Below are 56,049 nucleotides of genomic sequence, written 5' to 3'. Positions count from 1 at the left end.
CTTAACAATATAAAAGCCATTGCCTTGCGGTTTAACGAATTCGCTGCGGTCGTTAATGAATAGATTCTGAAAGTGTGGCCGGAGAGTTACAACCGCGCGCGGATGGACTATCTTATCACTGGCGCCGACAGGTCGGGCCGCCTTCTCTTAGCCACCACAGGAGTCAGCGATGTCAGATATCACACCCTCCCGGCTGCGTTTTGCCATTAATCTGGGCAATGCGGTACTGGCCCATCCTGGCGAAAGGGGCGTGCCGACAGGCATTACCCCCGAGCTCAGCCATCGACTGGCGAAGCGCTGGGGCGTCGCCGCCGAGTTCGTCACCTATCCTGCCGCCGGTAAAGTGGTGGCCGACGCCGGCGGCGAACGCTGGGATATTGCCTTTCTGGCCATCGATCCGGCACGGGAGGCGACCCTGCGCTTTACCTCTCCCTATATCACCATCCAGGGAACCGCGCTGGTGAGAGCCGGTTCGCCCTGCCAGAGCGTGGCCGATATGGATCGCCCGGCAACCACGATTAACGTCGGGCAAAACGCCGCCTACGATCTGTGGCTAACCCGCCATCTGCAGCACGCCAGCCTGAATCGTCTCCCCTCCTCGCAGGAGGCCATCGACGCCTTCCTCGCCGGTGAAGGGGATATGGTCGCCGGCATCCGTCAGCCACTGGAGGCGACAGCGCGCCGCCATCCGGGGGTGCGGGTCCTGGCGGATAATTTTACCGAGATCCAGCAGGCCATCTGCGTCGCCCGGGAAGACGTGGCCCGCTTTAGCGCGGTGAACGACGCGTTGAACGAATGGCGAGCGGACGGTAGCCTGGAGGCGCTGATTGCCCGGCACCTGAGCGAGGCGGGCTGAATCACGCCTCTGCCATCCGGCGCATGGCGCAATGCCAGGCGCCGTTGCGTACCGAGGCGCGCAGCACGCGGGCGATAGCCTGCACCATCAGATGCGTCGTGCGCCGCTGCAGCGGCGTCAGCGACAGTCCCAGCATCTCCTGCGCCCATGGCGGCAGAAGATCGATCCCGGCCCGCATCATCACCTGGCCAACCGGCTGACTCAGGCGACCCGGCAGACGGGTGGTGAGCAGCACCTCGGCCACCTCCCGGGTACGTTCGTCACAGCGCAGCTGCGGGCGCATCGCCTCAAGATAGTCCGCGACCTCATTCGGCGTCCGGGGAATATCCTCGGCCCCCAGCCGGCGAGCGATCTCCGCCGACTCGCGAAAATAGTCCTCCTGGCGCTGGACGCTGACCACCGTGCGCTTATAGCGCAGGTGGGAGGCCATAAAGCGGCTGCACTCGGCGACATGCACCCAGGTCAACAGCGCCGGGTCGCTTGCCTGATACGGCGTGCCGTCCTTATCCACCCCGGCGATCCGCTGATGGATCCCCTGCACTTTGGCGATCAGCCGCTCCGCGTCAGGGGTGGCGGCAAAGGTGGTGGCGGAGATAAACTGACTGGTGCGGCGCAGGCGGCCAAAGATATCCTCGCGAAAACGGGAGTGGTCCCAGACGCCGGCCAGCGCCAGGGGATGCAGCATCTGCAGCAGCAGCGCGCTAATGCCGCCGCACAACATAGAGGTAAAATCGCCATGCACCTGCCAGATGGCTGATTGCGGACCAAACAGCCCCGGCTCCCCTTTGGGCTGTTCAAAATCAATCTCTTTTAGCGCCATGCCGGTCAGGCCGAGCACCTGCGCCTCGATCATCCCGCGAATGCCGATCATGATGGAGTCCTTTACGTTTGCGAAAGGACCAAAGATACCACTATTGCGCAGCGGAGGCAGTGGCGGGGAGAGAGATCGCGGGAACGGTGCCCGCAGAGTGCGGGCACGACAGCTTACGGATTCAGCTGGTAGTCGAGGGTGATATTGGCTTTCAGCACCTGCGATACCGGGCAGCCGGCCTTCGCTTTCTGGATGATCTCATCGAACGCCGCCGGCGCGACGCCCGGCAGGACAATCTGGCTTTGCAGCGCGATGTCGGTTATCGCAAACCCGCCGTCGGTTTTATTGAGGGTGACCACCGCGGTGGTGTCGATGGACGTCGCGGTATAGCCCTCTTCGCTGAGCATCAGCGACAGAGCCATCGAGAAGCAGGCGGCATGCGCGGCGCCGATCAGCTCCTCGGGGTTGGTGCCTTTCACCCCTTCAAAACGGGTGTTAAAGCCGTAGGGCTGCTGGCTCAGCGCCCCGCTCTCCGTCGACACGGTGCCTTTGCCATGCTTGAGATCGCCTTCCCAGTGCGCCAGCCCTTTCTTATGAATCGCCATATGACTCCTCCTGTGATGATGTCGAACAAAAAGTATAGTGCCTGATGCCGAACCTGCGTCTATTCTGCGGCCCGCCACCCCGGCGTTCCCGAAAAGTACCCGTTGCGGGTGACGCTAACGGCCATCGTGAGGATGATAAGGATCGGTTTTGTCATCCTCGCTGTCGTCCCGTTTACGCGGCACTTCGCCCTGTTCGCCCGGCGCCTCGCGCGCAGGATGCTTCCCGCGCTCCTCGCCGTGCGGGTGAGATGTTATGCTCATACCGGCAAGCTCCCCTTATTTAGGCGACTGTTTGAGCAGGCGATCGATACGCACTACCGGCGGCGTCATTTTGCGATCAAGGCTACCGTTAATACTGACCAGATCGTCAGGCTCTACATGCTGTTCATTAAACGCGGCAACCGGAATAATGGCGGTGATGGTGCCGCTTTTATCGCGAAACTGATAACGGTCATCTCCCTGCCGGGTCAGCAGATTGCCGCGCAGCGAAATCGTGGCGCCGTCGTGCATGGTTTTCGCCTGCTCAACGGTCATGATCCGCCCCTCCTCGACGCCGCGATAGCCGTCATCCAGTTTGTGCGGCGGCGGCGGCGCGACATCCTGGCTAAAACCGCCCTTATCGTCCGCTTGCGCGACAGCGGCGGCAAACAAACAGGCCATGGCCAAGGCTAATTTTTTCATCATGCCTCCTTGTTTTTGCTGATGAACAGAATAAAGCCTGGCTGAGGCTGGCCATTTTTACAAAGTCAATTGTTCTGATATCGTCTAATATAAGAATGTCCTTATCGTTGCGCTGATGCCGAAACGAAACGCGGGGAAAATAATAATGATTGAGAATCAACAGCCTTGTCCTATCGTCGACGAAAATGAACGAGCCCTCCGCTTTGAATATCGCTTCAGGCGCTATGGGATAATTGCACTCAGCCTCATTATCCTTACCGCGTTAAGCGGCCTGTGGTCCTCTGGTTATTTCAGTGAGGCGCACCGGGAAAGCGCCGGAGGTGAATTAATCGTCGATTACCAGCGTTATGCCAGACTGATGAGTGAAACCGAACTGAATATTCAGATCAAACCCACCCAGGAAAATGACACCACGATCAGCTTCGCCGCCACGTTATTAACTCGCTACCAGCTTGGCGATATCCGCCCGCAGCCGGATAAAATGTACAGTGCCGACGGGAAATTATATCTGGTGTATCAGCGGACGACCAGCCGCTCGCCGCTCTCGGTGTGGTTAGCGATTACCCCCAAAACCATAGGCACGCTCTCCCTGCAGGCGGCCGTCAACGATCGCCCTGCCGTCAGCTGGCAGCAGTTTGTCTATCCGTAGGAGTCGCGATGGAAATGGTCCTTAGAGCCGCAGAAATCTATCTGATATTGCTGATTATTTTCAAGATTGCCGGCAGACGAACCCTGATGCAGTTAACGAATTTTGACCTGATATTGCTGCTGATTATCAGCGAAGCTACCCAGCAGGCGATGCTCAGCACAGACTATTCCGTCACCGGTTCGATGCTGACTATCGTCACCCTGGTCAGTATTGATATTTTATTTGGTTATATTAAGAAAAAATTTGCCCAGGCGGAAAATTTCCTTGATGGCACGCCGGTTATCGTGGTGGAAAATGGTGCTGTCATCGATGAGAAAATCAAGCTCGTCAATATTTCTGTCGATGATATCCTGCTGGCGGCCAGGCAGCACCATGGGATTTATGAACTGAAAGCGATCAAATTCGCTATTCTCGAACGTAACGGCCAGATATCCATTATTCCGCAACAGGAATAACACCGGAATAGCTATTTATCGCGCTCCGGTTGTTTATCCCCCGATTCCGGGGCGCGGGTGGCGTCATCCTCTTCTTTTTCAACGCTACGCGTGTTTAATGTCAACATTTTTCCTCCTCGCGGGTTGTCAGGGACCTTACAGATTATAGAACCTCAACGCCTGCTTATGCAGAAACAGGCCAGAGTCATCAGGATATGTCGCCTGATTCACACTGCGCTTATTCCAGGATATTTCCCACCTCACCATTGTTATTGGTGCTTAATAATTATTCGATCCGTGCAGCTTAAATTTACGATAGCGAAAAAATGAATGAGGTCACTATGTCCGTGATGGTTATTACCGGCGGAACCGCCGGGGCAGGAAAAGCCACCGCGCTGCGTTTCGCCCGCGCAGGGTATCACGTGGCGCTGATCGCCCGCGATGAAACGGGTCTGCAGGAGACGCAGCAGGCCTGCGAACGGTTTGGCGTCAAAACGCTGGCGATTAGCGCCGATGTTGCCGATGCCGGGGCTGTGCAGCGCGCCGCCGCCGAGGTGGAAGCCACCCTCGGTGCCATAGACGTCTGGATCAACAACGCCATGACCACCGTGCTGGCGCCCTTTCGTCAGATGAGCGACGACGAATTTCGCCGGGTGACGGAGGTGACCTATCTCGGCTATGTCAACGGCACCCGCGCGGCGCTGGAGGTGATGACGCCCCGGGATCGGGGGGTGATTATTCAGGCTGGATCGGCGCTGGCCTGGCGCTCGATCCCCCTGCAGTCGGCCTATTGCGGAGCCAAAGCGGCCATTCGCGGCTTCACCGATGCCGTGCGCACCGAGCTGATGCATGAGAAAAGCCACATCCAGTTGACCATGGTCCAGCTGCCGGGGATGAACACCGCTCAGTTTGGCTGGGCGCGCAACAAAATGGATCAGGCCATGCAGCCGGTACCGCCGGTCTATCAGCCGGAGGTCGCCGCCGAGGCTATCTACAGCGTGATCCAGCGGCCGGTGAACGAGCTGTGGGTGGGGAAAAGCACCATCCAGTCGATCCTCGGCCAGGTCTTCTTCCCTCGTCTGCTCGATCGGCTGATGGTGAAGAAAGCGTGGGAGGGACAGTTTACCGGCCAGCCGAAGCCGGCAGAGCACCAGGACGACCTGTTCACGCCGGTGCGCGGCAATCATCCCGGACACGGCCCTTTTAACGAGGGCGCGCGGCGTAAAGCAGTGACCATCAGCGCCGATCTCCCGGGAAAAGTGGCTGCCGGCGTCGGCGTGGCGGTGGCGACGATGGCCCTGCGCGCGTTGTTCCGCCGACCGGGGAGACGGCGCTAAGGCAAACTGCGGCTGAACCAGCGGTAGCCATACCCTGAGAGCGCCAGCCGCGCCTCTTTCCCGCCGCGCAGCCCGTCCTGGTAGAACTTATCTTCCAGAATCGGGCTCCAGTAGCCCTCGGCCAGCGGCGGGAGCTGGACCTCTACCGCCTGCTGGCCGCAGTTCGCCAGCATCAGCACCTCCCGCGATTCGCTGCGATAGCACAAGGCCAGCACCGCGGCAGGCTTCACCGCAAGGAGGGTAAAAGGGATGGATCCCGGTTCAGTATATTCCGTGCGCGCCAGCACCATATTGCGCACCCGATGCAGTAGCGAGCGGGGGTGGCGCAGCGCCGCTTCGACATTGATCCGCTGGTAGCGAAACCGTCCGCTGGCCACCGGTTTTACCGGCAAATCCTCCCGCGCCGCCCGGGAGAAGCCGCCGTTGGGCGCCGCCGACCACTGCATCGGCGTTCGGACCGCGTAGCGCTCCGGTAAGCGCAGATCGTCGCCCATACCAATCTCGTCGCCATAGCGCATCACCGGCACGCCAGGCAGCGCCAGCAGGATAGCATGGGCCAGCGCGATGCGTCGGGTATCGCCACCCAGCATCGGCGCCAGCCGCCGGCGCACGCCGCGCTGGTAAACCGACATCGATTTATCCGGGGCAAAGGTACGGATAACCTGGCGCTTGTTGCGTTCGCCAATCCCCTCCAGGTCCAGTTCATCATGGTTACGCAGCCAGTTGACGAAGCAGCATCCGTCCGGCGGGGCCACCATCGCCTGCAGCGCCTTCACCACCGGGGTGGCGCGCTGCTGCGCCAGGCTGACATAGAGGTATTTATTAAGCCAGAAATTGAGCACCATCTGCAGCCGATCGCCGCGGCCGAAATAATGGCGATACGCTTCCACCTCCACGTCCACTTCACCCAGCAGTATCGCGTCGGGGTTGAGGCGCTGCACGACCTGGCGAAGATGCGTCAGCAGCGGGTAGCCCCGCGCCTCTTCGCCCTTCCCGGCCTGCTTCACCAGATGTGACGCCGCATCGAGGCGAAATCCTGACACCCCGGCCTGCAGCCAGAAGGTGATGATGTTTTCAATTTCGGCGATCACCGGCGGATGAGCGAGATTCAGGTCGGGCTCATGCCGATAAAACATGTGACGATAGTATTGTCCGGCCTGGTCGTCCCAGCTCCAGACGCTCTCCTCGACGCCGGGAAACATGGGCGGATCGTCGTTCTCCGGCGGCCGATCGGCCCAAAGATAGTATGGCCGCCACGGCGAGCGGGGATCGCGTCGCGCCGCCTGAAACCACGGGTGCCGGGCGGAGGTGTGCTGGATAACCAGCTCAACGATCACCCGCAGTCCCAGCTCCCGGGCGCGGGCAATCAGCTCAATCACGTCGGCGATGGTCCCGAAGCGGGGATCGGGCTGCAGATGGTCGCTGATATCATAGCCATCATCCTGCAATGGGGTGAGATAGAAAGGGGTCAGCCAGAGCACCGTCGCCCCCAGACTACGAATGTAGTGCAGCTTTTGGCGGATACCGGCAAGATCGCCAAACCCATCGCCGTTGGCATCGTAAAACAGAGAACTGTCCACCTGATAGATGACCGCTCTGTGAAACCACTCTTCCTGTTGCATTACTATCACCTTGCGTTCTGCCCGCCACTGTCAGCTTCCTCAGCGCGCCCTCCTGTTCCTGACGTCTGCTTTGCCGACAGGCGATACGGGATCGGGCTCTGCAGGAGGGGCCCTGTTCGCCACCGCGTCCACCAGCGCCTGCTGCCTGGCGGTTAATTTCAGCGGAACCGCTTTCTCAGTGGCGAGCAGCGCGATGGTGTGGCGCTTAACCATATTTGACTCCGGCGGCTTATTGTCCGGCCTCAACGCCGGGCAGATTGTTATGCATCAGATATTGCCCGGTCAGCGCCGGCAGATGATGCAGCAGCCAGTCAGCCATCCCTCTCTCTTCGGCAAGGATCCCTTCCAGAGTAGGCATCGCGCTATGGTCTCCCACTCGCTTCGCCGCCGTTAATAAAGCGGTATAGCAGGCGACCTCAAAATGGGCAAAAACGTAGGCGGTGATAATCAGTTTAATGAGCTCATCGCCGGGCAGCATGATGCCAATAGTCTGGCCCAGGGCTGCGACCCGGCTCATCGCATCCTTCAGCGCCGAGCGGGAAATGTGGTTGCGGGCGATAAGGTCCTGCAGGGCCGACAGTTGCCGACGGGTTTCATAGAGATGTTGTTCAAGGCGGGTCCGTAATTGCGGTTCATTATCGAGGCGTCTGACGGTGGCCATAAGCAGTGACTCGGCCTGTTTTTCCATGGCATGGGCATCGCGAAGCCAGTTATGGTAATTTTCACTATCCGTCATATACACCTCTGATCATTAATTTTTTATTTTGACGGGGAATCTTCATTCTCTTCCGCCGCCTGGTCAGCTCGCGCTGCGCTATATCCGGATAAATGCCCAACAATATTAGCGTAAATACTGATGAGAATGACCCACAGGACGCTGTCTTTCCACCAGATTAACGAGGGTATCGCCAGACCCACCCACATAACGGCGGCCACAAGATGACAACGCTTAATAAATACCGGCGTCAGTTTCATTTTATTACCTTAGATCTGAACAATATTTAGCAAGCGGATGTGTTGCTGCCCACCCCCTGGCATGCGGCGGTTAATACCCGGCTGCAATATCTTCCCTTTCCACAGCCATAAAAACAGTGCCGTCATTTACTCGCCCTTACCGCTTCGCCGGCACATTGCCGCTGCGGTAAACAGCGCTTAATAATTAAGGTTGCTATAATTTAATTATCCTGCTCCTTTTCTTCCGTCGCGGACAATAGACGATGGGTGAAGGAAAGCGTTCGCAAATAAACAGAAACCTGCGGACCGCCAGGCCCACAGGTTTCTGTCCTGACGCCGTCGAAACGGCGTCACGGGTCATCAGTCGCTAGCTGTCGCCGGCTTTACGGCCGCCGCCATGACTGTTCTTACCACCCTTTTTACCGGCTTCGGATGCACGCTCAGGATCATTTTTAAAGTTCCCGCCGCTGTGCTGTCCACCTTTACGCCCGGCTTCGGATGCTTTTTCACGATCTTCTGCAAAATTACCTGAACCGCCTCTATGCTCTGCCATAATGTTCACCTTTGGTTTGATCAATATCGGTTGGTAAATGGAAAATGACCCTGTTACAAATCATCGCCCTCGATATCTAACACTAGAGGAATACCCGCAGGAGTCAAATTAATTCCGGCCATTAATCAGCGTTACCAATAAATAAATTAACCACAGCGAAGCGGCACTAAAAATTATTCTTTCCGCAACCCCTTCTTCGCTTTGGATTATATGCCCATTATGGTCTGTTCTGCGGACAGCGATCCTCGTTTGTAAACAAATGAAAATAAAGTGATGAATAAATATTTCTTCCACTCCCGGACAGCCACCCTTACAAAAAATACCACCTAAGAGGCATGGCGTTATTAGCCATGCGTAGCGGGTTAACTTAATATTCCCTTTTTCACGACGCGTCTTCCTCTCCGTCTTTAAAAAATTTTTCCCGGGGAGAAAAATAGCCCAGCCACGTTAAATATTGATGGAATAATCCTAATTTCACCCCAGCGATATTAACGCAGCGCTATTCACTTAAATACGCCGGGGATCAGTCGGTTAAGGAATAACAGTACCTCTTTTCCCGGGCATTCACTGGCCCTGGGCGAGTCACCCGGGGTCTGGCGATGGGGGAACCTGACCTATCCTTACAGCTGGCCCGTTCTGTCTGAAGGAGATGACTATGCAAGATGAAAAACCGCCAATGAAGAAATTACCCACCTCCATGTTGCCAGAAGAGACGGCTCCACGTCCGGAGTTCCCGGAGCAAGAACAAAACCCGCCGGGTCTGGATGCGGAAATGGAGCCGTCACCGGACCATGGGGAAACCAGCTACACCGGCACCGGGCGGCTGGCCGGTAAGAAAGCGCTCATTACCGGCGGTGACTCCGGCATTGGCCGCGCGGTGGCGATCGCCTTTGCCCGCGAAGGGGCCGATGTCGCCATAAGCTATCTGCCGGAAGAGCAAGAGGATGCCGATGAAGTCATCGCCCTGATTAAAGCCGAAGGCCGCACCGCGGTGGCCCTGCCGGGGGATATTCGCTCCGAGTCCTTCTGTCAGTCGCTGGTGGCCGATGCGGTGGAACAGCTGGGTGGCCTGAGCATCCTGGTCAATAACGCCGGGCGTCAGCAATATTGTGAGACTCTCGAGGAGCTCACCACCGAAGACTTTGACGCCACCTTTAAAACCAATGTCTACGCGCCGTTCTGGATCACCCGCGCCGCGCTGCCCCATCTCCAGGCCGGGAGCGCGATCATCAACACCACCTCGGTGCAGGCCTATAAACCCAGTCCGATCCTGCTCGATTACGCCCAGACCAAAGCCTGCCTGGCGATCTTCACCAAATCGCTGGCCAAACAGGTGGCAAAACGTGGCATTCGCGTTAACGCCGTGGCGCCAGGCCCTTACTGGACGGTACTGCAGTCCAGCGGCGGTCAGCCGGACGAGAAAGTGAAACAGTTCGGGAAGGACACGCCGATGGGGCGTCCGGGACAGCCGGTCGAGATCGCCCCGCTGTACGTCACCCTGGCATCCGATGCCTGCTCTTATACCTCCGGCCAGGTTTGGTGCTCTGACGGTGGGGACGGGGTAGTCTAAGCCTCCCGGCAGACCGGCGTGCGACATCGCGCGCCGGTTTTACCTTCCGCTCCCCGGGGATCGGTATCTGCCCTCTCGCCTCGCCGGCGCGGCGATTTTTCCTCTCCTGCAGCCTACCGGCCGCATGCTATGATACTCGCCCGCCGCTGTGCGCTAACCCCGGCCCTGACGCCAATCCTGAGGACGACAGATGAGTAATGACATCCCCCTGAAATTTTATGACATCGTGGACGAATACGAGACCGAAGCGGCTGCCCCGGTTAAGGATGAGGAACGCGATGCGCTGGCGCGCTATTTTCAGCTGCTGATTGCGCGGTTAACCAATAACGAAGAGATCGACGAAGAAGCGCAGCAGGAGATGGCCCGCGAGGCGGCCATTGACGAGCGCCGTATTGACGATATCGCTAACTTCCTCAATCAGTGGGGCAACGAGTAAGTCTTATCGTCAGCTCACCGGCAGGGCCGCCGCCCGCCGGTATTGCCGCTGAAGGCGACGCCGCTGCTCAGGCATCGGCGAGCGTTTCCCCCAGACGTCGCTGCAGCGCATCCAGAAACAGCGGCAGCCCATCGGGCTGATAGTCGCGGGAAAGATAGATGCCGTAAACGCTCAGCGCCTTCGGCGTCCAGTCAGGCAGCACCACCTCCAGCGCGCCGCTGGCAATCGCGCCCCGCGCCTCCAGTTCGGGGAGCATCGCGATGCCGCACCCGGCGACCGCCGCCTCCAGCAGCAAGGAAGAGATCCCCGCGCTCAGATTACCGTTCACCGACACCGACGCCTCCTGCCCCTGCGCATCGCTGAACTGCCAGCGCTGGCCGGCAAAATGGCTGTATAACAGGCAGTTATGCTGTTGCAGATCGTCAAGCGTCGTCAGCGGACCATGCTGGCGGAGCCAGCGCGGCGCAGCGCAGAGTAGCGACCGGCACACGCCGAGACGGCGAGCGATAGCCCCGGCCTCCGGATTATCGGTAATGCGAATGGCCACGTCGATGCGCTCGCCGATCAGGCTGACCGGATGGTTATTGATATCCAGCTCCAGGCGCAACAGCGGATAGCGAGCGAGAAAGTCCGGCAGCAGCGGGGAGATCAGCTGCATCGCGGTAAAATGCGCGCACGCCACCCGCAGCGTGCCGCTGGGGTCGGCCCGCTGGCGCTCGCCGGCGATTTCATCGGCGATCCGCGTCAACCCGCGGGTCTTGAGCAACACCTTCTCCCCCGCCGGGGTCAGCGTCAGCCGCCGGGTTGAGCGATGGATCAGCCGGGCGCCGGCCCAGCTCTCCATCTGTTCCAGATAGCGGCTGACCATCGGGCGCGACATCCCCAGCGCGCGCGCCGCGGCGCTGAGGCTTCCCAGTTCGCAAATGCGCAGATATACCTGCGCCGCAATCACCCTGTCCATCACGCCCCCTTCATCTGCACGATTTATGAAACTCAGCATCTCTTATTTCAGGAATTCTATCAAATAGCGAAATCCGTACAATGCTACGCATTCCCCTGTGACTGAGAATAAATGATGAAATTATCTGCCCTTGCTATTGCCACCGCCCTGTTCAGCGGCGCGGTCTTCGCGGCGCCGCTGACGCTGCAGACTTACAACCCTCAGGAGAAAGGTATTTTTGCCGTCAACTCCACCCTCGTTTCCGGCCCGCATGAAGCGGTGCTGTTTGACGCCCAGTTCAGCGTCAAAGACGGCGAAAAGCTGGTGGACATGATCAAGAAAAACGGCAAACCGCTGTCGCGGATTGTGATCACCTCCGGCGATCCTGACTTCTACTTTGGCCTTGAGCCGCTGGTGAAAGCCTTCCCGCAGGCGGAAGTGGTCGCCACGCCGGAAGTGGTTAAACATATTGAAGCCACCAAAGCGGCAAAGCTGGCGTACTGGGGCCCGCAGATGAAAGACGGCGCGCCGACGCAGGTATACGTCCCGCAGGCGCTGAAAGCCAACAGCTTTACCATCGATGGCGAAACAGTGACGATTATGCAGCCGCATGACTACGCGGCGTTCGTTTGGATCCGGGCGAACAAAACGATCCTCGGCGGCACCGGCGTGGCGTGGGGCATGCATCTCTGGACCGCCGACACCCAGACGCCGGCCAGTCGCCAGCAGTGGCGCACTACGCTGGACCAGATGATTGCCCTGCACCCGCAGCAGGTGATCCCGGGGCATTACCTCGGCACGCCGCCGGAGGGTGACCGCGCGGTGCACTTTACAAAAACCTACCTCCAGCAGTTTGAGCAGGCGCTGAAGACACATAAGGATTCCGCCGGGGTGATCAAGGCCATGGAGACGCAGTGGCCGGGGCTGGCGGAAACCAGCTCGCTGGAGCTTAGCGCCAAAGTTAACACCGGCGAGATGAAGTGGTAATGCCGGCGCTGCGCGAGGGAGACTGTTCTTAATCTGGCGCGCTAAGGTTGCTATTGCCCTGAAAATGGACCACCCTACCTGAGGCCGCATAAAAAACGTGCGGCCAACTTTGGGTTACATTTCATCCGGTCATCACCGGGTTTGCCCTTGAAACCAGAACAGGATAAAGGAGTCAGAATGAAATCGAACCATCAGGCACGTCATCTTCTCGGTCTGAACTACAAGCTTTCCCAGCAGAAAAAAGTGGTGCTGGAAGGCGATGAAGAAACCACCCTCAACCATATCCATGCTACCGGCCGCAAACGCCGCGGTGGTTAATTTTCAGCCTGAGTGATGATAAACAACACCGTCCTGTTGCCAGGATGGTGTTTTTTTATGGCAATTGACGGCTTGTTTACCCGCTTGAAGACCTTCTGCTCTATACTCTGCCCGCTGCTTTTCCACCCGCCCTTCGCTTATCGCCGCGCCGGGACTGTGGACACGATCAAGGAGTTAGTGCGATGCAATTTACCCATAAGAAAAACCGTTCCCTGTACATCCCCTACGCGGGCCCCGTTCTGCTTGAATTCCCTCTGCTCAACAAGGGCAGCGCCTTCAGTATGGAAGAGCGCAGCAGTTTCAACCTGCTTGGCCTGCTGCCGGAAGTGGTTGAAACCATCGAAGAGCAAGCGGAACGCGCCTGGATCCAGTATCAGGGATTCAAAACAGAAATCGACAAACACATTTACCTGCGTAATATCCAGGACACCAACGAGACCCTTTTCTATCGCCTGATTGGCAACCATCTCGAAGAGATGATGCCGGTTATCTATACCCCGACGGTGGGCGCCGCCTGCGAACGTTTCTCCGAGATTTACCGTCGCGCCCGCGGCGTCTTTATCTCCTACCAGAATCGCCATAACCTTGACGACATTCTGCAAAACGTCCCGAACCATAATGTCAAAGTGATTGTGGTGACCGATGGCGAGCGTATCCTCGGCCTCGGCGACCAGGGGATCGGCGGGATGGGGATCCCAATCGGTAAACTGTCGCTGTACACCACCTGCGGCGGCATCAGCCCGGCTTACACCCTGCCCATCGTGCTGGACGTCGGGACAAACAACCAGCAGCTGCTGGACGATCCGCTGTATATGGGCTGGCGTCATCCGCGTATTACCGACGACGAGTACTATCAGTTCGTTGACGACGTGATCCAGGCGATTAAAGCCCGCTGGCCGGACGTGCTGCTGCAGTTTGAAGACTTTGCGCAGAAGAACGCCATGCCGCTGCTCAACCGCTACCGCAATGAGATCTGCTCCTTTAACGACGATATTCAGGGCACCGCGGCGGTCACCGTCGGGACGCTGATCGCCGCCAGCCGCGGCGCCGGCAGCCAGCTGAGCGAACAGAAAATCGTCTTCCTCGGGGCGGGCTCCGCCGGCTGCGGCATCGCCGAGCAAATTATCGCCCAGATCGTCCGCGAAGGACTCAGTGAAGAAGAGGCCCGCCAGCGCGTATTTATGGTTGACCGCTTCGGCCTGTTAACCGACGGCATGCCTAATCTGCTGCCGTTCCAGAACAAGCTGGTGCAGAAGCGTGAACATCTGCAGGGCTGGGATACCACTAACGATGTCCTGTCCCTGCTGGACGTGGTGCGCAACGTGAAACCGAACATCCTGATCGGCGTTTCGGGTCAGCCGGGGCTGTTCACGGAAGAGATTATCCGCGAGATGCACAAGCATTGCCCGCGGCCGATCGTGATGCCGCTCTCCAACCCAACGTCACGGGTGGAAGCCACGCCGCAGAATATCCTGAGCTGGACCGACGGCGAGGCGCTGGTCGCCACCGGCAGCCCGTTTGCCCCGGTCACCGTGAAAGGCAAACAGTATCCCATCGCCCAGTGCAACAACTCCTATATCTTCCCGGGCATTGGTCTGGGGGTGATCGCCTCCGGCGCGTCGCGGGTCACCGACGAGATGCTGATGGCCGCCAGCGAAACCCTGGCGAAACACTCGCCGCTGGTGAACAACGGCGAAGGTCCGGTTCTGCCGGAGTTGAAGGATATCCAGACCGTCTCGCGGGCGATTGCCTTCGCGGTCGGTAAGGTGGCTCAGGAGCAGGGCGTGGCGGTGAAAACGTCCGCGGAAGCGCTGCTGCAGTCCATCAGCGATAATTTCTGGCTGCCGGAATATCGTAATTACCGCCGCACCTCGATTTAATCAAGCTCACCGGGTCGACATATCGGCCCGGTTTTTAATAACGTCAGAATAATATCTCCCGCCACAGAAACATCTTTTTCGCCCATATTCATTCATCGTAAAAATATAAAACGGATAGCATTTGCCGCGCGCCCTCCGCTGTGCAAAATAGTTGTTTCTCACCCCCTCACAATGGAATGTGAAATGCAAAAATTAACCCCTGGCGCGAATAAAGCGAATGCGATTCTGATCCGTATTGTCTTGTTTCTTATCGGCGGTATCGCCATCATCACCGGAATGTGCCTCTTCAGCGGCGATATGTGGATGCTCACCCCGCGGGCTGAACAGTATCAGCCCGCCACCGGCGATCTGGTGGATGTCGTCATCTATGAACCGAGTAAATTTTTCTTCGCCCTGCTCTACGTGTTTATTATTACCCTGGTCTGGCTGCTGGCGGTACGTAAAATCCCCTGGCGACCGATACAGCATCCTATATTACCGCTGATGGTACTGATTGCCGCCGGGATATTTATTTTCCTCTATCCGGAGGTTACCCCCGGACGAGATGCCAGTATTCAGTACGGTAAACACAACGTTTATTACACTGCCATTTTCTGGAGCAAAACGAATTCAGATCGACATGTCACTCAACCCTCTAAATATCAGATTTTTGTTGAAGCGAAAGATACTCGCTGGCTTATCGACAGAAACAATCTTCGCCGCGCCTGGCGCTGTGAAGTCAACCGGCATACCCAGTTTTACACCCTGTCATTCAATGAGGGCTGGTTTCCGAACGGCGATCCGCAGGTCATGGCCCGCCAGTGTACTCAGGTAAGCGATCTGAACGCGCTCAGTGAAACGGCAATCATGATTGCCCGCCCGATCGCCACCGTTCCTGTGGAGGAACCGTAAATGAGCCAGCAAAAAATCGTTCTGCAACCGATATTACGCCTCTGGCTGGGGCTGTTTAGCGGACTGTTGTTGGTGAGCGCCATCAGCGCCTTTCACGGTGAGTACTGGTATTTCGGCGATAAGCAGGCGTTTTACGCGGCGAAAGCGGGCGAGGTTTCGGTGCATGAACTCTATACGCCGGCAAAAATCCTCTTTGCTTTTATCGTCAGCACGATCCCGCCGCTGCTGTGGCTGCTGCTGGTTAACCGTCGGGCGCCGCGGCTGCTGACCCACATTCTCCCACCGGTGTTGCTCCTGCTGGCGGGACTGGTGTTTTTCTTCCTGAGACCCGACGTGATTCCGGGCGGGGAGACCCCTGTCTATCGCTACGGCGAGCGGGAGCGCTACTACCAGACGGTCCGCTGGCAGAAACCTGAGCCGGGCGCGTGGCGGGGTACCCGCTCTGAGTACAAAGTGTATATCGAATATCGCGATCCCAAGGGATATCGTGAAGCCGACAATATTAAAAACGCCTATACCTGTGAAACCCACCGGGAGTCGCGCTTTTTTACCTTAACGACCGAGGAAGATTGGTATCCGGATGCGTACCCGAATATTCTCGACGCCCCCTGCCAGGCGATAGAGGATCCCCAGGCGATGACGGAATATACCCGCGACCACGCCCGCTGGTTTCCCATCATGTTCTAGCAAACACATAAGCCCTCTGCGCCAACCCGGCTTCGTAGACAAAGGCGGCGCAGGCGAAAACTGGCGGGGCTCCCCTGCCAGTTTTGTCACTGGCGCGCTTTTCCTTTCCCCACTACACTGCTATCACCCATTCACTTACTGAATATAAAAGGAGGCCCCCCATGCTGTATTGTGAAATGTTTATTGTTTCACATGCCTTAGGCAATGGCGCCAGCTCAAGCGTTATCGGTATCGTGCTGCGATAACTTTGGCTTGAGCGAAGACCCTTCACAGAATCCCTTCTCTCCGGCTTACCGGGTTATCGTCAGCGAGTTTTGACGAGGCATTCCCATGCCTGTAACTCTTGAGTAAGTTGACTATGAGTACATTACTAACTGCCCATGCGCTCCACGTGGAGACTGCCTTCGGGCCGCTGTTTAATACCCTCTCCTTCACCCTGAAGAAAGGCGACCGCATCGGTCTCATCGGCCATAACGGTTGCGGCAAAAGCACCCTGCTGCAGGTGCTGGACGGCACCCTCGCGCCCACCTCGGGCAGCGTCTCACTCGCCGGTCAGTGTCTGATGGCCCGCGTTGAACAGCATCTGCCGGAGGCGCTGCGTTCGCAGTCGCTGCTGCAGGCGGTGCTGGACCTGTTACCCGCCGACGCGCGGGAAGCACAGCGCTGGCTGGCCGAACGCCTGCTGGCGCAGATGGGCTTCACGCCGGCGGTGATGGAGCAGCAAACCAGCACCCTGAGCGGCGGACAGCATACGCGCCTGCTGCTGGCCCGGGCGCTGATCCGCCAGCCTGACCTGCTGCTGCTGGATGAGCCCGGCAACCATCTCGATCTGCCCACCCTGCTGTGGCTGGAAAGCTTCTTGCAGACCTGGCAGGGGAGCTTCGTGCTGGTGTCACACGACAACGCTTTACTGGATGCTGTAACTAATACCAGCTGGATCCTCCGCGACCAGACGCTGCACAGCTTCGCCTTGCCCTGCAGCGCTGCCCGTCAGGCACTGCAGGAGCAGGATGAAAGCGCCGCGTTACGTCATAAGGCGGAGCAAAAAGAGATCGACCGGGTCAGCGCCAGCGCCCGGCGGCTGGCCACCTGGGGGCGGGTATATGACAACGAAGATCTCGCCCGCAAAGCCAAACAGATGGAGAAGCAGGTCTCCCGCCTGAAAGACGAGCAGACCGAGCTCAGCATCGGCCCGCCGTGGCGCCTGGTGTTGCAGGGGGACGCCCTGCCGGCGGACCGCCTGCTGGAGATGGACAGGCTGCCGGTGGCTCCCGCGCCGGGACTACCGGCCCTGTTCACCACCGGCGTGGCGCGACTGCGCAGCGGCGATCGCGTGGCCATCATGGGCCGCAACGGCGGCGGTAAATCGTCCTTGCTGCGCCTGCTGTGGCAGCAGATGAACGACGCATCGCCGCTTCCGGGGCTGCGTCTGCACCCCCGGCTTCACCCCGGGTACTACGACCAGACCCTGTCGCAGTTGCCGGACGAGGCCAGCCTGCTCGACGCCCTGATGCCGTTCGCCCCGTCGGCGGATACCCGTAAACGGGCGCTGATTGCCGCCGGGTTTGGCTGGGCGAGGCATGGACAGAAGGTCTGCACCCTCAGCGGCGGCGAGCGGTCGCGGCTGCTGTTCGTCGGTCTGTCGCTGGCGCGCTACAGCCTGCTGCTGCTGGATGAACCCACCAACCATCTGGATATGGAGGGCAAAGCGGCGCTGGCGCAGACGCTCCGCGACTATCCCGGCGGCGTGCTGCTGGTCAGTCATGACCGCCAGCTTATTAGCGAAAGCTGTAACCGCTTCTGGCTGATCGACAGCGCCGGGTTAACGGAGTGGCACAGTCTGGAGGAGGTCTATGCCCGTCTGCAGGCGCAGACCCCCACCCTGACGGCGGCCTCCTCACCCCAGGAGCCGTCACTCGCGGCTGATGATGAAGAGGCGCTGCTGACGCGCCTGATAGCCCTGGAGCAATGGCTGGCGGACGATATGGCCCGTAAGCCGAAACATCAAAAGCCCTCGCTGCAGACCCAGTGGCGAGAGGAGATCGCCCGGCTGCTTAACCAGCTGGCGTAATCTTCGCGCTCCCCGCCGGCTAAGGCACCACGCCCTTAGCCGGCGTTTCCTGGCCGGGTAAACTGCTGCTCGGTCATCATCTTTCCCCACTGGTCCCCCTGCCATTCGCGGGTTAACGTGAAGCCAAAGGACTCATACAGTTTGCGGGCCGCGTCCAGACCTTTAAACGTCCACAGCTGAACGGCGCTGAACTGACGACTGTCGCAGAAAGCCATCGCCTCACTGAGCAGCCGCCTGCCAATGCCGGTTCCCCGGCAGCTGTCATCGAGAATGAACCAGCGCAGATGCGCCTGCTGCTGGCCGAGATCCTCGCCATCGATCGCCACCGAACCGACAATCTTCCCCTCGCGCATCGCCAGCCAGATCTGGTTGACCGGCGAGGAAAGCCGGGTGGCGAATTCCGCGACGCCGCTGGCAACCTTGCCTTCAAAAAAAGCGCCGAAATCATGGTGCCGGGCGTAATACTCCCCGTGCATCTGGGCTATCCGGCCGATCGCCCCCGGCTGATAGCCGGTCACCAGCGAAATTTGCGGCGTCGTTTCCGCAAGCGCAGCATCCCGACACTGCGCCAGCGCCTGAGCATAGGCCGCCAGTCCGCTGGCGACGGTCCGCTGCTGCGTCTCATCGAGATGCGCTAACGCCTCCACCACCCGGCGGGTACCGTAGGCGTTAATCGTTGCCACCGTGTCGTGCCCTTTCGCGGTCAGCGCCAGCGATTTAGACCGCGCGTCCTCCGCGCAGGGGCGCTCCTCCAGCTCTCCGGCGGCCAGCAGACGGGCGACCATCCGGCTGACGCTCGATTTTTCCAGCCCGAGCAATGTGACCAGCTGCGCGGCGGTTATCGTCCCCCTGACCGACACCTCCAGTAGGGTATGCACCGCCGAGGGTGAATAGTGGGTGGCGGCCAGCGTGGTGTTCATAAAACCCAGCTCGCGCACCATTAATCGCGAGGCCGTTCGAATTTGTTGGATTAAAGGCGTGTCAGACATCGTGAGGCGTCCAGTGAAGTAAATAGTTGTATAATACAACCATCTACTTCAGGCCGCGTCAAGAGGATAAACTATCCAGCATGGCAAGGTAGCGTATCGGATGATGGCGTGCCGCGGGCGCCGGACTGCGCCCGCGATAAGTATTATTGCGGGTTCTTCGCCTTCCAGGCCTCCCAGGCCTCCCAGGCCGATTTGATCTCCTGCTTCGCGGCGGCGGCATCATTAAAACCGGCCAGCTCGACCTTTTTCCGCCCCTCTGGTAGTTCTTTGTAGACCCGGAAGAAGGCCTCCAGCCGCTGCTGCTCGATTTTCGGCAGATCGGTGATGGTCAGAATGTCGTCATAGGTCGGATCAATTTTACTGGCCGGGACGGCGATGATTTTGTCGTCTTTCTCACCGCCGTCTATCATCTTAAGGACGCCGATCGGCCGCAGCTTAATCAGCGTGCCCGGGGCCATCGGCGCGCGGGTGTAAAACACCACGTCCAGCGGGTCGCCATCCCCGGCCAGCGACTGGGTTAATGAACCGTAGTTCGCCGGGTAAGCCACCGGCATCGACTGAAAGCGGTCGGCGACGATAAACCCCGTTTTAGCGTCGGTTTCATACTTAATGATCCCGCCTGCCGGGATCTCGGTGACCGCGTAAAACTCTTCCGGATTGTTTTCCGGCTGCGGGAATTCCAGCACATTGTGAGCCTGCGCGGCGGCGGAGAAAAGCAGACCGGCGGTGAGGAGCGTTTTGACCAGATGCATTGTTGTATCACTCTGTTGTTATAAGAAATTGATGCGCAAAACAATAGAGTTGGGTGATGAAGAAAACATGACCATTCCGTGACACTATTATTACCTACCAAAATTAGAGGTATTGTCTGAATTTTGTGCTACAGCTGTAGCAAAAAACCACATCCTGTACTAAAGCGCCTTGTTTTTTTCTCCATAGCGTCTAATCCTTATTGGGTAATATTGCATTAATAAAATTAATCAATCCCCTCTCAAGGAGACAGGCATGAAAGCAGCTGTTGTTACTCACGACCATCAGGTTAACGTTACGGAAAAAACGCTGCGCCCGCTGGAATACGGCGAAGCGCTGTTGAAAATGGAATGCTGCGGCGTGTGTCATACTGACCTGCACGTGAAAAACGGCGATTTTGGCGATAAAACCGGCGTTATTCTCGGTCATGAAGGGATCGGGGTAGTACAAAAAGTCGGCCCTGGCGTCACCTCCCTGAAGCCGGGCGATCGCGCCAGCGTGGCGTGGTTCTTCGAAGGCTGCGGCCACTGCGATTACTGTAACAGCGGCAACGAGACGCTGTGCCGCTCGGTGAAAAACGCTGGCTATACCGTCGACGGCGGCATGGCGGAAGAGTGCATCGTCACCGCCAACTATGCGGTTAAAGTCCCGGACGGCCTCGACTCCGCCGCCGCCAGCAGCATTACCTGCGCTGGGGTCACCACCTACAAAGCCGTTAAGGTCTCCCACATCAAGCCGGGCCAGTGGATCGCTATCTACGGCCTCGGCGGGCTGGGCAACCTGGCGCTGCAGTATGCCAAGAATGTCTTTAACGCCAAAGTGATCGCTATCGACGTCAACGACGGCCAGCTGGAGCTGGCGGCGTCGATGGGCGCTGACCTGACCATCAACTCGCGCAATGAAGATGCGGCGAAAGTGATTCAGGAAAAAACCGGCGGCGCCCACGCTGCGGTGGTGACCGCGGTGGCCAAAGCGGCCTTTAACTCGGCGGTGGATGCCGTTCGCGCCGGCGGCCGCGTGGTGGCGGTAGGCCTGCCGCCAGAGGCGATGAGCCTCGATATTCCACGTCTGGTACTTGACGGCATCGAGGTGGTCGGCTCGCTGGTCGGCACTCGTCAGGATCTGGTGGAAGCGTTCCAGTTCGCCGCCGAAGGCAAAGTGGTGCCGAAAGTCACCCTGCGTCCGCTGGAAGATATCAATGCCATCTTCAAAGAGATGGAACAAGGTCAGATCCGCGGCCGTATGGTTATCGATCTGCGTAGCTAATCGCCAGCGCCTCTCCCGCCCGGGCGAGGCGCTTCTCCTTTCGCGCTTCCCCTCGCTTCCCCTCGCTTCCCGCCGCGTAAAGTAAATGCAATTTCCGCAAATGCTTAGCGCAATTCCTTGGTTCCTTTGTTTTTAGCCGCGCCCGATGATGGCAACACAATAGATAACAAAGGAATTCACCATGCATCGTCATTTTCGCCTGCCCGCGCTGGCCGCGCTGTTTCTCTCCGGCGCCTTTTCCGTCTGGGCCGCCGACACGCCGGTTAAAGGCGGTACCTTGATTTATCTGGAGCAGCAACCACACACCAATCTCTATCCACCCGCCGGTGGCTTTTATCCCAATGGCGGCATACTCAATCAGATCACCGACAAGCTGACCTGGCAGAACCCGAAAACGCTGGAGATTGAGCCGTGGATCGCCGAAAGCTGGACCAGCAATGCCGATAAAACCGAGTACACTTTCCACCTGCGAAAAGGGGTCACCTTCTCGGATGGCACGCCGCTGGACGCCGCCGCGGTCGCCAAAAACTTCGACACCTATGGGCTGGGGGATAAAGCCCATCGCCTGCCCGTCTCGGAGGTGATCAATAACTACCAGCGCAGCGAAGTGATCGACCCGCTGACGGTGAAATTCTACTTCAACAAGCCGTCGCCGGGCTTCCTGCAGGGGACCGCCACCATCGGCTCCGGCCTGGTCTCCCTCAGCACCCTGCAGCGCAATTTCGAGGAGCTGGGCGATGCCCGGCACATCATCGGCTCCGGTCCCTTCGTGGTGCAGGATGAAAAACCGGGCCGCGAGCTGACGCTGGTGGCGCGCAAGGATTATCAGTGGGGGCCGAAAAACATCGCCCAGCAGGGCCCCGCTAACCTCGACGGCATCACCTATATCGTGACCCCGGAAGACAGCGTGCGCATCGGCGCGCTGCTGGCGGGCCAGGCGGGCTTTATTCGCCAGGTGCAGGCCTACGATGAAAAGCAGGCGACCGATCAGGGATTTACGGTCTACGCCGCGCCTACCCGCGGGGTCAACGACAGCCTGAGCTTCCGCCCGGATAACCCACTGGTCGCCGACCTGCGGGTGCGCCAGGCCCTGCTCCATGCCACCAACGCCCGGCAGGTGGTGGAGACGCTGTTCTCCGCTAACTACCCGCAAGCCACCTCCGTGCTGGCCAGCTCCGCCGCCGGCTATGTCAATCTGAGCGATAAGCTCACCTTCGACCAGGCCAAAGCCCGGCAGTTGCTGGATGAGGCCGGCTGGAAACCCGCCGCCGACGGCATTCGCAGCAAAGACGGGCAGCGGCTGGCGCTGACGGTCTATGAGTCGCTCCCGCAGCCGCAGAATAAAGAAGTGCTGCAGCTGATCGCCCAGCAATGGCGCCAGGTGGGGGTAGCGTTAACGGTCAAAGCCGGGGACGCCGGCAGCCGGACGCTTGACAACCTCGACCCGCAGAAAACCCCGCTCACCGTCTCGGAAGTGGGCCGCGCCGACCCGGATGTAGTGAAAAGCATGTTCTTTCCTAACAACCGTGACGCGCTGCTGCAGAAAGGCGGCTCCAGCGATAAAGTGCAGCACTTCCGCGATGATAAACTGAACGACCTGCTGACCGGCATCTCCGCGGCGGTGGAGCCGCAGCAGCGCCTGCAGTTAACCGGCGATGCCCAGCGCTATCTGATCGATAACGCCTATGTGATCCCCATTTTCGAAGAGCCGCAGGTGTTCGCCGGCGCGCCGTGGGTGAAAGGCGTCAGCTTCGAAGCCGTCGGGCGTCCGTCGTTCTACGGCGCCTGGCTGGATAAACACTAAGAGGCCGGATATGAGCGCTTATCTTCTGCGACGGTTCGGCCAGGGGCTGCTGGTCCTGTGGGCGGCGTTTACCCTCACCTTTTTCCTGCTGCAGGTGCTGCCGGGGGATGCGGTGCTGATCAAGTTTCAGAACCCGGACCTCGGTCTGAGCCCGGCGCAAATCGCCGACATGCGGCTGGCCTACGGCGCCGACAGCCCGCTGTGGCGCCAGTACCTGCACACGCTGCTGGCGATGCTGCACGGCGACTTTGGCTATTCCCTGCAGGCGGGTCTGGCGGTCAGTAGCCTGATTGCCAGCAACCTGCCGGATACCTTAAGCCTCGCCCTGCCGGCGTTCCTGCTGGCCGTGATCCTGGCGTTTGCCCTCGCTTTCGCCTCACGTCTGCCGGGGCTGCGCTGGCTCAGCAACCTCCTGCAGTCGATGCCGGTGCTGTTTATCTCGCTGCCCACCTTCTGGCTGGGTATCGCCCTGATCCAGCTCTTTTCGTTTCAGCTGCGCTGGATCCCGGTGATCAACCCCGGTCCGCTGGAGGGGCTGATTTTACCGGTTATCGCCGTCGCGCTGCCCATCTCCGCCCCGCTGGCGCAGATCCTGATGCGCAGCATGGATCAGGTGGCGGTTCAGCCCTTCGTCACGGTCGCCCGCGCCAAGGGAATGAGCGAGACCGGCGTCCTCTGGCGCCATGTGATGGGTAACGCCCTGCTGCCGGCGCTGAATATAGCCGGGCTGCTGCTGGGCGAGCTGATTGCCGGGGCGCTGATCACCGAGACCGTCTTCGGCCGCAGCGGCCTCGGCCAGCTGACCCAGCAGGCGGTGAATAACCAGGATATCGCCGTGCTGCAGGCGGTGGTGATGATCTCAGCTCTCGGTTTCGTCCTGATCAACCTGCTGGTCGACCTGGTCATGCCGCGGCTGGATCCCCGACTCCAATTACCGACCGGAGGTGCGAAATGAGCCTGGTCGACTATGCCATCGCGGTTCGCCGCCGCCCGGAGTGGCGCAAAGTGCGTCTGCAGCCAGGCCTGTGGCTGGCGTGGGCGGTGATGATCACCGCCCTGTTAATGGCCCTTGCCCCACAGTGGTTTACCTCCGCTAACCCGCTGGAAGGGATCCCCGGCGCTCAGCGCCTGGCGCCGCAGGCGCACTACTGGCTGGGTACCGACCAGCTGGGCCGCGACCTGTGGACGCGGGTGGTTTACGGCGCGGTACATTCTCTGTCGGCGGCGCTGATCGCCGTCGCCATCGGTCTGGTGGTGGGCACCGCCCTTGGCACCCTCGCCGGGGCGCTGGCCGGCCGCGTGGAATCGACCATCATGCGCCTGGTGGATGTCCTGCTGGCTATCCCTTCCCTGCTGCTGCAGCTGACGGTGATCATTCTGCTGGGTTTTGGCACGGTGAATGCGGCGGTGGCGGTCGGCGTGGCGGCCATCGCCAGCTTCGCGCGCCTGGCGCGGGCGGAGGTGGTGCGCGTGCGCCACAGTGATTACGTCGAGGCGGCCCGGGGCAGCGGCGGCACCTTTCTCGCCATCTTCTGGCGTCATATCCTGCCCAACTCGCTCACCGCGGTACTCGCCTTCGCCACGCTGCAGTTTGGTCAGGCGATGCTGGCGCTGGCCACCCTCAGCTTCCTTGGCTACGGCACCCCGCCGCCGGTCCCGGAGTGGGGATTACTGATCGCCGAAGGTCGTAATTACCTGTCGACCGCCTGGTGGCTGACCACCTTCCCCGGCCTCGCCGTGGTCGCGGTGGTCCTGGCCGCCAATCGTCTTAGCCGCCAGTGGAATGGAGTACGCCCATGAACGTTCTCTCTGTTGAAGATCTGCGCATCAGCTACCGGTCGCGGGGCGAATGGCGCGAAGTGGTGCATAACGTCAGCTTTTCCATTCAGCGCGGCGAAATGCTGGCCTTCGTCGGTGAATCCGGCTCGGGGAAAACCACGACCGCGCAGGCCATTATCGGCCTGCTGGCGGATAACGCCCGCCGCGACGCCGGGCGGATTATCCTCAATGGCGAAGTGATCAGCGACTGGTCGGCAAAACGCCTGAACCGCCTGCGCGGGGTGAGCATCAGCCTGGTGCCGCAGGACCCCGGCAATTCGCTTAATCCGGTAAAAACCATTGGTCAGCAAGTGGAAGAGATCCTGCGGCTGCATCAGTCCCTTTCCGCCGCCGAACGCCGGCAGCAGGTCCTCAACCTGCTCGCTAAAGTCGGGCTCAGCCACCCGGAACAGCGTTTTGACCAGTACCCGCATCAGCTGTCGGGCGGGATGAAACAGCGGGTGCTGATCGCCATCGCCATCGCCCTGCAGCCGGATCTGATTATTGCCGACGAGCCCACCAGCGCCCTCGACGTTACGGTGCAAAAGCGCATTCTCGATCTGCTCGACATCCTGCGGCGCGAGTCGGGAACCGCCGTGCTGTTTGTCACTCACGATCTGGCGCTGGCCGCCGAACGCGCCGACCGGATCATGGTGTTTCGCCAGGGCGAGATTCAGGAACAGGGCGCCACCGAGGCGATTGCCCGGCGTCCCCAGCACCCTTACACCCGCCAGTTGCTCCACGATCTGCAGGACGCGCCGCTGAGGCTGACGGCGGATCGTCACCGTCCGCTGGCCACGCCGGCCATTCGCGTCGAAGGGATCAGCAAACGCTTCTCGCTGGGCAAACAGGCCCTGCAGGCGCTCGACAGCGTCAGCTTTGAGGTCAGACGCGGCAGCACCCATGCGCTGGTGGGCGAATCCGGCTCCGGGAAAACCACCCTGGCGCGGATCCTGCTGGGCTTCGAGCGCGCCGACGCCGGACAGGTGACCATCGACGGTATTGACGCCGGGCATCTCAGCCGCGAGGCGCAGCGTCAGCTGCGGCGCAAAATCCAGTTCGTCTACCAGAACCCCTTCGCTTCGCTCGACCCGCGCCAGACGCTGTTTGCGATTATCGAAGAGCCGTTAAAAAACTTTGAGCGCCTCAGCGCGGCGACGCGTCGCCAGCGGGTTGAAAGCGTCGCCGCCCGGGTAGCCCTGGCCCCGGAGCTACTGTCGCGGACGCCGCGGGAGCTTTCCGGCGGCCAGCGGCAGCGGGTGGCGATTGCCCGGGCGCTGATCCTCGAGCCGGCGATACTGGTTCTTGACGAAGCGACTTCGGCGCTCGATGTCACCGTTCAGGCGCAGATCCTCGCCCTGCTGCAGCAGCTACAGCAGCAGCTTGGTCTGAGCTACCTGTTCATTACCCACGATCTGGCGACGGTGAGGCGGATTGCCGACAGCGTCACGGTGCTGCGCGCCGGCCAGGTGGTGGAGCATGGCGACGTTGGGCGCCTGTTCGCCGCTCCGCAGCAGGCCTACACCCGCGAACTGATCGCCGCCATTCCCCAGGTATCCCCACGCCTGGCTCAGGCCCACATGGAGAACGCATAATGCCTAAACGCCTCGGCTTTTTTACCCGTCTGCTCGATCAGGGCTCCGCACAAACGCGCTACCGGCTGGCGGCCGAACAGATCCGCCACGCGGAGCGCGTCGGCTTCGACAGCGCATGGATTGCCCAGCACCATTTTCATGAACAGGAAGGCGGCCTGCCTTCCCCGCTGGTGTTCCTCGCCCACGTGGCGGCGCAGACTGACCGCATTCGCCTCGGCACAGCGATTATCACGTTGCCCATGGAGAATCCGCTGCGCGTCGCCGAAGACGCGGCGGTGCTGGATTTACTCACCGACGGGCGTCTGGAGGTGGGATTTGGTTCCGGCGGCACGCCAACGTCGTTTCTGCCCTTCGGCCTGACGAGCGAGCAGCGCGGGGCGGTGTTTGCCGACCATCTGCACCTGATCCACAGCGCCTGGCGCGGCGACACCCTCAGCCACCCGGACAACCGTCTCTATCCGCCCGCGCCGCAGCTGGCGGCGCGCATCTGGATCGCCACCTTCTCGGTGGAAGGCGCCATCCGCGCCGGTCAGGCGGGGCACAGGCTGATGCTGTCGCGCACGCAGCCCCGGCCGCCCGGTGAGCCGCGCCTGCCGCTGGACGCCATTCAGAACCCGATCGTCGACGCCTATCTGGCGGCGCTGCCGGACGGCGTTGCGCCGCGGATCCTCGCTTCGCGCACCGCCTTCGTCGCCGACAGTCACGCCCACGCCCTGCAGGTCGCCGAACCCGGCCTGCGCAAGCAGGCGGCACAGCACCGGGCTGCGGGTCATCTGATAGAAGGTGACAGTGTCACTGACTATCTGCAACAGCTGGATGCCCACGTGGGCGATCCTGAGCATGTTGTTGCCTCCCTGGCGCAGGACAGCGTGCTGGCCCGCGCCACCGATATTTCGTTCCAGGTGCACTCGGTGGAGCCTTCGCACCGGGATACGCTGCGTTCCATTGAGCTGATCGCTCAGCATATTGCCCCCCACATCAGATAAGGAGTCACCATGACGCTGAGTCAGGATATTCTGGCCGAACTGGCGGAGATCGCCGCCGGTTCCCCGCTCGACCAGGCGCGCGCAGTCCGCGATGCCGCTACCCGACATGCGCAGGGAAGTTATGAAGTGCTGTTCAGCCAGCAGGACGCCGACTTTCCCCTCGATGAACGCTTCGCGGTGGCGGCAAAGGTGGCGAAGCTCCATCAGGCGGACGCGCTGGCGGCGCACTATGCCGGCTTCGGCCTGGCCGATCCGACCACGGATCGTCTGGTTCCGGCGCTGGCCTTTGCCCGCCTGCTGACCTTCACCCCCGTCGAAGCGACACCCGGCGCGCTGCAGGCTCTGACAAACGCGGGCTGGAGCCTGCGGGGCATCGTCACCCTGGCGCAGCTGGTGGCCTTTGTCAGCTTCCAGAGCCGCCTGCTGCTGGGTCTGCGGGCGCTCAACCACCAGCCCATCGTCAGCGCCGATACGCCGGTGGTGGCCGGGTACTGGCACACCACCCCGCACGCGCAGAGCGGCAAAGCGGCCCCCGTGCGCTTCACCCGCGAGGAGCTGCACTGGGAACCCTGGCTGGCGGATAAACCGCTGGTGGAATTTAGCGCTGAAGAACAGGCGATTCTGGCCAAATATGGCCATAGCGATTCGCCCTACTTCCGCCTGCTGGCGCGCAACCAGCCGGTGCTGGAGCAGCGGACGCTGACCGATAAAGGTATTTTCTATACCCCGGGGGGATTGCCGCGCGCCGAACGTGAACTGGCCGCCACGGTGGCCAGTAAAATCAACGGCTGTATTTACTGCGCCTCGGTGCATGCCCGCAAAGCGGCGCAGCTGGCGAAGGACGAGACCGCCGTCGACACGCTGCTGGCGGTGACGCCGGGAGAGGATCTGCGCGGTGGGCAGTCGCCGCGCTGGCAGGCGGAAATCGACGCCGCCGCCGCGCTATCGGTGACGCCGCCCGCGCTGAATGCCAGCCATCTGGCAGCGCTTGATGAACAGGGCTTAGATACTCTGGCCCAGCTGGATCTGCTGCAGTCAGCGGTCTTTTTCGCCTGGGCCAACCGGCTGATGTTGACGCTCGGCGAGCCCTGGCGTGAGTAAGCGTCGTTAGCAAGCCTGTCGGCGCTGATGGCGGCCGTAGATGAGCAAGGCGCTCATCGCCAGAAACGACAGCGTGGCGGCGGGGAGCGCCACGCTGTTCCAGCCGAAGCCCTGGGCAATCATCATTCCGCCGCAGAAGGCGCCGATGGCGCTCCCGAGGTTAAAGGCGATCTGCCCCCCTGCCGCCCCCAGCATCTCGCCGCCTTTGGCGTTCTGCAGCAACAGGATCTGCAGCGGCGCCGACAGGGCAAACAGCCCGGCACAGCAGAAAAACGCCAGCGTCAGCGAAGCGATTTTATGCTCCCCGAAGGCAAAGATCAGCAGCAGCGTCACAGCGATCGCCCCGTCGGTGATGGCCGCGATGCGCAGCGGACTGTAGCGCCCGGAAATTTTGCCGCTGAACAGGTTGCCGACCACCATCCCCAGCCCCGCCAGCATCATAATCAGCATCATCCGGCTTTCGGCAAAGCCGGAAACGTTGAGCATAAAGGGCTTGATATAGCTGAACCACGCGAACACCCCGGCGTTGCCGAACATGGTGGCGGCAAAAATCAGCCACGGCGCCGGGGAAGCGAGGAAACGGAACTGCTCGCGCAGCCGGGTGGTGGCCCGATCATACAGCGTAGGGACCCAGCAGAAGATGGCCATAAACACCGCGACGTTAAACACCGCGATGAGCGCGAAGGTATAGCGCCAGCTAAAATGATGCCCAAGCCAGGTGCCCCCGGGAACGCCCACCAGGTTAGCCACCGTCATGCCGCCGATCATCCCCGCCACCGCGGCGGTCACCCTCCCCGGCGGCGCGATTTTCGACAGGATGATCGCCCCCACGCCGAAGAAAGCCCCGTGGGGAAACCCGGAAACCAGCCGGCCAAGCGCCAGCATGGCGTAGCTGCTGGAGAAGGTAAACAGGGTATTGCCGAGAATGCACAGGGCGGCGAGAAACAGCATCACCGATTTCAACGAAAACCGACTGGAGAGCAACGCCATGATCGGCGCGCCGATCACCACGCCGAAGGCATACCAGGCAATCATATTGCCGGCGGCGGGGATTGAAATCCCGACATCGCGCGCCATGTCCGGCAGCACGCCCATAATGCCAAATTCCGCCATGCCGAGTCCGAAAGTGCCCAGCGCCAGTGAAAAAATCGTTTTTTTCATACATCTTATAGGGGTATTGAGAGACGGCCGGCATTATTGACCATCCCGCCTCGCCACACCAGCTAAAAACGCCCGACGGCAGTATCCTCCATACAACGGCCTGATTCGTTCATGCGCTCGCCAGCGCCACCATGGCGGTCCTGCTGGCGGCAGAGGCGCCTGGCGGTGGATAATTCCCTGTAAAAATTGGTGGGCGCGCAGGGACACATTGTGGATTGATCTCAAGTTAACTTGAGGTTGTAAAGTCGAGACATCGTTCACCTCGGGAGAATCATCCATGCAAAATATTGATGTTGGCTTTACCCATGTCGCCTTTACCGTCCGCTGTCTGGCCAGCAGCATCGATTTTTATACCCGCTACACGGCGATGACCGTTATTCACCAGCGCGAACCCAACCTCCCCTCGGCGCGTAAAGTGGCGTGGCTCAGCGATCGCACCCGACCTTTCGCCCTGGTGCTGGTGCAAAGTGATGACCCTGCCGACACGCCGCTGGGTCCGTTCGGCCATCTCGGCGTCGCCTGCGCCACCCAGGCGGAGATCGATGAGAAGGTCGCCCAGGCGCGGCGGGAAGGCGTTCTGCGCCGGGAACCGGAGCAGCTGGGCGATCCTGTGGGCTATTTCGCTTTCTTTGCCGACCCGGACGGTAACACCCTGGAGCTGTCATGGGGGCAGCGGGTGGGGCTGGAAGTCATTGCCGCGGGGAACGTCAGCTAGCCCGTCCCGGGCGCGAATATTTTCCACCGCCACGCCAGTGAAGGATTACACTTCAAAGGGATACCTCGGCAAGACGGAGCATGGCGATGGGTAATAAGAAAAGCGGTCATCCTGTCGACGCGGCGGTGAAGATCGCCCCGCTCGACAATAAAGCGTACGAGAAGGCGCTGCGCAAGCTCCACGTTGAGCTGGTAAAACTGCAGCGCTGGGTGGTGCATAAAGGGCTGAAGGTGTGCATCGTCTTTGAAGGCCGGGACGGCGCCGGCAAAGGCGGCACGATTAAGGCGATCACCGAGCGCGTCAGTCCGCGGATTTTCCGGGTCGTCGCCTTACCCTCGCCCACCGAACGCGAGAAAAGTCAGCTCTATTTTCAGCGCTATATCAAGCACCTCCCGGCGGCTGGCGAAATCGTGATTTTCGATCGCAGCTGGTATAACCGCGCCGGCGTCGAACGGGTGATGGGCTTTTGTACCCCGGAGGAGGTGCAGAAGTTCCTCGACGGCGCGCCGATGGTGGAGCGCGGCATGGTCGAGTCGGGCATTATCCTGCTCAAGTACTGGCTGGAGGTCTCTCCGCAGGAGCAGGAGCGGCGCCTGCGGGATCGCATCGACGACGGGCGCAAGATCTGGAAGCTCTCGCCGATGGACATCAAGTCTTTCAACCGCTGGGATGAATATACCGCTGCCCGCGACGCCATGTTCGCCGCCACCGACACCGCCTGGGCGCCGTGGTTCGTCGCCCGCTCCGAAGATAAAAAGCGGGTGCGTCTGAATATCATCACCCACCTGCTGTCACAGATCCCCTACGAAGCCTTGCCAGTGGAGCATGTCACGCTGCCGAAGCGCAAAATGGGCAAAATGAAACAGACCAATTTCCCCTTCCGCTTTATTCCGGAGAAGTTCTGATTATTTCCCGCCGCGCTGGCTAACGCCAGCGCCGGGTTTATTACCATAACCATGAATATTTCATGCGGTTGCTTTCCTCTGGAAGTTGTCTCGCAAAATAAAAAACAAATCCGAACCAGGTATTTCTTTTCATCGCACACCGCGTGATAATCAGTTCGCCAACAACAAGGAGCAGATAATGAAACAGAATGCCGTTAACAAGTCACAGACTCGCGATCGTACAACAACGTTTAACCCGCAAAACCAGGCACTTACCATCGTCGATGCGGACAAACGCCGAAAAGACCAGGAATTCATTAAGGCACTGAATGAGTTCACTGCCCGTGCAGGGTTGTTGTCAGAGGATCCTTTTTTCGGAGGGATTTAATGGCGGCACAATTTGATATCTTTCGTAACCCATCATCGAGAACCAATGCGTTTCAACCTTATTTAATGGTAATCCAACATGATTATTTTAATGACCTTGGTACACGTTTAATTGTGCCGCTGAGCTATCATTCTCATTTGACCGGCCATTATCATGCTGCCGCCCCGGTTATTAATATGGAGTTTGAGAAACTGTTCATCAACACGCCGGCAATCACCAGCGTGGCAAAGCAAAGGCTGGATAAAAAATATTTTATCTGCAATTTGGCTAAAGAAAGAACGACCGTGATATCAGCGATGGACGCATTAATCACTAACACATAAACCCGCTCCAGCAAAACTGGAGCGGGCCTCCTGGCCAGACGGCTTACTTCATCCCTTCGCGACTCTCTTTGATCGCCTCCAGACGTTCGACATCGCGATACCAGCGCGGGTGATGTTTCTTCGCCCAACGGCGGCTGACCTTGCCTTCAATCATCCCCTTAATCGACCCCTTCACCCAGAACGCCATATACATATGGATAAGGATCGCGTGGATCAGAATAATGGCCGACGTCGCGTGAATTAACAGGCTGTAGCGAATCACCTGAATCGGGAAATAGTGGGCAAACCAGGGACGCCAGATAATCACGCCGGTCACCAGCAGCACAAAAATCATGCTCATGATGGTCCAGAACATCATCTTTTGCCCGGCGTTATATTTACCGACCCGCGCCACTTTATGCTCGTTGCCTTTCAGCACCTCCACAATGCCTTTCAGCCAGGGGATATCCTGTTTATCAGGGATGTTGTGATGGACAAAACGCACGAACATAAACATCAGGGCGATAAAAATCAGCACCCCGAAGAAGGGGTGCAGAATACGCCCCATCTGCGGGGTACCGAAGGTTTCCGTCAGCCACTGCAGGGTCGGGAAGAAAAACGAAATACCCGATAGCGCCACGAGGAAGAAAGCGATCACCACCGTCCAGTGACAGGCGCGATCGATAAAGGTCGTGCGCACTATCATCTTCGATTTACTCATCATGCTCCTCCTCGTCGTCGTCAACTTCCTTATTTGGCCCGATACCGATGTAGTGATAGATAAGCCCGGCAAAGGTAGCGATAAAGCCCGCCGCCGACAGCGGCTTCAGGATCCCTTTCCACAGCTCCACCGAGGTATCAATCTTCGGCGCAGCAGGCAGCTTGTGATAAAGCTCGGGCTGGTCGGCATGATGCAGGACGTACATCACATGGGTGCCGCCGACGCCCTGCGGGTTGTAAATCCCGGCCCTGGCATAGCCGCGTTTTTTCAGCTTAGCCACCCGCTCCTCGGCCACCTCCAGCATCTCTTTCTTCGTACCGAAGTGGATCGCGCCGGTCGGACAGGTTTTCACGCACGCCGGTTCCTGACCGACGCTGACCCGGTCCACGCACAGGGTGCATTTATAGACCCGGTTATCCTCTTTATTGAGACGCGGGACGTTAAACGGACAGCCGGCAATGCAGTAGCCGCAGCCGATGCAGTTTTCCTGCTGGAAATCGACGATGCCGTTGGCGTACTGAATAATCGCCCCGGCGGACGGGCAGGCCTTCAGGCAGCCCGGCTCTTCGCAGTGCATACAGCCATCCTTACGGATAAGCCACTCCAGTTTACCGTTCTGTTCGGTCTCGCTAAAGCGCATCACCGTCCAGGATTTCGCGCTGAGATCCGCCGGGTTGTCGTACACCCCGACGCAGTGCCCCACCTCATCGCGGATGTCGTTCCACTCGGAGCAGGCCACCTGGCAGGCTTTACAGCCCACGCAGGAGGAGACATCGATAAGCTTGGCGACTTCCGCCTTATGGTCCCGCGCGCGCGGCGCGGGCGTGATCGGGTTGGTCGCGGAGCGTTTAATAATGTCTTGTGTTTCCATCGCCATTGAATCGCTCCTTACGCTTTCTCGATGTTGACCAGAAACGCCTTGTACTCCGGCGTTTGCGAGTTGGAATCGCCGACGTTCGGCGTCAGGGTGTTGGCGATATAGCCTTTGCGAGCCACGCCTTCAAAACCCCAGTGCAGCGGGATCCCGACGGTCTCCACCAGCTGGCCGTTGACGTTGAGAGTTTGCAGACGGCGCGTCACCACCGCCACCGCGCGAATAAAGCCGCGCTGGCTGCTGACTTTTACCCGGTCGCCGTTGGCGATGCCTTTCGCTTTTGCCAGCCCTTCGCTGATTTCGACAAACTGTTCCGGCTGCGCGATGGAATTGAGCAGCGCATGCTTGGTCCAGGTATGGAAGTGTTCGGTCAGACGATAGGTGGTCCCGACGTACGGGAACTTATCCTTCTTACCTAAGCGAATGGCGTCCTCTTCATACACACGCACCACCGGGCTGGAGACCACCTTCGGGTGCAGCGGGTTAGTGCCAAGCGGGGTTTCCATCGGCTCGTAGTGTTCCGGGAACGGCCCTTCCGCCAGCTTATCCAGTGCGAACAGGCGACCCAGCCCCTCCTGCTGCATGATAAACGGCCCGGTGTTGCTCCCCGGCGGCGCGGTATTGAAGTCCGGAATATCATTCCCGACCCACTTGCTGCCGTTCCACTGGATCAGCATCCGCTTCGCATCCCACGGCTTGCCGTTGATGTCGGCTGACGCGCGGTTATAGAGCACCCGGCGATTGAGCGGCCACGCCCAGGCCCAGCCCAGCGTATTGCCCAGACCCGACGGGTCGGCGTTATCGCGGTTCGCCATCTGGTTGCCCTGCTCCGTCCAGCTGCCGCTGTAGATCCAGCAAGACGACGCGGTGGTGCCGTCATCGCGCAACAGCGCAAAGCTGTTCAGTAATTGGCCTTTCTTCGCCACCAGAGCACCGCTGGCGTCATACAGGTCCGCCAGCGCGTAGCCGTTGTTCTCTTTCGCCACCTCTTCTGATTCCGGACGATCCGGCTGCTTGTAGTGCCAGCCCATCTTCAGCAGCGGCTCAGCGCCTTTACCGCCTTCGGTGCGGTACAGTTCGCGCAGGCGATGGTAAATCCCGGCCAGGATTTCGCCATCGTTGCGCGCCTCGCCCGGCGCGTCCTGCCCTTTCCAGTGCCACTGCAGCCAGCGGCCAGAGTTAGCGATCGAACCGTCCTCTTCGGCAAAGCAGGTCGATGGCAGGCGGAAGACTTCCGTCTGAATCGTCGACGGGTCGACATCGTTCGACTCGCCGTGGTTTTGCCAGAAGGTCGAGGTTTCAGTCACCAGCGGGTCGATAACCACCATGTACTTCAGCTTGCTCAGGCTGCGAACCACCTTGTTTTTATCCGGGAACGACGCCACCGGGTTAAAGCCCTGGCAGATATAGCCGGTGACGTTGCCGTTATCCATCATGTTGAAGTACTTGATCACGTCGTAAGCCTGGTCCCACTTCGGTAACCACTCGAAGCCCCAGTCGTTCTCTTTTTGCGCCGCCTCGCCGTAGAAGGACTTCATCAGGCTGACAAAGAATTTCGGGTAGTTGCTCCAGTAGTTCACCTGGTCCGGCAGGGTCGCTTTTGGCGTGTTGGCCGTCAGATACGTCTGCAGATCCGGCTGCTTATCAGAAGGCAGCGTCAGGTAGCCCGGCAGGCTGGTGGACAGCAGGCCAAGGTCGGTCAGTCCCTGAATATTAGAGTGACCGCGCAGGGCATTCACGCCGCCGCCGGCCATGCCCATATTGCCGAGCAGCAGTTGGATCATCGCCATGGTGCGAATGTTTTGCGCGCCGACGGTGTGCTGCGTCCAGCCCAGGGCATACAGGAAAGTGGTGGTGCGATCGGCGGCGCTGGTTGAGGCCAGCACGTCGCACACCCTGAGGAAGTCCGCTTTCGGCGTACCGCAAATGTTTTCGACCACCTCCGGCGTGTAACGGGAAACGTGCTGCTTCAGCAGGTTCCACACGCAGCGCGGATGGCTGAGCGTCTCATCGCGTTTGGCGTAGCCGTTTTCATCGAACTGGTAGTTCCAGGACGATTTATCATACTGGCGTTTGTCCGCATCATAGCCGCTGAACAGCCCCTCTTCGAAGGCAAAATCATCCCGCACCAGCAGGCTGGCGTTGGTGTAGTGCTTCACGTACTCGGCATTGATTTTGTTATGTTCGATCAGGTACAGCAGGACCCCCGACAGGAAGGTAATGTCGGTACCGGAGCGAATCGGCGCATAGATATCCGCCACCGACGCCGTACGCGTAAAGCGCGGGTCGACAACGATAAGCGTGGCGTCGTTGTTGTTTTTCGCTTCCATCGCCCAGCGGAATCCCACCGGGTGGGCTTCCGCGGCGTTGCCGCCCATCACCACCACGACGTTCGCGTTTTTGATATCCACCCAGTGGTTGGTCATCGCACCGCGACCAAATGTTGGAGCAAGACTTGCTACCGTTGGTCCGTGTCAGACGCGCGCCTGGTTGTCTACCGCCAGCATGCCGAGCGAACGCACAAATTTTTGCGTCAGCATGCCGGTTTCATTACTTGCTGCCGAAGCGCACAGCATGCCGGTGGAAAGCCAGCGGTTAACCGTCACGCCCTGTTCGTTCTTTTCCATAAAGTTGGCGTCGCGGTCGGCTTTCATCAGCCGGGCGATGCGGCTGAAGGCTTCATCCCAGGAGAGTCGCTGCCATTTATCAGATCCCGGCGCGCGGTATTCCGGGTAGCGCAGGCGGTTGTCGCTGTGGACATAATCCAGCAGGCCGGCGCCTTTCGGGCATAACGCGCCGCGGCTCACCGGATGGTCCGGATCCCCTTCAATATGGTAAATCGCTTCTTTGGCGTTTTTCGCGCCGTCGCCGAGGCTATACATTAATAGCCCGCAGCCAACGGAGCAGTAAGTGCAGGTGTTGCGGATCTCTTTCGCACGCAGCAATTTGTAGTTGCGTGCCTGAGCCAGCGCCATTTTGGGGGCAAAGCCCAGGGCGGCAGCTGTGGTTCCGGCCATACCGCCTGCGCAGATCTTAAAGAACTTTCTGCGGCTGACGTCCATTGCATTCCTCCATGCAGGATGTTGATTCATCGCGCGGAGGAAACTAACAGCAAAATCCCGGGAAAATTTGCGTCAAATCAAGGAGCAAAACCAACGCCCCCTTAATCGCCAGCCGCGGCGGTTTTCACTAATCCCTAGGGGTTACCCATGGCGGAAAATTTCGCCCCGCGGCGGTAAAAAGATGATATATATGCCGGCTGCATTTGCGTAACCCTCAGGATAAGCATGGAGAAAAAGAGAGCCACGACCATCGGCTTCGCCGCCATTATTTTATGGAGCACCATGGTCGGATTGATTCGCGGCGTCAGCGAAGGACTGGGACCGGTCGGCGGCGCGGCGATGATTTACAGCCTCAGCGGCCTGCTGCTGATTTTTACCGTCGGTTTCCCTAACCTGCGCCAGATCCCGCGCCGCTATCTGCTGGCCGGCAGCGCGCTGTTCGTCAGCTATGAAATCTGCCTCGCGCTATCCCTGGGCTATGCCGCCAGCCGTCAGCAGGCCATTGAAGTGGGGATGGTCAATTACCTGTGGCCCAGCCTGACCATCCTGTTCGCCATCCTGTTTAATGGTCAGAAAAGCAGCTGGCTGGTGATCCCCGGTTTGCTTCTCGCCCTGCTTGGCGTCGGCTGGGTGTTGGGGGGTGAGCACGGCCTGCAGCTGGACGAGATTATCAGCAACGTCATCTCCAGCCCGCTCAGCTATCTGCTGGCCTTTATCGGCGCCTTTATCTGGGCGGCCTACTGCACGGTGACGGCCAAATATGCCCGCGGCAAAAATGCCATTACCCTGTTCGTCCTGTTAACCGCGCTGACGCTGTGGCTGAAGTTTCTCGCCACGCCGCAGCCGCCGATGGTCTTCAGCTGGCCGGTCAGCATCAAGCTGCTGACGGTAGCGGTGGCGCTCGGTCTGGCCTACGCCGCGTGGAACGTGGGGATCCTCCACGGCAACGTCAGCCTGCTGGCGGCGGCCTCCTACTTCACGCCGGTGCTCTCCTCCGCGCTGGCGGCGATCCTGCTTAGCGCCGCGCTATCGTGGCCCTTCTGGCAGGGGGCCGGGATGGTGTGTCTCGGCTCCCTGCTCTGCTGGTACGCGACCCGCCGTTAGCCGAGATCGCCACCCGCCACCGGGAGGGTGACGCCGGTGATATAGCTGGCCTCATCGCTGGCGAGGAACAGGATCGCGTTCGCCTGTTCCGCCAGCGTGCCGTAGCGGTGCATCAGGCTGCTGGCCACCGTCTGATCGACCACCTGCTGATACCATGCCTTCTCCTGCTCACCGGGCTGCTCGTCGTTACGCGGCGTCAGGCGCGGCGGCGCCTCCGTCCCGCCCGGCGCGACGGCATTGATGCGGATGCCGCTGCCGCTGTACTCCATGGCGATCGACCGGGTCAGCGCATTGACGCCGCCTTTCGCCGCCGAGTAAGGCACCCGGTTGACCCCCGCCGTCGCCACCGATGAGACGTTGACGATGCTGCCTTTGCCCTGCTTGAGCATCCAGGGCAGCGCCGCGCGGCAGCCCCACAGGGTGGGAAACAGCGAGCGGCGGATCTCTTTCTCAATCTGGTCCGGCTGGTATTCGGCAAACGGCCGCGCCCAGATGGTCCCCCCAACGTTATTGATAAGCACATCGATGCGGCCAAAATGCGCGACCCCGTCGGCAAATGCCTGCTCGGCGCTCGACCACTGTTCCAGGTCCGCCTCCAGCGCCAGCACCTGACTGCCGGACTGCGCCAGGGTCGCCGCCAGCTCGCGCACCCAGGGCGCGCGATCGATGAGCAGCAGAGCCGCGCCTTCCGCAGCCGCCTGCTCCGCAGTCTGGCGGCCAATGCCCTGGGCCGCGCCGGTGATGGCGACCACTTTATCGCGAAAACGCATACTACCTCCTTATGCCGCCGCGCTCTGGCTGGCGATAAATTTCTCGTACCAGAAGCCCGCCGGGGCGATCCCTCGCTCACGCAGCGCCGTGGCGACCGCGTTGACCATCGGCGGCGGGCCGCAAAGGTAGATATCGACCTCGCCATTATTCAGCATAGCGTCGTCAAGATGATCGGTGACAAAGCCGCGCTGCGGGCAGGCGCTGTTTTCCTCCGCCACCACCGGCAGCCAGCGAAAGTGGGTTAACTGCTGACGAAATGCCTCCAGCGCCTCGGTCTTCACCAGGTCGCCGTCGCGCGTGACGCCATACAGCAGGGTCACCGGGCGCGAGCTGTTCTGCGCCTGCAGAGTCTCGAGCATGGAGAGCAGCGGCGCCAGCCCGGTACCGCCGGCCAGCATCAGCAGCGGACGTTCGCCATGGCGCAGATAGAAGCTGCCCATCGGGCCGCTGAGGATCAGGCGATCGCCGGGCCGCGCCTGCCGGGTTAACCACTGGCTCATCATGCCGCCGGGCACGTTACGGATCAGGAAACGTCCTTCTGCCGAGCCTGGGCGGGAGCTGAAGGAATAAGCGCGAACGTGCGGCGTGCCTGGCACCTGGATGTTGACGTACTGCCCCGCCAGGAAGTCCAGCGGCTCATCGAGGGCGACCACCAGCTCGACGGCGGTATCGGACAGACAATTCACCTGCCGCACCTGCGCCCCGGTGTTCGTCAGGGCGGTTTTACACTGGGCGGCAGCCACTGGCACATCGATTACGCAGTCGCTGGTGGGCACCATCTGACAGGTCAGCACCTGGCGGGCCTGCGCTTCCGCGTCGCTTAGCGCTTCGTCGAGATACTCGTCGCCGAGAGCGTATTCCCCGCTGGCGCAGTGGCATTTGCAGGTGCCGCACACGCCGTCCGAGCAGTCCATCGGCAAATTCACCTTCTGCCGATAGGCGGCATCCAGGACTTTCTCTCCGGCATGGCATTGAATAAAGCGGGTAATACCGTCCTCAAAATTAAGAGCAATAGTGAAGGTCATAAGCGCCTCTTAAATGTGGTAAACGTCGATCACCTGACGGATATAATCGTTATTCAGGCGCACGGTTTTGCGCACGATCTGCGGTCTGCCGTCCTGCTCGGTCAGCGTGCAGCAGGTGGCGCCGAAAAAGGCGTCGGTGTGCTGATAGCGGTGGCTCCAGGTCACCCAGCTGTAACGCACCTCCAGCCCTTCATCGTTCTCCCCCAGCAGCTCGACGTTGCTGATGATATGGGTGGTTCGCGGCTCCGGCGTGCTGGCCCCGGAGCGCTCGGTTTTAATGCGGTAGACGCGATCCTCCAGCCCTTCGCGGTTGGGATAGTAGATCAGCGAAATCTCTTTTTGCGGATCGCGCGTCAGCTGGTCATCGTCGCCCCACGCCGGCATCCAGTAGACGACCTGCGGGCTGTAGCAGCTGAGCCATTCATCCCACTGACGATCATCCAGCAGACGGGCTTCGTAGTAGAGAAACTGGCGTACCTGTTCGAGGTTCAGCATCAGGCCACCTCCACGCGCTGGGTGATCGACTGGTCATAGCGTTGCTGCTCTTGTTCAATCGCCGCCAGCATCAGCGTCTGCCAGTGATGGTGATGGGCGATATACAGCGCCTCGTCCTCTGATTTCACGCCGCTTAAGCGCGGATGAAATCCGGCGTGCTGCGCATGCGCATCCGGACCGTCGACCCAGCGCAGCGCGCCGCGGCTGAGATCGCTCCACGCCAGGTTTTCGCCGAGATAGCCGCGCTGACAGGCGCTGAACTCTTCGAGGTCGTCCGGGGTCCCCATCCCGCTGACGTTAAAGAAATCCTCGTACTGGCGGATGCGCAGGGCCCGCGCCTGGTCGGATTCCCCCTTCGGCGCAAAGCACCAGATAGTGACTTCGGTTTTGTCCACCGCCAGCGGACGAATGACGCGGATCTGGGTGGAGAATTGATCCATCAGATAGACGTTGGGGTACAGGCACAGGTTGCGGGTTTCGTTGACCATCTGGTCGGCGCGGAGTTCGCCGAATTCCGCCTGCAGGCGCTCGCGGTGGGCATACACCGGGCGCACCTCCGGATTCAGCGCCCGGGTCCACAGCAGCATATGGCCGTTATCAAATCCGTAGCCGCCGCCGAGGCTTTTTGACCAGCCGTTGGCGTCCACCGCATGGGTGCCTTCCGCTTCATAATTGCGCCGCGACATGGTGGAGGCATAGTTCCAGTGCACCACGCTCACGTGGTAGCCATCAGCGCCGTTCTCTGCGCCCAGCTTCCAGTTGCCCTCGTACACATAGCTCGACGATCCCTTGAGCACCTCCAGCCCCTCCGGCGCCTGGTCGACGATCAGATCGATGATTTTGCAGGTTTCCCCGAGATAGGCTTCCAGCGGCTGCACGTCGGCATTGAGGCTACCGAATAAGAAACCGCGATAGGACTGAAAACGCGGCAGCTTTTGCAGGTCGTGCGATCCTTCCTGTTTGAAAGTGTCAGGATAGCCGCCGGTGCTTTCATCTTTGGCTTTTAATAGTTTGCCATTATTGCTGAAGGTCCAGCCGTGAAACGGACAGGTAAATGAGTTTTTATTCCCGGTTTTCCGTCGACATAACATGGCGCCGCGATGGGCGCAGCTGTTAATTAACGCATGCAGCTCGTTCTTTTTATCGCGGGTAATAATGACCGGCTGACGCCCCAGCGTCAGGGTATAATAATCCCCCGGCTCGGCTATTTGGCTTTCATGGGCGAGAAACGCCCAATTACCTTCAAAGATATGCTTCATTTCAAATTCAAACAGCTGCGGGTCGGTAAATATCGAACGGTGGCAGCGGTAAATATGGTTTTCACGATCGACAATTAAGGCGTTGTTAATTTTGTTTTTAAGCGCTGATAGCGTTTTTTGCATGAGTCAGTCCCTCCTGCAGTATTCAGGATGAAAGAAACCGGGTGAATTGTTTGCTTTCAGGTGCAATGTCTGGCCCGGGCAACCGCATGCCCGGGGCCGTTACAGCAGATTACGCTTTGGCGCGCAGGCGGGCGCCGCGCTGCTCTTCGTCGGCGCTGAGCGCTTTACACAGGGTGAAATCAAAACAGACCTCAGTGTGCTCTCCCTCAAGGTCGCGCTGCGCGATAGTCTCGCGGTCCGTCACTTTGATCGGGTCGGCAATCAGGCCGTCGCGGGTGGCAAAGGCAAAATCATCCCACAGGTATTTATCGCCGCTGAGGTTGATCTGGCTGGTGAGATGTTTATGCCCCGGCGCGGAGACGAAGAAGTGAATGTGCGCCGGACGGTTGCCATGGCGGCCTAACCGATCCAGCAGCTTCTGCGTCGGGCCATCCGGCGGACAGCCGTAGCCGGATGGCAGGATGCTGCGCACGCTGTAGCGGCCATCGGCGCCGGTGCGGATCCGCCGGCGCAGGTTGTATTCGCTCTGGCTCGGGTCGCAGAAGGAGTAATTGCCGAGGGTATTGGCGTGCCAGATATCGACAATGGCGTTGGCCACCGGCCGGCCCTCGGTATCGTTGACCTGGCCATGCAGCCACATCACTTCCCCGGCGTCGGCGCCATCATCCATCCGGGCGTGGCCGTCGGCCAGCGGCGCATTAGCCACATACAGCGGCCCTTCGATGGTGCGCGGGGTGCCGGTTTCCCGGCGCGCCGCCGCGTCAATGGCGTCCTGACGCAGGTCGAGGAAATGCTCCAGACCCAGTCCCGCCGCCAGCAGCGCCGCCTCCTGACGGCCGCCCAGCGCATGCAGATAGTTCACCGCATGCCAGAACTCTTCTTCGGTAACGTTATAGTCGTCGATCAGCGTACAGATATTCTCCAGCAGACGGTGAATAATGGCTTTAAAACGTTCGTTACCGCCAGGGACATGTAAACCCGCGCCTTCACGTAATAATTTCTGCACGGCTTCTTGTTGTACGAAAGCATTACTCATCATTATTCTCTCTTATCGTTGTAGGGTATTTCCCGGGTCACCCGGCATGAGGTCAGGTGTTATTATTATTAGCTATCGTCGTCACGAACAGACGAGGGATGACGGCACAGCGCCTCGACGCGAATATCCATAAAAGGATACAGCGGCAATCCCATTAATATTTGATGTAACTCTTCGGCATCGTTGACATCGAAAATACTGACATTGGCGTAAAGACCGGCGACGCGCCAGATATGTCGCCATTTGCCTTCCCGCTGTAATTGTTGTGAATAGGCTTTTTCGCGTTGCTTTATTTCCTCCGCTTCGGCGACGGGAAAGCCAAGCGGAATATTCACGGTCATCTCCACTTTAAATAGCATGTGTTTCTCCTGTTACCCGCTACGCCTGGCGGGTGTAAAAACGCAGTTTGTCTTCATCCAGCTCGACGCCAAGACCCGGGGTTTGCGGGAGCGCCACCTCGCCGTCGGCAAAGGAGAGCGGTACGCGGACGATATCGTCTTTCAGCAACAGCGGGCCGAACATCTCGGTGCCCCACTGCAGCGGCAGCGTCGACCAGGCGTGCAGCGAGGCAACAGTCCCCACGGTCCCCTCCAGCATGGTGCCGCCATACAGGCCAATCCCCGCCGCCTGGGCGACGCGAGCCAGCGCCAGTACGCTATTCGGTCCGCCGGCCTTGGCTATTTTCAGCGCGTAAGCGCCGGTAAAGCCCTGCTGCGCCAGTTGATAGCCATCGTAAGCGGTGGCTACCGCTTCGTCGGCGAGGATCGCGGTTTCAATATGCTGGCTCAACCGCACCAGCGCCGCGTTGTCGTGGGCGCTGACCGGCTGTTCGATGAGGTCGACGCCCATCGCCGCCAGCTCGCGGCAGCCTTTCGCGCCGGTCGCGGCGTCCCAGGCCTGGTTGACGTCGACGCGGATGCTGGCGCGATCCCCTAACGCTTCCACAATGGCGCGGGTATGGCGCAGGTCGGTAGCTAATTCGCGGGCGCCAATTTTCAGCTTGAATGCCCGATGGCGGCCCTCTGCTAACAATTTTTCCCCTTCGGCAATATCTTTTGCGGTATCGCCGCTGGCTAACGTCCACAGCACCGGCAAGGACGTTTGCAGCGCGCCGCCGAGCAGCGCCGACACCGGCAGGCCCAGCGCTTTGCCCTGCGCATCCAACAGCGCGGTTTCAATGGCGGACTTCGCAAAGGTGTTGCCTTTAATGGCGCTGTTCATGCGGGCGGTCAGCGCATTCAGGTTATCGGCCGGTTGCCCCAGCAGCAGCGGCGTCAGGTAATGCGTTATCGCCGACGAGATAGCCTCCGGGCTCTCGACGCCATAGCTCAAGCCGCCGATGGTGGTGGCCTCGCCAATGCCGCAGATGCCGTCGGAGCGAGTAAGGCGCACAATCACCAGCGTCTGACATCCCATGGTGGTCATCGACAATTTATGTGGCCGGATGGTTGGGACATCCACAATCCAGCTCTCAATACCTTCTACGGTGGCAGTCATTTTCGCTTCCTGATGAGATGTATAACTTTTTGTACCCACATCCATAACGGGGAGGGCTGTGCCATTGACAATAGGGTTCGGTCTGGCGGGTGGTCAACGGCGATAATCGAAATGTTGTGCGATTATCGGCACGTTTGTTAAAAGGCGGTTAATAATGTGATCGCGGTGGTAAAACCGGCACAATTCAGGACGGTGCGGTTTGCGCACGGTATAGTGATGCCCCGTGAGCTTTGCAATGCAACGGAGAGGGAATCCATGCGTGACCATACCCCCACCACCCTAAGCGCCAGGCAGGCCGAGCACGATCCCAACTTTATGCTGTCTCTGGCTCGCGGGCTGGAGGTGCTTAACGCCTTTACCCCGCAGCGTCAGCGGCTGACCATTTCCCAGTTAAGCCAGAAAACGCAAATTTCCCGCGCGGCGGTACGCCGCTGCCTGTATACCCTCGCCGCGCTGGGCATGGTCCATAGCCCGGATGGCCGCCATTATGAGCTCTTGCCCCGGGTGCTGGCGGTGGGCCATGCCTATCTCGCCGGCACTCCGCTGGCGAAAGTGGCGCAGACGGCGCTGGATAGCCTCGGCAAAGCCCTCGGCGAATCCTGTTCGGCGGCGACGCTCGATGGGGATAACGTGCTCTATATCGCCCGCGCCGCGGTGAATAATTTACTGAGCGTCGATCTCGGACGCGGCAGCCGTCTGCCGGCGTGGGCGACGTCGATGGGTCGGGTATTGCTCAGCGCGCTGCCGGAGGAGCAGCTGGAGGTGACACTGTCACGCGCCGTGCTCATTCGCTACACCCCACACACCCTGTGCGATATGGCCGGGCTACGCGCGGAGATTGATCGGGTGCGCATGCAGGGCTATGCCCTCGCCGACCGCCAGATAGAGGTGGGCCTGTGCTCGCTGGCGGTGCCGGTGCTGTCGCGTCATGGCCAGGTGGTGGCCGCGCTGAATGTCGGGGTGCCGGCCGCGACGGTCAGCGCCTCGGCGTTAAAAGAGAAGGCCCTCGCCCCGCTACGCCGCGCGGCGATGGACCTGTCGCTACAGCTATAGCGCCGACGGCGGCTTCGTCGCCGTGGCGAGGCTGCGCCAGATCCCGGCGGCCAGCAGCAGAAGCATGACCCCCGCTGTCGCCAGCACCAGGCTGTGCGCCTGGGTAAAGGCCGCCTTCGCCGCCGCCATTAGCGCCTCCGCCACCCCGGCGGGCAGCGCCTGGGTCAGGCTGACCGCCTCGCCGATCGATGACGACGCCTGCTGCGCCATCGTCTCATTCAGCCCGGACGGTAGCACAATGGTGGCGCTGTAGCTGCGGGTGAGGATCAGGCCGAACAGCGCAATGCCGAGTCCGGCGCCCAGCTCATAGGCCATGGTTTCGATCGCCCCGGCCGCCGCCGCTTTCTCCTTCGGCGCCGCCGCCATAATGGCGGAGCTGGAGGCCAGCAGCGCGCTGGCGACGCTAAAGCCCAGCAGCGTCATCAGCCCCCAGGCCAGCCAGTGTTGAGTGCTGAAATCGGTCAGCGCCAGGCCCAGAAAGCTGAAGGCGCTCAGCAACATCCCGCCGGTAGCCACCTCGCGCAGTCCGAGCTTCGACACCAGCATCCCGGCAATCGGCCCGCTAAAGCCGCTGGCCACCATCACCGGCAGCATAAACATCCCCGCCTCGAACGGCGTTTTCTGATGCACAAACTGCAGCTCCTGCGCCATCAGCAGCTCAAAACCCACCAGGGTAATCAGGGCCGTCATCGCCATCATCACCCCGCTTAAAATAATGCGATGGGTGAACAGGCGCATATCCACCATCGGCCGGGCCGCCGACAGCTGTTTGCGGATAAACCAGGTCAGCATCGCCGCCCCGCCGATCGCCACCAGCGCGGTAAGCCACAGCGCCAGCTGGCCCTTCAGGGCCGATTTGGCGCTAAACACCAGCATCAGGATCGCCGCAATCAAAATGAGCGCCTGCAGCAGGTTCAGCGGCTGGTCGCGGCGCGCGGGCTGGCGCGGCACCACTTTCGCGTTAATGGCGATAACCACCAGCACAATCGGCACGTTGATCAGGAACACCGATCCCCAGTAGAAATGCTCCAGCAGCATGCCGCCCACCAGCGGGCCAAAGGCCGCGCCGCCGGAGCCCACCGCCGCCCACAGCCCCAGCGCCATATTGCGCTGGCTGGCCTCGGCGAAGGTGCTGCGGATCCCGGCAAGCGTCGCCGGAACGATCATCGCCGCCCCCACCGCCAGCAGGGCGCGGGAGGCAATCAGCGTCAGGGCGGTCGGCGACAGCGCGGCGCACAGCGAGGCGATGCCAAAAATAGCGCTGCCGAGCAGCAGCAGACGTTTAAAGCCGATTTTATCGCCAAGGGCGCCCATCGGCAGCACCATCCCGGCCATCACCAATGAATAGATATCAATGATCCACAACAGCTCATTACCGCTGCTGCCCAGCGCGACGCTGAGGGTCGGCGCGGCCACATGCAACACCGTGGCGTCAATCGCCACCGGAATATAAACCAGCAAAATCGCCATCAGCGTCATCCATTGCCGTGACATAGCGTGTACCTCAAGTTAGAACTTGGACACATGTCCAGGATGACGATCCTGCCGGATTGTTGAACACATGTCCAACTTTTTGTTACACTCGGTTAAAGCCAGATATCAGCGGGGTTCTATGCACTATTTACAGCGGGATGAGCGACGGGAAGGAATTATGCAGGCCGCCATGCGCCTGGCGCTGCGCGGCGGCTTCAGCGCCATGACCGTCCGGCAGATCGCCCGCGAAGCGCAGGTGGCCGCCGGACAACTGCACCACCACTTCGCCTCCATTGGCGAGCTGAAGTCCCAGGTGTTCATCCGTCTTATCCGCGAGATGCTCGACATGCCGCTGGTGGCGGAGGATGCCAGCTGGCGCGAGCGGTTATTCTCGATGATCGGCAGCGAGGATGGCCGGCTGGAACCCTATATCCGCCTGTGGCGGGAGGGCCAGGTGCTGGCCGACAGCGACCCGGACATCAAAGCGGCCTACCTGCTGACCATGACCATGTGGCATGCCGAGACCGTGGCGATCGTGGAACAGGGTCTCGCCTGCGGAGAGTTTCACTCGAGCGAGCCGCCGGTGGATATCGCCTGGCGTTTTATCGCCCTGGTGTGCGGCCTCGACGGAATTTACGCCCTCGGCACCCAAACCCTGGACGAGACGGCGTTTAGCCGTTACGTCAATAAGATGATTACGCTGGAGTTATTTTAGTTAAATTTTACATTTAGTAACAATTAATCCCGCTACGCTCTCCACGTGCTCTCCGACAGCACGTTTTTTTTATCTACGCTTTTTAGATAACGCCAATTAAGAGTTATTCACCGTCACCTTGTATTCAGCTGTTGACCTTATTTATTTACTCCATTCCGGGCAATTAGAGGGCAATATGTCGGTACAAAATGAGAAAGATAATCATTACCTTTTGAAAAACTGGCGGCCAGAAAATAAGGCCTTCTGGGAAAACAAGGGTCAGGCCATTGCGAGAAGAAACCTCTGGATATCAGTCACCTGCTTACTACTTGCCTTCTGCGTATGGATGTTATTCAGCGCCGTGGCGGTCAACCTTAATAAGGTCGGTTTTCATTTCACTACCGACCAGCTTTTTTTATTAACCGCACTTCCTTCACTTTCCGGCGCGATATTACGGGTCCCCTACTCCTTTATGGTACCCCTCTTCGGTGGGCGCTACTGGACCGTATTAAGTACAGTGATCCTAATTGTGCCTTGTATTTGGTTAGGCGTGGCGATCCAGAATAGCGCTACTCCATTTTGGGTATTTATTGTTATTGCGCTGCTGTGCGGTTTTGCCGGGGCTAATTTTGCTTCCAGTATGGGAAATATCAGTTTCTTTTTTCCCAAAGCCAAACAGGGCAGCGCGCTGGGGGTCAACGGCGGCCTGGGCAATCTCGGGGTCAGCGTGATGCAGATGGTCGCCCCGGCGGTGATCTTCCTGCCGATCTTCACCTTCCTCGGCGTCCATGGCGTCACCCAGCCCGATGGCTCGACCATGGCCCTGAGTAATGCGGCGCTCGTCTGGGTACCCCTCCTGCTGTTTGCCACCGCTGCCGCCTGGTTCGGTATGAATGATATCGCCAGTTCGAAGGCCTCGATTCGCGATCAGCTTCCCGTACTCAAGCGCCCGCATATGTGGCTGTTGAGCCTGCTCTATCTGGCGACTTTTGGCTCATTTATCGGCTTCTCCGCCGGCTTCGCCATGCTGGCGAAAACCCAGTTTCCTGCGGTCGACATTCTCAAGCTGGCTTTCTTTGGACCGTTTATCGGCGCGCTGGCGCGCTCATTCGGCGGGATCATCTCCGACCGTCTGGGCGGTGTGCGGGTGACGCTGGTCAATTTCGTGCTGATGGCGCTCTTTACCGGTCTGCTGTTCCTCACCCTGCCGGGCAGCGGATCCGGTAGCTTCCTCGCCTTCTACGTGGTGTTTATGGGGCTGTTCTTAACCGCCGGGCTCGGCAGCGGCTCCACCTTCCAGATGATCGCCGTCATCTTCCGTCAGCTCACCATCGAGAGCGTGAGGCAGCGCGGCGGCAGCGAAGAAGAAGCGCAGCATGAAGCCGTAACCGATACCGCTGCCGCGCTGGGCTTTATCTCGGCAATTGGCGCCATCGGCGGCTTCTTTATCCCGAAAGCCTTCGGCACCTCGCTGGCGATGACCGGTTCGCCGGTCGGGGCGATGAAGGTCTTCTTCGTTTTTTACGTGGTTTGCGTATTGGTGACCTGGCTGGTCTACGGCCGACGTAAACCCGCTTAACCATAACGATTTATCTGCCGGATGGCGGCTTCCGCCTTATCCGGCGTACGCGTTCGTTCGCTCATCCGGCCGGGTGGCACGATGCCGGACATCATCGGAGCAGGAGAAATGTCATGAGTAAACTACTGGATCGCTTTCGCTACTTTAAGCAGAAAGGCGAAACCTTTGCCAACGGCCACGGTCAGGTCTACAACAACAACCGTGACTGGGAAGACAGCTACCGTCAACGCTGGCAGTTCGACAAAATTGTCCGCTCCACCCACGGCGTGAATTGCACCGGCTCCTGCAGCTGGAAAATTTATGTCAAAAACGGTCTGGTGACCTGGGAAACCCAGCAGACCGATTATCCGCGTACCCGCCCGGATCTGCCGAACCATGAACCACGCGGCTGCCCGCGAGGCGCCAGCTACTCCTGGTATCTCTATAGCGCCAACCGTCTGAAGTACCCGCTGGCGCGTAAACGGCTGATTGCGTTGTGGCGCGAAGCACTGGCGCAGTTTCCCGACCCGGTGCAGGCCTGGGATAGCATCATGCAGGATCCGGCCAAAACCACCAGCTATAAAGCGGCGCGCGGCAAAGGCGGCTTTGTCCGCTCCAGCTGGAAAGAGCTGAATCAGCTCATCGCCGCCGCCAACGTCTGGACCATCAAACACTACGGCCCGGACCGTGTCGCCGGGTTCTCTCCGATCCCGGCGATGTCGATGGTCTCCTACGCGGCGGGTACCCGCTATTTATCCCTTATCGGCGGCACCTGCCTCAGCTTCTACGACTGGTACTGCGATCTGCCCCCGGCCTCGCCAATGACCTGGGGCGAGCAGACCGACGTGCCGGAATCCGCCGACTGGTACAACGCCAGCTACATTATCGCCTGGGGCTCCAACGTGCCGCAGACCCGGACCCCGGATGCCCACTTCTTCACCGAAGTACGCTACAAAGGCACCAAAACCATCGCCATCACCCCGGACTATTCGGAAGTGGCCAAACTGTGCGACCACTGGCTGGCGCCGAAGCAAGGTACCGACAGCGCGCTGGCGATGGCCATGGGCCACGTCATCCTCAAAGCCTTCCACCTTGATAACCCGAGCGATTACTTTCTTAACTACTGCCGCACCTATACCGACATGCCGATGCTGGTGATGCTTGAGCCGCGCGACGATGGCAGCTATGTGCCAGGCCGCATGCTGCGCGCCTCCGACCTGCTGGATGGACTGGGCGAAACGAATAACCCGGAATGGAAAACCGTCGCCTGCAACGCCGACGGCGAACTGGTGGCGCCGAACGGTTCCATCGGCTTTCGCTGGGGCGAAAAAGGGAAATGGAATCTCGAACCGCTGGCTGACGGCAAAACGGTGGAGCTCACGCTGTCTCTGCTGAATATTCGCGACAGCGTGGCGTCAGTCGCCTTCCCCTACTTCGGCGGCAATGAAAACCCGCATTTCCGCAGCGTGCCGCAGGCACCGGTAACCCTTCATCCGCTCCCCGTGAAACAGCTGACGCTGGCCAGTGGCGAAAGCGGCCTGGTGGTCAGCGTATATGACCTGATTCTGGCTAACTACGGCCTGGACCGAGGGCTTGATGATGTCAATGCGGCGAAAGATTTCGCCGAGGTTAAAGCCTATACCCCGGCGTGGGCGGAGCAGATCACCGGCGTGCCGCGCCAACATATCGAACAAATCGCCCGCGAGTTCGCCGATACGGCGCATAAAACCCATGGCCGTTCGATGATTATCCTCGGCGCCGGGGTAAACCACTGGTACCACATGGATATGAACTACCGGGGGATGATTAACCTGCTGGTGTTCTGCGGCTGCGTCGGCCAGAGCGGCGGCGGTTGGTCGCACTATGTTGGTCAGGAGAAGCTGCGCCCGCAGACCGGCTGGCTGCCGCTGGCGTTCGCGCTGGACTGGAACCGTCCGCCGCGGCAAATGAACAGCACCTCCTATTTCTACAATCACGCCAGCCAGTGGCGCTATGAAAAACTGACCGCGCAGGAGCTGTTGTCGCCGCTGGCCGACGCCAGCAAATTTAGCGGCAGCCTTATCGACTTCAACGTCCGCGCGGAACGGATGGGCTGGTTGCCTTCTGCGCCACAGCTCAACGTCAACCCGCTGACCATCAAGCAGCAGGCCGAGGCCGCCGGGCTATCGCCTTCGGAGTTCACGGTGCGGTCGCTAAAATCCGGCGAGATCCGCTTTGCCGCCGAGCAGCCGGACAGCGGCAAAAACCATCCGCGGAACCTGTTTATCTGGCGCTCTAACCTGCTGGGATCGTCCGGTAAGGGGCATGAGTACATGTTGAAATACCTGCTCGGGACCGACAGCGGTATTCAGGGGGATGAACTGGGCGCCAGCGATGAGGTGAAACCTGAGGAAGTCGAGTGGCAGACGGCGGCTATCGAGGGCAAACTCGACCTGCTGGTGACGCTGGATTTCCGCATGTCGAGTACCTGTCTCTTTTCCGATATTGTTCTACCGACCGCCACCTGGTACGAAAAAGACGATATGAACACCTCGGATATGCATCCGTTTATCCACCCGCTTTCCGCCGCCGTCGACCCGGCGTGGGAGGCAAAGAGCGACTGGGAGATTTACAAAGATATCGCCAAATCCTTCTCGCAGGTCTGCGTCGGCCATCTCGGGAAAGAGACCGACGTGGTGCTGGTCCCGCTGCAGCATGACTCTCCGGCTGAGCTGGCGCAGCCGTTCGAGGTGCTTGACTGGCGCAAGGGCGAATGCGATCTGATCCCCGGGAAAACCGCTCCGTCGATTGCCCTGGTGGAGCGCGACTATCCCGCCACCTGGGAACGCTTCACCTCTCTCGGGCCGCTGCTCGATAAGCTTGGCAACGGCGGAAAAGGCATCTCGTGGAATACGCAAAGCGAAGTCGATTTCCTCGGCAAGCTTAACTACCTCAAACAGGACGGTCCGGCCAAAGGCCGGCCGCGGATCGACAGCGCCATTGACGCCTCCGAAGTTATTCTCAGCCTCGCGCCGGAAACCAACGGCCAGGTGGCGGTGAAAGCCTGGCAGGCGCTGGGAGAATTTACCGGTCGCGACCACACTCATCTGGCGCTGAATAAAGAGGATGAGAAGATCCGCTTCCGCGATATTCAGGCGCAGCCGCGCAAGATCATCTCCAGCCCAACGTGGTCCGGACTGGAAAGCGAGCACGTCTCCTACAACGCCGGTTATACCAATGTGCACGAACTGATCCCGTGGCGCACCCTCTCCGGGCGGCAACAGCTGTATCAGGACCATCCGTGGATGCGGGCTTTTGGCGAAAGCCTGGTGGCTTATCGCCCGCCCATTGATACCCGCAGCGTCAGCCAGATGAAGGCCGTGCCGCCGAACGGTTTTCCGGAGAAAGCGCTGAACTTCCTGACCCCGCACCAGAAATGGGGGATCCACTCCACATACAGCGAAAACCTGCTGATGCTGACGCTGTCGCGCGGCGGGCCGATCGTCTGGCTCAGTGAAACTGACGCCAGAGAGCTGGGCATTGAAGATAACGACTGGATTGAAGCGTTCAACGCCAACGGCGCCCTCACCGCCCGGGCGGTGGTGAGCCAGCGCGTGCCGCCGGGGATGACCATGATGTATCACGCTCAGGAGCGGATTATGAACATCCCGGGTTCGGAAGTGACCGGCCGCCGCGGCGGCATTCATAACTCCGTCACCCGCGTCTGCCCGAAGCCGACGCACATGATCGGCGGCTACGCCCAGCTGGCCTATGGCTTTAACTACTACGGCACCGTCGGCTCCAACCGCGACGAGTTCATCATGATCCGCAAAATGAAAAATATTGCCTGGCTGGATGACGAAGGTCGCGATCAGGTACAGGAGGCGAAAAAATGAAAATCCGTTCTCAGGTTGGAATGGTGCTGAATCTGGACAAATGCATCGGCTGTCACACCTGCTCGGTCACCTGTAAAAACGTCTGGAGCAGCCGGGAGGGCATGGAGTACGCGTGGTTCAATAATGTGGAAACCAAACCGGGCATTGGCTACCCAAAAAACTGGGAAGACCAGGAGCAGTGGCAAGGCGGCTGGATCCGCGGCATCAGCGGTAAACTGACGCCCCGCCTCGGCAATCGGGTTAGCGTGCTGTCGAAGATATTCGCCAACCCGGTGCTGCCGGCGATTGACGATTACTACGAACCTTTCACCTACGATTACCAGCATCTGCACAACGCGCCGGAGGGAAAATATCTGCCTACCGCCCGCCCACGCTCGCTGATCAGCGGCGAGCGGATGGATAAAATTGACTGGGGCCCGAACTGGGAGGAACTGCTCGGCGGCGAGTTCGAGAAACGCGCCCGCGACCGTAACTTCGAAGCCATGCAGAAAGAGATGTACGGCCAGTTCGAAAACACCTTTATGATGTACCTCCCGCGCCTGTGCGAGCACTGCCTCAACCCGAGCTGCGTGGCCACCTGCCCGAGCGGCGCCATCTACAAGCGTGAGGAAGATGGCATCGTGCTGATAGACCAGGACAAATGCCGCGGCTGGCGGATGTGCATCAGCGGCTGTCCATATAAAAAAATCTACTTTAACTGGAAGAGCGGTAAGTCGGAAAAATGCATCTTCTGCTATCCGCGCATTGAGTCCGGGCAGCCAACGGTGTGCTCCGAAACCTGCGTCGGGCGCATCCGCTATCTCGGCGTCTTGCTGTATGACGCCGACCGTATCGAAGAAGCTGCCAGCACCGAGCATGAAACCGACCTCTATGAGCGCCAGTGCGAGGTATTCCTTAATCCAAACGATCCGGCGGTCATCGAGGAAGCGTTAAAACAAGGCATCCCCCACAATGTCATTGAGGCGGCGCAGAAATCGCCGGTCTATAAGCTGGCGATGGACTGGAAACTGGCCCTGCCGCTGCATCCGGAGTATCGCACCCTGCCGATGGTCTGGTATGTGCCGCCCCTGTCGCCGATCCAGTCGGTTGCCGACGCCGGCGGCCTGCCGAACAACGGCGCCATCCTGCCGGCGGTGGAGAGCCTGCGCATTCCGGTCCAGTACCTGGCGAACCTGTTGAGCGCCGGGGATACCGGACCGGTATTGCGCGCGCTGAAACGGATGATGGCGATGCGCCACTACAAGCGCTCGCAAACCGTCGAGGGCGTGACCGATACCCGGGCAATTGAAGAGGTGGGACTCAGCGTTGAGCAGGTCGAAGAGATGTATCGCTATCTGGCGATCGCCAACTACGAAGACCGCTTCGTGATCCCCACCAGCCATCGCGAACTGGCGGAGGATGCCTTCCCGGAACGCAACGGCTGCGGCTTTACCTTCGGCGACGGCTGCCACGGGTCAGATACGAAATTCAACCTGTTTAACAGCCGGCGGATTGACGCCATCGACGTCAGCGGCGTGCGTAAGCATGGGGAGGGAGAGTGATGCGGATCCTGAAAGTGCTCGGTCTGCTGCTGGAGTATCCCGACGAGGTGCTGTGGGAGAACCGCGACGAAGCCCTGGCGCTGGTCAGCGCCGATATCCCTTCCCTGACGCCCTTTGTCGGGGAGCTGCTGGCGGCGCCGCTGTTGGATCGCCAGGCCGACTGGTGCGAGGTGTTCGAGCGAGGGCGCGCCACCTCGCTGCTGCTGTTTGAACATGTGCATGCTGAGTCCCGCGACCGTGGCCAGGCGATGGTGGACCTGATGAATCAGTATCAGCAGGCAGGTCTGCTGATCGATTGCCGTGAACTGCCCGACTATCTGCCGCTGTATCTGGAGTATCTCAGTATTTTACCCCTCGCCGACGCCCGCGAAGGGCTCCAGAATATCGCGCCGATTCTGGCGCTGATCGGCGGCCGCCTGAAGCAACGAGAATGCTCGTATTATCAACTATTTGACGCCCTGTTGGAACTGGCAATAAGCCCGCTCACCAGTGACAGTGTCACCAAACAGGTGGCGGGAGAAAAGCGCGACGATACCTCTCAGGCGCTGGACGAAGTGTGGGAAGAAGAGCAGGTGAAGTTTATTGAAGATAATGCGACCGCTTGCGACAGCTCGCCTATGCAAGCTTATCAACGACGCTTTAGCCAGGATGTGGCGCCGCTGTACGTCGACATCCGCGCCGGAGGCCCGAAATGATCCAGTATCTGAACGTCTTCTTTTACGATATCTACCCTTACCTTTGCGGCGCCGTGTTTCTGCTTGGCAGCTGGCTACGCTACGACTATGGGCAGTATACCTGGCGCGCGTCATCCAGCCAGATGCTGGATAAACGCGGGATGGTGCTATGGTCGAACTTGTTTCATATCGGCATTCTCGGCATTTTTTTCGGCCATCTCTTTGGCATGCTGACCCCGCACTGGGTCTACTCGTGGTTCCTGCCGATGTCGCAGAAGCAGCTGATGGCGATGATCCTCGGCGGCGTGTGTGGGGTGCTCACCCTGGTGGGCGGCATCGGCTTGCTGGCTCGCCGCCTGACCAACCCGCGCATTCGCGCCACCTCCACCACGGCAGATATTCTGATCCTGTGCATTTTGCTGATTCAGTGCGCGCTGGGGCTGACGACGATCCCCTTCTCCGCCCAGCATCCGGACGGCAGCGAAATGCTCAAGCTGGTGGACTGGGCGCAGGCGGTGGTCACCTTCCACGGCGGCGCCTCGGCGCATCTGGACGGCGTGGCCTGGATTTACCGCGTCCACCTGGTGCTGGGGATGACCATCTTCCTGATCTTCCCGTTCACCCGTCTGGTTCACGTCTGGAGCGCGCCGGTGGAATATTTCACCCGCCGCTACCAGGTGGTGCGCTCCCGACGCTGAGCGCTGGCGGCTGTTATCCTTCATCCTAACCGGTAGCCCGGACGCGGCCTTCGCGCGAGTCCGGGTAGTTATCGACCCGGCTCCAGCCGTTATGCCGGGTGGCGGCTGTCGCCTTACCCGGCCTAGAGGGCCCTCTCACAGGCTCATCCCCCGTAGGCCCGCGAAGCGCAGCGCCGCCGGGCAAGATATCAGGCACGGTACCTGTAATTTCGCCGGGCGGCGGCTGTCGCCTTACCCGGCCTACAGGCCCTCTCACAGGCTCATCCCCCGTAGGTCCGCGAAGCGCAGCGCCGCCGGGCAAGATATCAGGCTCAGTACCTGTAATTTCGCCGGGTGGCGGCTGTCGCCTTACCCGGCCTGCAGGGCCCTCTCACAGACTCATCCCCCGTAGGCCCGCGCAAGCGCAGCGCCGCCGGGCAAGATATCAGGCACGGTACCTGTAATTTCGCCGGGTGGCGGCTGTCGCCTTGCCCGG

Annotated in this window: 56 protein-coding genes; 31 read left to right on the top strand and 25 right to left on the bottom strand. The window is 59.9% G+C overall.

Annotated features, from left to right (window positions below; translation table 11 throughout):
• The first annotated feature begins 169 nt into the window (after positions 1-169).
• Positions 170-856, top strand: a complete 687-nt coding sequence (locus L2I46_RS21295; protein WP_110212326.1) for an ABC transporter substrate-binding protein — start codon at positions 170-172, stop codon at positions 854-856.
• 1 nt (position 857) lies between these two features.
• Here the strand turns inward: L2I46_RS21295 and L2I46_RS21290 are convergent, their stop codons facing one another.
• From L2I46_RS21290 to L2I46_RS21275, 4 genes are all read right to left on the bottom strand, one after another.
• Complete coding sequence (locus L2I46_RS21290; RefSeq protein ID WP_236948208.1) at positions 858-1,727, bottom strand: oxygenase MpaB family protein; 870 nt, start codon at positions 1,725-1,727, stop codon at positions 858-860.
• 113 nt (positions 1,728-1,840) lie between these two features.
• Positions 1,841-2,272: an OsmC family protein gene (locus L2I46_RS21285; RefSeq protein ID WP_004202630.1), complete on the bottom strand. Its 432-nt coding sequence runs from the start codon at positions 2,270-2,272 to the stop codon at positions 1,841-1,843.
• Between the two features lie 114 nt (positions 2,273-2,386).
• Positions 2,387-2,533 (bottom strand): hypothetical protein, encoded by a 147-nt coding sequence (locus L2I46_RS21280; protein WP_180812791.1) that lies wholly within the window; start codon positions 2,531-2,533, stop codon positions 2,387-2,389.
• A gap of 15 nt (positions 2,534-2,548) precedes the next feature.
• Entirely contained in the window at positions 2,549-2,953 is a 405-nt protein-coding gene (locus tag L2I46_RS21275; RefSeq protein ID WP_236948213.1) for a YdeI family stress tolerance OB fold protein, read from the bottom strand.
• Positions 2,954-3,098: 145 nt separating this feature from the next.
• Here L2I46_RS21275 and L2I46_RS21270 point away from each other — a divergent pair, with 145 nt between their 5' ends.
• The 3 genes from L2I46_RS21270 to L2I46_RS21260 all read left to right on the top strand — a co-directional run bounded on the left by L2I46_RS21270 (position 3,099) and on the right by L2I46_RS21260 (position 5,373).
• Positions 3,099-3,602 carry a hypothetical protein gene (locus tag L2I46_RS21270; protein WP_044523438.1) on the top strand — a complete coding sequence of 168 codons (504 nt, stop codon included), beginning with the start codon at positions 3,099-3,101 and terminating at the stop codon, positions 3,600-3,602.
• A gap of 8 nt (positions 3,603-3,610) precedes the next feature.
• The gene (locus tag L2I46_RS21265) at positions 3,611-4,057 is read left to right on the top strand and encodes a DUF421 domain-containing protein (RefSeq protein ID WP_214632702.1); all 447 of its coding nucleotides are present in this window, start codon (positions 3,611-3,613) and stop codon (positions 4,055-4,057) included.
• A gap of 320 nt (positions 4,058-4,377) precedes the next feature.
• On the top strand, positions 4,378-5,373 hold the full coding sequence (locus L2I46_RS21260; protein ID WP_085551086.1) for an SDR family oxidoreductase: 996 nt from the start codon (positions 4,378-4,380) through the stop codon (positions 5,371-5,373).
• On the opposite strand, the gene L2I46_RS21255 is transcribed toward L2I46_RS21260, so the two are convergent.
• From L2I46_RS21255 to L2I46_RS21235, 5 genes are all read right to left on the bottom strand, one after another.
• Positions 5,370-6,995, bottom strand: coding sequence for an alpha-amylase family protein (locus L2I46_RS21255; RefSeq protein WP_110212321.1), 1,626 nt, complete (start codon positions 6,993-6,995; stop codon positions 5,370-5,372). The two genes, L2I46_RS21260 and L2I46_RS21255, sit on opposite strands and share 4 nt — an antisense overlap.
• Positions 6,996-7,034: 39 nt before the next feature.
• On the bottom strand, positions 7,035-7,208 hold the full coding sequence (locus tag L2I46_RS21250) for a hypothetical protein (protein ID WP_048297585.1): 174 nt from the start codon (positions 7,206-7,208) through the stop codon (positions 7,035-7,037).
• 16 nt (positions 7,209-7,224) lie between these two features.
• On the bottom strand, positions 7,225-7,731 hold the full coding sequence (locus L2I46_RS21245) for a ferritin-like domain-containing protein (protein WP_236948207.1): 507 nt from the start codon (positions 7,729-7,731) through the stop codon (positions 7,225-7,227).
• A gap of 23 nt (positions 7,732-7,754) precedes the next feature.
• Positions 7,755-7,970: a hypothetical protein gene (locus tag L2I46_RS21240; RefSeq protein ID WP_004202641.1), complete on the bottom strand. Its 216-nt coding sequence runs from the start codon at positions 7,968-7,970 to the stop codon at positions 7,755-7,757.
• 346 nt (positions 7,971-8,316) lie between these two features.
• Complete coding sequence (locus L2I46_RS21235) at positions 8,317-8,502, bottom strand: general stress protein (protein ID WP_008804757.1); 186 nt, start codon at positions 8,500-8,502, stop codon at positions 8,317-8,319.
• Positions 8,503-9,157: 655 nt separating this feature from the next.
• Here L2I46_RS21235 and L2I46_RS21230 point away from each other — a divergent pair.
• Positions 9,158-10,072 (top strand): SDR family oxidoreductase, encoded by a 915-nt coding sequence (locus tag L2I46_RS21230; RefSeq protein WP_023289828.1) that lies wholly within the window; start codon positions 9,158-9,160, stop codon positions 10,070-10,072.
• A 190-nt stretch (positions 10,073-10,262) separates the two neighbouring features.
• The gene (locus tag L2I46_RS21225) at positions 10,263-10,508 is read left to right on the top strand and encodes a YmjA family protein (protein ID WP_004202643.1); all 246 of its coding nucleotides are present in this window, start codon (positions 10,263-10,265) and stop codon (positions 10,506-10,508) included.
• 67 nt (positions 10,509-10,575) lie between these two features.
• Here L2I46_RS21225 and L2I46_RS21220 read toward each other — a convergent pair whose 3' ends face one another.
• Complete coding sequence (locus L2I46_RS21220; protein WP_044523447.1) at positions 10,576-11,469, bottom strand: LysR family transcriptional regulator; 894 nt, start codon at positions 11,467-11,469, stop codon at positions 10,576-10,578.
• Between the two features lie 114 nt (positions 11,470-11,583).
• Here L2I46_RS21220 and L2I46_RS21215 point away from each other — a divergent pair, with 114 nt between their 5' ends.
• The gene (locus tag L2I46_RS21215) at positions 11,584-12,435 is read left to right on the top strand and encodes a Vmh family MBL fold metallo-hydrolase (RefSeq protein WP_102003878.1); all 852 of its coding nucleotides are present in this window, start codon (positions 11,584-11,586) and stop codon (positions 12,433-12,435) included.
• A gap of 177 nt (positions 12,436-12,612) precedes the next feature.
• Positions 12,613-12,753: a stationary-phase-induced ribosome-associated protein gene (gene sra, locus L2I46_RS21210; protein ID WP_012541615.1), complete on the top strand. Its 141-nt coding sequence runs from the start codon at positions 12,613-12,615 to the stop codon at positions 12,751-12,753.
• Here sra and L2I46_RS21205 read toward each other — a convergent pair.
• A complete protein-coding gene (locus L2I46_RS21205) occupies positions 12,750-12,857 on the bottom strand; it encodes a hypothetical protein (protein WP_032425875.1) in 108 nt (35 codons plus the stop codon). The genes sra and L2I46_RS21205 overlap by 4 nt on opposite strands.
• A 78-nt stretch (positions 12,858-12,935) precedes the next feature.
• On the opposite strand from L2I46_RS21205, the gene L2I46_RS21200 reads away from it, so the two are divergent.
• From L2I46_RS21200 to L2I46_RS21185, 4 genes are all read left to right on the top strand, one after another.
• Positions 12,936-14,633 (top strand): NAD-dependent malic enzyme, encoded by a 1,698-nt coding sequence (locus tag L2I46_RS21200; protein WP_004202648.1) that lies wholly within the window; start codon positions 12,936-12,938, stop codon positions 14,631-14,633.
• 183 nt (positions 14,634-14,816) lie between these two features.
• Positions 14,817-15,524, top strand: a complete 708-nt coding sequence (locus L2I46_RS21195) for a glycosyl transferase (RefSeq protein ID WP_105490644.1) — start codon at positions 14,817-14,819, stop codon at positions 15,522-15,524.
• The gene (locus tag L2I46_RS21190; protein WP_105490645.1) at positions 15,525-16,211 is read left to right on the top strand and encodes a hypothetical protein; all 687 of its coding nucleotides are present in this window, start codon (positions 15,525-15,527) and stop codon (positions 16,209-16,211) included.
• A gap of 358 nt (positions 16,212-16,569) precedes the next feature.
• The gene (locus L2I46_RS21185) at positions 16,570-18,282 is read left to right on the top strand and encodes an ABC-F family ATP-binding cassette domain-containing protein (protein ID WP_236948206.1); all 1,713 of its coding nucleotides are present in this window, start codon (positions 16,570-16,572) and stop codon (positions 18,280-18,282) included.
• A gap of 35 nt (positions 18,283-18,317) precedes the next feature.
• Here the strand turns inward: L2I46_RS21185 and L2I46_RS21180 are convergent, their stop codons facing one another.
• Both L2I46_RS21180 and L2I46_RS21175 read right to left on the bottom strand, forming a co-directional pair.
• Positions 18,318-19,271 (bottom strand): bifunctional helix-turn-helix transcriptional regulator/GNAT family N-acetyltransferase, encoded by a 954-nt coding sequence (locus L2I46_RS21180; RefSeq protein WP_032452996.1) that lies wholly within the window; start codon positions 19,269-19,271, stop codon positions 18,318-18,320.
• A gap of 143 nt (positions 19,272-19,414) precedes the next feature.
• The gene (locus tag L2I46_RS21175; protein ID WP_139620266.1) at positions 19,415-20,023 is read right to left on the bottom strand and encodes an inorganic diphosphatase; all 609 of its coding nucleotides are present in this window, start codon (positions 20,021-20,023) and stop codon (positions 19,415-19,417) included.
• Positions 20,024-20,276: 253 nt separating this feature from the next.
• Here L2I46_RS21175 and adhP point away from each other — a divergent pair, with 253 nt between their 5' ends.
• The 7 genes from adhP to L2I46_RS21140 all read left to right on the top strand — a co-directional run bounded on the left by adhP (position 20,277) and on the right by L2I46_RS21140 (position 28,591).
• Entirely contained in the window at positions 20,277-21,287 is a 1,011-nt protein-coding gene (gene adhP, locus L2I46_RS21170; protein WP_002906221.1) for an alcohol dehydrogenase AdhP, read from the top strand.
• 181 nt (positions 21,288-21,468) lie between these two features.
• Positions 21,469-23,091 (top strand): TIGR04028 family ABC transporter substrate-binding protein, encoded by a 1,623-nt coding sequence (locus tag L2I46_RS21165; RefSeq protein ID WP_032452998.1) that lies wholly within the window; start codon positions 21,469-21,471, stop codon positions 23,089-23,091.
• A gap of 10 nt (positions 23,092-23,101) precedes the next feature.
• Entirely contained in the window at positions 23,102-24,046 is a 945-nt protein-coding gene (locus L2I46_RS21160; RefSeq protein ID WP_236948205.1) for an ABC transporter permease, read from the top strand.
• Positions 24,043-24,891, top strand: a complete 849-nt coding sequence (locus L2I46_RS21155; protein WP_101861645.1) for an ABC transporter permease — start codon at positions 24,043-24,045, stop codon at positions 24,889-24,891. Before L2I46_RS21160 ends, L2I46_RS21155 begins: the two co-directional genes overlap by 4 nt.
• Positions 24,888-26,504 carry a dipeptide ABC transporter ATP-binding protein gene (locus tag L2I46_RS21150; protein ID WP_236948204.1) on the top strand — a complete coding sequence of 539 codons (1,617 nt, stop codon included), beginning with the start codon at positions 24,888-24,890 and terminating at the stop codon, positions 26,502-26,504. The genes L2I46_RS21155 and L2I46_RS21150 overlap by 4 nt, the downstream gene beginning before the upstream one ends.
• Positions 26,504-27,490, top strand: coding sequence for a putative FMN-dependent luciferase-like monooxygenase (locus L2I46_RS21145; protein ID WP_236948203.1), 987 nt, complete (start codon positions 26,504-26,506; stop codon positions 27,488-27,490). The genes L2I46_RS21150 and L2I46_RS21145 overlap by 1 nt, the downstream gene beginning before the upstream one ends.
• Before the next feature lie 9 nt (positions 27,491-27,499).
• Positions 27,500-28,591 (top strand): alkylhydroperoxidase domain protein, encoded by a 1,092-nt coding sequence (locus L2I46_RS21140; RefSeq protein ID WP_236948202.1) that lies wholly within the window; start codon positions 27,500-27,502, stop codon positions 28,589-28,591.
• Between the two features lie 6 nt (positions 28,592-28,597).
• Here L2I46_RS21140 and araJ read toward each other — a convergent pair whose 3' ends face one another.
• Positions 28,598-29,752, bottom strand: coding sequence for an MFS transporter AraJ (gene araJ, locus L2I46_RS21135; protein ID WP_023289841.1), 1,155 nt, complete (start codon positions 29,750-29,752; stop codon positions 28,598-28,600).
• Between the two features lie 277 nt (positions 29,753-30,029).
• On the opposite strand from araJ, the gene L2I46_RS21130 reads away from it, so the two are divergent.
• From L2I46_RS21130 to L2I46_RS21115, 4 genes are all read left to right on the top strand, one after another.
• Positions 30,030-30,467, top strand: coding sequence for a VOC family protein (locus tag L2I46_RS21130; protein ID WP_236948201.1), 438 nt, complete (start codon positions 30,030-30,032; stop codon positions 30,465-30,467).
• 86 nt (positions 30,468-30,553) lie between these two features.
• Positions 30,554-31,372 (top strand): polyphosphate kinase 2, encoded by an 819-nt coding sequence (ppk2, locus tag L2I46_RS21125; protein WP_023289843.1) that lies wholly within the window; start codon positions 30,554-30,556, stop codon positions 31,370-31,372.
• Positions 31,373-31,550: 178 nt separating this feature from the next.
• Positions 31,551-31,739 carry a hypothetical protein gene (locus L2I46_RS21120; RefSeq protein WP_102002520.1) on the top strand — a complete coding sequence of 63 codons (189 nt, stop codon included), beginning with the start codon at positions 31,551-31,553 and terminating at the stop codon, positions 31,737-31,739.
• On the top strand, positions 31,739-32,062 hold the full coding sequence (locus L2I46_RS21115) for a CcdB family protein (RefSeq protein WP_023289845.1): 324 nt from the start codon (positions 31,739-31,741) through the stop codon (positions 32,060-32,062). The genes L2I46_RS21120 and L2I46_RS21115 overlap by 1 nt, the downstream gene beginning before the upstream one ends.
• Positions 32,063-32,105: 43 nt before the next feature.
• On the opposite strand, the gene fdnI is transcribed toward L2I46_RS21115, so the two are convergent.
• Genes fdnI through fdnG form a run of 3 tightly spaced genes read right to left on the bottom strand, consistent with a single transcriptional unit; the run spans position 32,106 to position 36,698 of the window.
• Positions 32,106-32,762, bottom strand: a complete 657-nt coding sequence (fdnI, locus tag L2I46_RS21110; RefSeq protein WP_023289846.1) for a formate dehydrogenase-N subunit gamma — start codon at positions 32,760-32,762, stop codon at positions 32,106-32,108.
• Positions 32,755-33,639, bottom strand: a complete 885-nt coding sequence (gene fdxH / locus L2I46_RS21105) for a formate dehydrogenase subunit beta (protein ID WP_032453008.1) — start codon at positions 33,637-33,639, stop codon at positions 32,755-32,757. Before fdxH ends, fdnI begins: the two co-directional genes overlap by 8 nt.
• A gap of 11 nt (positions 33,640-33,650) precedes the next feature.
• On the bottom strand, positions 33,651-36,698 hold the full coding sequence (gene fdnG / locus L2I46_RS21100) for a formate dehydrogenase-N subunit alpha (RefSeq protein WP_236948200.1): 3,048 nt from the start codon (positions 36,696-36,698) through the stop codon (positions 33,651-33,653).
• A 225-nt stretch (positions 36,699-36,923) separates the two neighbouring features.
• Here fdnG and yddG point away from each other — a divergent pair, with 225 nt between their 5' ends.
• Positions 36,924-37,802, top strand: a complete 879-nt coding sequence (yddG, locus tag L2I46_RS21095) for an aromatic amino acid DMT transporter YddG (RefSeq protein WP_032453011.1) — start codon at positions 36,924-36,926, stop codon at positions 37,800-37,802.
• Here the strand turns inward: yddG and benD are convergent.
• From benD to L2I46_RS21060, 7 genes are all read right to left on the bottom strand, one after another.
• Entirely contained in the window at positions 37,799-38,572 is a 774-nt protein-coding gene (gene benD, locus L2I46_RS21090; RefSeq protein ID WP_065881635.1) for a benzoate diol dehydrogenase BenD, read from the bottom strand. The genes yddG and benD overlap by 4 nt on opposite strands.
• A gap of 9 nt (positions 38,573-38,581) precedes the next feature.
• Entirely contained in the window at positions 38,582-39,598 is a 1,017-nt protein-coding gene (gene benC / locus L2I46_RS21085; protein WP_132133546.1) for a benzoate 1,2-dioxygenase electron transfer component BenC, read from the bottom strand.
• 9 nt (positions 39,599-39,607) lie between these two features.
• Positions 39,608-40,093, bottom strand: a complete 486-nt coding sequence (benB, locus tag L2I46_RS21080) for a benzoate 1,2-dioxygenase small subunit (protein ID WP_023289852.1) — start codon at positions 40,091-40,093, stop codon at positions 39,608-39,610.
• On the bottom strand, positions 40,093-41,475 hold the full coding sequence (locus L2I46_RS21075) for a Rieske 2Fe-2S domain-containing protein (protein WP_236948199.1): 1,383 nt from the start codon (positions 41,473-41,475) through the stop codon (positions 40,093-40,095). The genes benB and L2I46_RS21075 overlap by 1 nt, the downstream gene beginning before the upstream one ends.
• Before the next feature lie 109 nt (positions 41,476-41,584).
• Positions 41,585-42,511 (bottom strand): catechol 1,2-dioxygenase, encoded by a 927-nt coding sequence (gene catA / locus L2I46_RS21070; protein WP_236948212.1) that lies wholly within the window; start codon positions 42,509-42,511, stop codon positions 41,585-41,587.
• A gap of 68 nt (positions 42,512-42,579) precedes the next feature.
• Positions 42,580-42,870, bottom strand: coding sequence for a muconolactone Delta-isomerase (gene catC / locus L2I46_RS21065; protein WP_023289855.1), 291 nt, complete (start codon positions 42,868-42,870; stop codon positions 42,580-42,582).
• 19 nt (positions 42,871-42,889) lie between these two features.
• The gene (locus L2I46_RS21060; RefSeq protein ID WP_172969387.1) at positions 42,890-44,053 is read right to left on the bottom strand and encodes a muconate cycloisomerase family protein; all 1,164 of its coding nucleotides are present in this window, start codon (positions 44,051-44,053) and stop codon (positions 42,890-42,892) included.
• 171 nt (positions 44,054-44,224) lie between these two features.
• On the opposite strand from L2I46_RS21060, the gene L2I46_RS21055 reads away from it, so the two are divergent.
• Positions 44,225-45,061, top strand: a complete 837-nt coding sequence (locus L2I46_RS21055) for an IclR family transcriptional regulator domain-containing protein (RefSeq protein ID WP_072420104.1) — start codon at positions 44,225-44,227, stop codon at positions 45,059-45,061.
• Here the strand turns inward: L2I46_RS21055 and kmrA are convergent.
• Positions 45,056-46,555 carry an efflux MFS transporter KmrA gene (gene kmrA, locus L2I46_RS21050; protein WP_072420103.1) on the bottom strand — a complete coding sequence of 500 codons (1,500 nt, stop codon included), beginning with the start codon at positions 46,553-46,555 and terminating at the stop codon, positions 45,056-45,058. The two genes, L2I46_RS21055 and kmrA, sit on opposite strands and share 6 nt — an antisense overlap.
• Before the next feature lie 118 nt (positions 46,556-46,673).
• On the opposite strand from kmrA, the gene L2I46_RS21045 reads away from it, so the two are divergent.
• The 6 genes from L2I46_RS21045 (at position 46,674) to narI (ending at position 55,574) form a co-directional block, all read left to right on the top strand.
• The gene (locus tag L2I46_RS21045; RefSeq protein WP_032429166.1) at positions 46,674-47,249 is read left to right on the top strand and encodes a TetR family transcriptional regulator; all 576 of its coding nucleotides are present in this window, start codon (positions 46,674-46,676) and stop codon (positions 47,247-47,249) included.
• 175 nt (positions 47,250-47,424) lie between these two features.
• Positions 47,425-48,807 (top strand): NarK family nitrate/nitrite MFS transporter, encoded by a 1,383-nt coding sequence (locus L2I46_RS21040; RefSeq protein ID WP_236948198.1) that lies wholly within the window; start codon positions 47,425-47,427, stop codon positions 48,805-48,807.
• A 113-nt stretch (positions 48,808-48,920) separates the two neighbouring features.
• Positions 48,921-52,661: a nitrate reductase subunit alpha gene (locus L2I46_RS21035; RefSeq protein ID WP_236948197.1), complete on the top strand. Its 3,741-nt coding sequence runs from the start codon at positions 48,921-48,923 to the stop codon at positions 52,659-52,661.
• A complete protein-coding gene (narH, locus tag L2I46_RS21030; protein ID WP_004202708.1) occupies positions 52,658-54,202 on the top strand; it encodes a nitrate reductase subunit beta in 1,545 nt (514 codons plus the stop codon). Before L2I46_RS21035 ends, narH begins: the two co-directional genes overlap by 4 nt.
• A complete protein-coding gene (gene narW / locus L2I46_RS21025) occupies positions 54,202-54,897 on the top strand; it encodes a nitrate reductase molybdenum cofactor assembly chaperone (RefSeq protein WP_102004064.1) in 696 nt (231 codons plus the stop codon). Before narH ends, narW begins: the two co-directional genes overlap by 1 nt.
• Positions 54,894-55,574 carry a respiratory nitrate reductase subunit gamma gene (narI, locus tag L2I46_RS21020; protein ID WP_023289864.1) on the top strand — a complete coding sequence of 227 codons (681 nt, stop codon included), beginning with the start codon at positions 54,894-54,896 and terminating at the stop codon, positions 55,572-55,574. The genes narW and narI overlap by 4 nt, the downstream gene beginning before the upstream one ends.
• Positions 55,575-56,049: the final 475 nt, after the last annotated feature.

Source organism: Klebsiella sp. 2019SCSN059 (assembly GCF_021739525.1).
Taxonomy (GTDB): Bacteria; Pseudomonadota; Gammaproteobacteria; order Enterobacterales; family Enterobacteriaceae; genus Klebsiella; species Klebsiella quasipneumoniae.
The sequence above is the reverse complement of the archived record's forward strand: the minus strand, read 5'-3'. Positions and strand labels throughout refer to the sequence as shown.

Bases quoted from the DNA above. Each gene is read 5' to 3' on its own strand.
- L2I46_RS21175 (WP_139620266.1), bottom strand. From the start codon at position 20,023: ATGCATCTGGTCAAAACGCTCCTCACCGCCGGTCTGCTTTTCTCCGCC.
- L2I46_RS21240 (WP_004202641.1), bottom strand. From the start codon at position 7,970: ATGAAACTGACGCCGGTATTTATTAAGCGTTGTCATCTTGTGGCCGCC.
- L2I46_RS21200 (WP_004202648.1), top strand. From the start codon at position 12,936: ATGCAATTTACCCATAAGAAAAACCGTTCCCTGTACATCCCCTACGCG.
- L2I46_RS21215 (WP_102003878.1), top strand. From the start codon at position 11,584: ATGAAATTATCTGCCCTTGCTATTGCCACCGCCCTGTTCAGCGGCGCG.
- L2I46_RS21255 (WP_110212321.1), bottom strand. From the start codon at position 6,995: ATGCAACAGGAAGAGTGGTTTCACAGAGCGGTCATCTATCAGGTGGAC.
- L2I46_RS21195 (WP_105490644.1), top strand. From the start codon at position 14,817: ATGCAAAAATTAACCCCTGGCGCGAATAAAGCGAATGCGATTCTGATC.
- L2I46_RS21275 (WP_236948213.1), bottom strand. From the start codon at position 2,953: ATGAAAAAATTAGCCTTGGCCATGGCCTGTTTGTTTGCCGCCGCTGTC.
- L2I46_RS21145 (WP_236948203.1), top strand. From the start codon at position 26,504: ATGCCTAAACGCCTCGGCTTTTTTACCCGTCTGCTCGATCAGGGCTCC.
- catC (WP_023289855.1), bottom strand. From the start codon at position 42,870: ATGCTATTTAAAGTGGAGATGACCGTGAATATTCCGCTTGGCTTTCCC.
- benD (WP_065881635.1), bottom strand. From the start codon at position 38,572: ATGCGTTTTCGCGATAAAGTGGTCGCCATCACCGGCGCGGCCCAGGGC.
- yddG (WP_032453011.1), top strand. From the start codon at position 36,924: ATGGAGAAAAAGAGAGCCACGACCATCGGCTTCGCCGCCATTATTTTA.
- L2I46_RS21045 (WP_032429166.1), top strand. From the start codon at position 46,674: ATGCACTATTTACAGCGGGATGAGCGACGGGAAGGAATTATGCAGGCC.
- L2I46_RS21150 (WP_236948204.1), top strand. From the start codon at position 24,888: ATGAACGTTCTCTCTGTTGAAGATCTGCGCATCAGCTACCGGTCGCGG.
- ppk2 (WP_023289843.1), top strand. From the start codon at position 30,554: ATGGGTAATAAGAAAAGCGGTCATCCTGTCGACGCGGCGGTGAAGATC.
- L2I46_RS21060 (WP_172969387.1), bottom strand. From the start codon at position 44,053: ATGGATGTGGGTACAAAAAGTTATACATCTCATCAGGAAGCGAAAATG.
- L2I46_RS21185 (WP_236948206.1), top strand. From the start codon at position 16,570: ATGAGTACATTACTAACTGCCCATGCGCTCCACGTGGAGACTGCCTTC.
- narH (WP_004202708.1), top strand. From the start codon at position 52,658: ATGAAAATCCGTTCTCAGGTTGGAATGGTGCTGAATCTGGACAAATGC.
- L2I46_RS21115 (WP_023289845.1), top strand. From the start codon at position 31,739: ATGGCGGCACAATTTGATATCTTTCGTAACCCATCATCGAGAACCAAT.
- L2I46_RS21260 (WP_085551086.1), top strand. From the start codon at position 4,378: ATGTCCGTGATGGTTATTACCGGCGGAACCGCCGGGGCAGGAAAAGCC.
- narI (WP_023289864.1), top strand. From the start codon at position 54,894: ATGATCCAGTATCTGAACGTCTTCTTTTACGATATCTACCCTTACCTT.
- L2I46_RS21245 (WP_236948207.1), bottom strand. From the start codon at position 7,731: ATGACGGATAGTGAAAATTACCATAACTGGCTTCGCGATGCCCATGCC.
- L2I46_RS21250 (WP_048297585.1), bottom strand. From the start codon at position 7,208: ATGGTTAAGCGCCACACCATCGCGCTGCTCGCCACTGAGAAAGCGGTT.
- L2I46_RS21290 (WP_236948208.1), bottom strand. From the start codon at position 1,727: ATGATCGGCATTCGCGGGATGATCGAGGCGCAGGTGCTCGGCCTGACC.
- sra (WP_012541615.1), top strand. From the start codon at position 12,613: ATGAAATCGAACCATCAGGCACGTCATCTTCTCGGTCTGAACTACAAG.
- L2I46_RS21035 (WP_236948197.1), top strand. From the start codon at position 48,921: ATGAGTAAACTACTGGATCGCTTTCGCTACTTTAAGCAGAAAGGCGAA.
- benC (WP_132133546.1), bottom strand. From the start codon at position 39,598: ATGACCTTCACTATTGCTCTTAATTTTGAGGACGGTATTACCCGCTTT.
- L2I46_RS21055 (WP_072420104.1), top strand. From the start codon at position 44,225: ATGCCCCGTGAGCTTTGCAATGCAACGGAGAGGGAATCCATGCGTGAC.
- L2I46_RS21235 (WP_008804757.1), bottom strand. From the start codon at position 8,502: ATGGCAGAGCATAGAGGCGGTTCAGGTAATTTTGCAGAAGATCGTGAA.
- adhP (WP_002906221.1), top strand. From the start codon at position 20,277: ATGAAAGCAGCTGTTGTTACTCACGACCATCAGGTTAACGTTACGGAA.
- L2I46_RS21075 (WP_236948199.1), bottom strand. From the start codon at position 41,475: ATGCAAAAAACGCTATCAGCGCTTAAAAACAAAATTAACAACGCCTTA.
- fdxH (WP_032453008.1), bottom strand. From the start codon at position 33,639: ATGGCGATGGAAACACAAGACATTATTAAACGCTCCGCGACCAACCCG.
- L2I46_RS21120 (WP_102002520.1), top strand. From the start codon at position 31,551: ATGAAACAGAATGCCGTTAACAAGTCACAGACTCGCGATCGTACAACA.
- catA (WP_236948212.1), bottom strand. From the start codon at position 42,511: ATGAGTAATGCTTTCGTACAACAAGAAGCCGTGCAGAAATTATTACGT.
- kmrA (WP_072420103.1), bottom strand. From the start codon at position 46,555: ATGTCACGGCAATGGATGACGCTGATGGCGATTTTGCTGGTTTATATT.
- L2I46_RS21130 (WP_236948201.1), top strand. From the start codon at position 30,030: ATGCAAAATATTGATGTTGGCTTTACCCATGTCGCCTTTACCGTCCGC.
- L2I46_RS21265 (WP_214632702.1), top strand. From the start codon at position 3,611: ATGGAAATGGTCCTTAGAGCCGCAGAAATCTATCTGATATTGCTGATT.
- narW (WP_102004064.1), top strand. From the start codon at position 54,202: ATGCGGATCCTGAAAGTGCTCGGTCTGCTGCTGGAGTATCCCGACGAG.
- araJ (WP_023289841.1), bottom strand. From the start codon at position 29,752: ATGAAAAAAACGATTTTTTCACTGGCGCTGGGCACTTTCGGACTCGGC.
- fdnI (WP_023289846.1), bottom strand. From the start codon at position 32,762: ATGAGTAAATCGAAGATGATAGTGCGCACGACCTTTATCGATCGCGCC.
- L2I46_RS21295 (WP_110212326.1), top strand. From the start codon at position 170: ATGTCAGATATCACACCCTCCCGGCTGCGTTTTGCCATTAATCTGGGC.
- L2I46_RS21155 (WP_101861645.1), top strand. From the start codon at position 24,043: ATGAGCCTGGTCGACTATGCCATCGCGGTTCGCCGCCGCCCGGAGTGG.
- L2I46_RS21165 (WP_032452998.1), top strand. From the start codon at position 21,469: ATGCATCGTCATTTTCGCCTGCCCGCGCTGGCCGCGCTGTTTCTCTCC.
- L2I46_RS21160 (WP_236948205.1), top strand. From the start codon at position 23,102: ATGAGCGCTTATCTTCTGCGACGGTTCGGCCAGGGGCTGCTGGTCCTG.
- L2I46_RS21270 (WP_044523438.1), top strand. From the start codon at position 3,099: ATGATTGAGAATCAACAGCCTTGTCCTATCGTCGACGAAAATGAACGA.
- L2I46_RS21280 (WP_180812791.1), bottom strand. From the start codon at position 2,533: ATGAGCATAACATCTCACCCGCACGGCGAGGAGCGCGGGAAGCATCCT.
- L2I46_RS21230 (WP_023289828.1), top strand. From the start codon at position 9,158: ATGCAAGATGAAAAACCGCCAATGAAGAAATTACCCACCTCCATGTTG.
- benB (WP_023289852.1), bottom strand. From the start codon at position 40,093: ATGCTGAACCTCGAACAGGTACGCCAGTTTCTCTACTACGAAGCCCGT.
- L2I46_RS21225 (WP_004202643.1), top strand. From the start codon at position 10,263: ATGAGTAATGACATCCCCCTGAAATTTTATGACATCGTGGACGAATAC.
- L2I46_RS21190 (WP_105490645.1), top strand. From the start codon at position 15,525: ATGAGCCAGCAAAAAATCGTTCTGCAACCGATATTACGCCTCTGGCTG.
- L2I46_RS21285 (WP_004202630.1), bottom strand. From the start codon at position 2,272: ATGGCGATTCATAAGAAAGGGCTGGCGCACTGGGAAGGCGATCTCAAG.
- L2I46_RS21180 (WP_032452996.1), bottom strand. From the start codon at position 19,271: ATGTCTGACACGCCTTTAATCCAACAAATTCGAACGGCCTCGCGATTA.
- L2I46_RS21040 (WP_236948198.1), top strand. From the start codon at position 47,425: ATGTCGGTACAAAATGAGAAAGATAATCATTACCTTTTGAAAAACTGG.
- L2I46_RS21140 (WP_236948202.1), top strand. From the start codon at position 27,500: ATGACGCTGAGTCAGGATATTCTGGCCGAACTGGCGGAGATCGCCGCC.
- L2I46_RS21220 (WP_044523447.1), bottom strand. From the start codon at position 11,469: ATGGACAGGGTGATTGCGGCGCAGGTATATCTGCGCATTTGCGAACTG.